Genomic DNA, 57,671 nt, shown 5'->3' with positions numbered 1-57,671 from the left:
CACCGCCGGTATCGCCGGCAGAAGTCAGCGGATTGGGTTCAAGTACCCGTATTCCGGGCAGGTTCGTTCCGGTAGGACAAGGGTTCTTTGTCACCGGTAGCGCGACAGGCGGCAACGTCACGCTGAGCAACGCACAACGTGCATTCGTCAAGGAAGACAACGCCAACTCGAATTTTATGTTCCGTCAGGACAACCAAGCTGGGCCAATCGCACGCAGTACCGACGAAGCGTTCGACAACAGCGAAGATGCTTACACCGAATCGGAGCACGGAAAGATCCGCATCGGATTTACTTCGCCGGAGCAATTCCACAGACAGGTATTGCTTGGTTTTATGGATGACTTGGCCACCAGTGCCATCGAGCCGGGCTACGATGCCCCACACATCGACAACCAACCGAGCGACATGTACTTCCTGAACGGCACAACCCCGTTGAACATCCAAGGTGAAGGCTATTTCGACGAAAACAGCGTATACCCGGTAGGTGTGAAACTGGCCGCGGCGGGAACCATCAAATTTACGCTCGATGGCACCGAAGCGTTCGACGAAGCGCAGGAAATCTACATCTACGACAACAGTACTGATACCTACCACTCGATTAGAAACGAACAGGTATTCAGCGTCGATGCCCCGGCAGGTATAACCAACGATCGTTTCTCGGTTCGCTTTAAGACAGACGAGGCGCTCGCCACCGACAATTTCAGCGCCACGGCTGCGATCACAACCATGTATACAAGCGAAGACCGCATGATCACGATCAAAAACGGTTCGTTGCAGGCCACGGTCGAAACAGTGGTGTTGTTCAACATGCTCGGCCAGCCGGTCGCGCAATGGGACACCGAAAACGAAGACCAGAAGAACATCCAGTTGCCGGTTAAATCGCTCAGTACGGGAACCTATATCGTGAAGGTATTCACCGACAAAGGCAATCTTTCGAAGAAAGTTTTGATCAAATAACCCCTTTTCCCCAAATCTTGAAAAACCTCTGAGCAATTCAGAGGTTTTTTTGTATTAAAAAACTTATATTTTTTACAAAAAAATGTATTTTGTCGATGATTTATGTATTTTATCGATAAAAAATTTTGTCGTTCAGATACGATATCCTACTTTTGGATTGTCAAACAAAACGATTGAGCAAACTCATTCAGCAGAATATGAATCAGTTATGAAAACAAGTAACCTAAATCTGTTTTTGGCTTTTGTTGTTGCGCTGGTTACAGTTCAAGGTTTCGCCAAAAGCGGAGTCCTACAAACACAACCCACCAGCGAACCAAAGTACGGACTTTGGCTGGACGGAACCGGATATGCCGATGCCGCACCCATGCTCGGCCAAAGAAATCAGGTCACCATGATGGGCTGGTTCAAAACCGATGGCGCACTCACCACGACCGCCTTTCTGATGGGACAAGACCATTTTCATTTGAAGCTGGCAGTGAGTGGCGCGAACAAAACCTTTGTCGCTACGGCAAAAAACCAAAGCATCGCGATGGCCCGCCTTGTAGTGCCCGGCAAATGGTACCACATCGCGGTTGTCTTTGATGCGCAGGCCGATGAAAAACTTACGCTCTATGTCAACGGAAAAAAAGAGGCTTTTTCTGATGCCCCTTCCCTCGCCGACCCATTGCCTGCAAGTGCAACCCCTTTTACGATAGGTAAAAACCCAACCGCAAATACGGAGTTCTTTAAAGGTGGTGTCGACGAGATACGTGTCTTTTCGACCGCCTTGTCTGCAGATGCCATCCAGAAAATGGTGTTCCAGGAAGTAGAAGTGACCGACCTTGGCATTCGCGGGGCTACGGTGCCGCGCGCTATCGCATCGGTAGATTCGAACATGCTGCTCGCGTATTTCAGAATGGATCCTACCGACAGCATCCTGCTCGACCGCGCCCCATTGGCCGACAGCAACATTCCGGCAAGGGTATACAATGGTTCATTTGTAACGCAGGAAGCGCCGATGCCATTGACCACCACATCCGACTCTTTACTATCGCCACTGCTTGACACACAAACCAGTTATCCTTGGGCCATATGGCATGTCACGCAAGACCTCCAGTTGGCGGCCAACCTGACGGTTCTAGGGATGATCATCGACGCCAACGCCTCGGTAGCGCTTACCAACGACAACAAGCTCGAAAATACCTGGTACTTGAAATTGGACGGAAAAATAGACCTGCAAGGCAAATCGCAACTGGTACAAACCCAAGACAGCGAACTCGATCCTTCGAGCGCCGGCTACCTCCAAAAAGGACAAAAGGGGCAAGCCAACCGGTACAACTACAATTACTGGTCGTCGCCGGTAGGCCCCGTCAACACTATGACCAACAACAATGCCTACTCGGTAGACGGTGTGTTGCGTGACGCCACCGATTTTCAAAATCTACAGCCCATCACCTGGACAACATCACTCGACGGGCAGCCTACCGCGCCCATCACCCTGAGCAGCTTTTGGATTTTTAAATTCCAAAACATGGCCCCCAACTACGCCAATTGGTCGGCGGTGGGCGCCTATGGCAATTTGCTCCCTGCACAGGGTTTTACACTCAAAGGCAACAGCGCCGAATCTGGTGTGCAGCACATGGCCTTTATCGGCAAACCCTACAACGGTACGATCACAACTACGATTGCACCCGGCAACTTGAACTTGACGGGCAATCCTTATCCGTCGGCCATCGATGCCGATCAGTTCATCAAAGACAACATCGGCAAAATCAATGGCACGCTCTACTTTTGGGAACACGACGAAGCCAACAACACCCATATCCTGGTGGATTACCAAGGAGGCTATGCCACGCGAAATCTGGTGGGTGGCACGCCTACGTTTGCCCTACGCAACGGGCAAAATCAAAACAACAACCATAAAACACCAGGTAGGTTTGTACCGGTTGGTCAAGGATTTTTTGTCAGGGCGACCACAGGCGGCACAATCGAATTTTCGAACAGCCAACGTGCCTTCATGAAAGAGAATGCGGTAGGTTCGAATCCATTGTTCAAACAAAGCGTGGGCCCAAAACCGTCAGAAATACACAACAACGCCAACGATACGGTAGAAAACGACAGCTTTGCACGAATCCGTCTTGGTTTTGATGCACCCAACGACTTTCACCGCCAGGTATTGCTGGGCTTTATGGATGAATTTGCAACCAGTGGAATCAACATCGGTTATGATGCGGTCAACATTGACACACAGCCCTATGACCTGTATTTGATGAACGGTACGCACCAACTGGTGATCTCGGGCGAAGGTTATTTCGACGAATCGGCGATTTACCCCATCGGGATCAAAGCCGCGGTGGAAAGCACCATCCGATTGATGCTGGACGACACCGAGCATTTCGACGACAACCAACCGATCTACATCTACGATGCCTTGACCGGCAACTACCACGATTTGCGCGCCGGAGCCCTCGAAGTCATAGTGTCGGCAGGCACCGACACCACGCGGTTTACGCTGCGTTTCCACAACCCAACCTTGGCCAATACGCATTTTGACCCTAAGGGCGATATTTCACTGGCGTTTACGAGCGCCAACAACACCATCGTGCTCGAAAACAACCAGCCCAACACCGTGGCCGAAACCGTCGAGTTATACAACATGCTCGGTCAAAACATCGCGCATTGGGACATCGCACACCTGAACCAAACAAAGCTCCAGATACCCATTCTCCATGCACACGCCGGAACTTATGTAGTGAAAGTACACACCACGAGCGGCGATCTTTCGAAAAAGATCATCGTCCGCTAGCCCCTTTTTCCCCAAAACAAGGAAGGCTTCCACAACGGAAGCCTTCTTTTTCTACCAGCACTTAACCAGCCCTACTATCTTAATTTCGCTATTAATCCTTTTAAATCTGTTGAAACCTGGTCGCCAGAAGTCAAGTCCTTCAGCCCAAATTGTCCCGCTGCCCTTTCGGTTTCGCCGGCCATGATGGCGTAGCGGATACCCCTACGTTCGGCATGCGTGAATTGTTTGCCGATTTTGGCCGCATCCGGATACAACTCGGCGCGTATGCCTTGGTTGCGCAATTCGGTCAAGGCCTGCATCGCATACATCGCCTCGGCCTGTCCGTAGTTGATGAACAGCGCTTTAGAAGTAGACGTGACCGCCTCTGGGAACAAACCGAGTTCTTCCATGACCAGATAAATCCTATCGAGGCCAAACGAAATTCCGACGCCGCTCATGTTCTTGAGCCCGAAGATTCCGGTCAAATCGTCGTACCGTCCGCCACCGCCGATCGAGCCCATCGAAACGCCTGCCGGTGGTGCCACTTCGAGAATCGCCCCGGTATAGTAATTGAGCCCGCGCGCCAGGGTCACATCCAAATCCAAAAACGATTCTTTGAGCCCGAGCGTTTGGATGCTTTCGCAAATGAAGCGCAATTCTTCGATACCCTTCTGCCCTTCTTCGGACGATGAAAGCAACGCCGAGAGCTGTTCTATCTTTTCGGAAATGGTACCCGTAAATTGAAACAACGGCTGGACTTTTTGGATGGCTTCGGCCGATATGCCTTTCTCGATCATCTCGTTCTTGACGCCGTCCTCACCTATTTTGTCGAGCTTGTCGAGCGCCACCGTAAAATCGATCAATTTGTCTTTGGCCCCGATGACTTCGGCGATACCCGACAGTATTTTGCGGTTGTTGATCTTGATCGTCACGCCTTTCAAACCGAGTTCGCTGAACACCGAATCGTACAATTGCACCAATTCGACCTCCTGCCATAAACTCGTCGACCCCACCACATCGGCATCGCATTGGTAAAACTCGCGGAAACGCCCTTTTTGCGGACGGTCGGCACGCCAAACCGGCTGTATCTGGTAACGTTTGAACGGAAACTCGATGTCGTTTTGGTGTTGCACGACGTAACGCGCAAACGGCACGGTCAAATCGTAACGCAACGCTTTTTCCGAAATCGACGCGGTGAGCCGCAGACTGTCTTTGTTGGCCAGGTGCGTTTCGTTGGCCTTCGACAAATAATCGCCCGAATTGAGGATCTTGAAAATCAACCGGTCGCCTTCTTCGCCATACTTGCCCATGAGTGTTTCTGAATTTTCAAACGTGGGCGTTTCGATGGGCTGGTATCCGAATTTCTCAAAATTGGTACGCATCACCCCCATCAAATACTGGCGTTTGGCCACTTCTTGCGGCGAAAAATCTCTGGTTCCTTTGGGTATGCTGGGTTTTTGGGCCATCGTGATGGTGAATTTTAAATTTTAAATGTTGAATTTTGAATGAAGGGTGCGCCCATCGTCTGCAAATATCTTACATTTTGTGCGAAGTTAAAAGCGAATCAATCCAATCGGATCACGCGCACCTGATCGAGCATCGCCTGGTTGACCACACCGTTCATGTTCTCGTTCATGGTATCGAGCACCAGGGTAAAACGATGCGTGCCTTTTTCGAGCGGTATTTTTGCGCTGTTCGAATACCCCCAGTTGCTCCACTCCTGTACGCCGCGTTGCGGAAAAACGTAGGTGGCGACAAACTTTCCGTTTGCTTTGAGGCTTCGTATCGCGCACTTGTTTTCGGTGTTGGTCGGGCCGTTGCCGTTGGCGTAGCGAAAGTCGATGGCGTACGTTCCCGCATCGGCTATCGTTATCGAAAAATCAATCGATGCGTTGACGGTTTTTGACGTTTCGACAAATCCATCCCCATTAAATCCTTGGTACGGATGGTTGGCCTTGCCAACAAATTGTTCGATTTCTTGAATTTGGACAGACGCAGACTCGACCACCACCATCGGTTCGCTCGCAAAAGAGCCCGTACCGTTTGCATCTACGGCAACCACCTGGTATTCGGCGTAGGGCCCCGGATTGATTTGATAATGCGTCGACGTGGTCTGGTCGGCCACTTTGCCGTTCTTGACAATCTGGTACACGACGGCCTCGGGTACGGGCGCCCATGTAAGTTGCCTGTCGCTTAACGTCGGCAAAGGTGTCGCCGGCGAAAACACATTCGCGCGTTTGTTGATTTGCGTTGTCACTTGGCTTGATGTAGACAGCACCATCTTGATCGTATGTTTTCCTTTGACCGAAGCGAGGATTTCAGGGGTTGTCTTTTTCCCGTCGAGTGTAAACGATGCGATGCGGTCGCCCGACCCTTCGACTTCAATATCGAGGATCGCGTCGCGGTATTTAAAATTCGTCAGGCTGCGCTTGCCCGCCAACGCCGACGGCACAAACGGACGAAACACCAGCCGGTCGGACTCGAACCCAATCCCGAACAAAATCTTGTGCACGAGCGCAATGTTGCCCGACAAACTCCACAACATGTTGCTCGAATTGATCACCGTGCCCGCAAAATCGCCATTGCCCGCGACAAAATTTTCCTTGTTGGTCAAAAACAACGCCGCCGGTCGGTAGATGGCCGCAATCGATTCCATCACCGATGCCTCGTTCGACGCCTTGGCCGAAGCCAGCGCCCAGTAGGATTGTACGAACGGCCACACCGCATCGTTGTGGTACGGCGGCAGCCCCGGGATTTGCGGATAAATGCACGAAATGCCGTAGGCGGTTTGCGGGGTTTTCGAAACAATGGATCGCGCTTTGTCGGCATCGGCTATGCCCAACCAAATGCACAATGCCTCGCCCAATGCCTCGGCGCGCGGCGAAACCATGGGGTAATTGCGGCCGTACAGGTATTGTGCGTAGTAGCCTTTGTCGGGTTGCCACAAATAGGTGTTGATGCCTTTTTTGATTTGCTGGGCGAGCGCCAGGTGTTTTTGCGCGACTTCGGATTTCCCAAGGATTTTCGCCATTTCGGCCAAGACGATGTTGCCCTGGTAATGCGCGGCGTTCGTCCCGAGCGTTTGCGACGCGTAAATATCGGCCGGTTGCATCCACTTCGGATGGGTTTGCTCGCGCCAATCGAGGAACGACGACTCGCCGCGAACCAATCCCGTGTTATGATCGTACGCGACAAAATAATCGTCTTCTATCGAATTCTTGATGATTTCATAAACCGATTCGAGCCATTTCCTGTCGCCCGTAGCCTTGTACACTTCCCAGGCCGCGGTGGCCCAAATGATGCGGTCGGTCGATGCCGGATAGGCACCGCCCGTTCCCGTGTCCTGGATGATGCGTTGGGTGGGACTCACTTTTTTCATCAGGCTGTTCATCGCGATTTCGGGTTGCAGGTAGGCCATCGACAAAATAATGCTGTAGCTGATGTCGCGCGTCCATACGCCTGCCCATTCCTTTCCGGTCCTGAAGGTGCGGTCGGGTTCGACGGCATTGACCATTTCCTCTATCGACAGGTTGTAAATGGCGTCGGCCAATACCTGTTCGGACTGGTACTGCGGGAAGGCTGTAATATTTTTGGTTAGCTTCCAACTTCCATCGGTTTGCTTTTGGTCTTTTTTGGCGTTGAACACCACCGTGGTTTCGTAAATGCCGTCGCCGTCGGTGTCTTTCATTTCGAGCTCGGGGCGTTGGTGCAGGTTGTCGAAATCCCAGGTGAGCGGTGCCGTGGCGCCCGCTACATAGACGTGTTTGAAATCGGCTTTGAAGATTTTATCGCCATTGAATGTCGTGTAATAGCCTTTGGATTTGATCTCGGCCAGCACCGCGCGCATATCGAGCCTGATTTTGAGCGGGCTGTCGGGCGCTATGGTGGTTTCGGGCGCATCGCCCAATGGCAAGGCCGCGCCAAATTTGATCACGGGTGTTTCGCGCGCACCCGAAAATTGATACAGGTGGTTCACGCCGGGCTTCATTTCGTTGTCCTTGCCGTTGATGCTGAATTTGAAATCGATCCTGGACGATACCGATTCGTTCTTGGGGCTTTGGTAATCCGAAACCAGTTCGCTAGGCGACAAAGCCTTGGCCGTGAATTTCCCTTGTTTGACACCGTCCGAAAAAATAGTGTATTCGTGGGTTTGGTGCAATACCTTTCCCGATTGCGCAACCGACCCCGCAACCCAAAACAACGCCGCGAGCACCGTTGCCCTACTCAAAAAAATCTTCATGAAACTTGGATTAAAACCACAATATTACGCATTTTTTTCGCGGCCGGGCTGTGGTTTTTTGCTTACTTTAGTGGCATCAAAAACGCACCATGTTCAAACTGCTCAAAGAAAACATCCGCATCGCGTTGGGCTCGATCAGGACGCAATTGCTGCGTACGATACTGACGGTACTCATCATAGCCATCGGCATCACGGCCCTGGTGTGCATCCTGACCGTTGTGGCGGCGCTCGAAAATACGATTTCGGGCGACTTTGCGTCGATGGGAGCCAACACCTTCAACATTGCGCAGTACGACATTTCGGACCAAATGAACGGCAACCGCAACAAAAAAGCCAACCCCATCATCTCCTATCCCGAAGCCGTCGCGTTCAAGCAAAAATACAACTACCCGTTTACCTACACTTCTTTGTCTTTTACGGCCACCTCGACGGCCGAAGTCAAATTCGAATCAAAGAAAACCGACCCCAAGATCACCGTGATTGGCGTAGACGAACACTATGCGCCCAACTCGGGGCTGGAGATCGACCAAGGCCGCAATTTTACCGCGTTCGACATCCAAAACAACACCTACCTGTGCGTGGTGGGCTCCGATTTTTTGAAGGACATTTTCAAGGACACCAACCCCATCGACAAAGTCATTTCGATTCGCGGCGCGCGGTTCAAGGTCATCGGGGTGCTCAAAGAAAAAGGATCGACGTTTGGCAACAGCCGCGATTTGCGGGTACTGGTGCCCATCCAGGTGGCGCGTTCGCTGTTTACCGCGCCCAACATCAACTATTCGATCAGCACGATGATCGAGAAAAAGGAACTGCTCGACCAAGCCATCGACAACGCGAACAGCACCATGCGACGCGTACGCAAACTGAGCCCGGTACAGGACAACAATTTTGGCGTTTCGCGCAGCGACGATCTGATCAACAAAATCCTGAGCATCACCGAATATTTGGGCGTAGCGGCATGGGTCATCGGCATCATTACGATACTGGGGTCTTCGATCGCGCTTATGAACATCATGCTGGTTTCGGTCACCGAACGCACGCGCGAAATTGGCGTGCGCATGGCTTTGGGCGCCAAACGCCAGACCATCGCGACGCAGTTTTTTATCGAGACGCTCGTCATCGGGCAACTGGGCGGATTGCTCGGCATCTTGCTCGGCATCAGCGGCGGATTTGCGATCGCGGGTTTGCTCGAGTTTAGCTTTGCTACTCCGTGGATGGCCATCATCTCGGCGTTTTTGACCACTTTTGTCGTGGCCATCGTCTCGGGTTCCTATCCGGCGGTCAAGGCGTCAAGACTCGATCCGATCGAGGCATTGCGATACGAATAATTTTTTTAATCCAACGGCAGAAAATCTGTAATTGAACTTCATTTTTAGTCGCGAAATTAGCCTATCGCAATAGACCAACTATGAAAGTTCAAGATTTGCCCGCTTACAAATCGGCCGCTAAATTGGCCCAATCCATTTTTGAGATTTCGAAACAGTTTCCCGAAGAGGAATTTGAAATCGTGACCAAACCCATCCGGCTTTCGTCGAGAAACGTGTGCGTGCATTTGTCGCAAGCCATGTGCCGTCGTAAATATGTCAAGTATTACCAAACGACGCTCGTAGATGCCGATTCCGCCAACGGGCAAACGCGCACCTGGCTCGAACTGGCCTCGACCTGCCAATACATCGATGAAAAAACCTTGGCACCCATGCTCGAGCGATGCACGGCCGTGGGAACCATGATCCAGCACATGATGGACCACCCCGAACGGTTCAAATAGCTAGACGCGCGCCAATACCATGCGGTGGTTCCCGTACAGGTCCTTGCGCAGTTCGAGTTGGGAGAAACCCGCTTGTTCGAGCATGTCCATGGTTTCCTTGGCCAAATATTGGTTGATTTCGAAATACAGCTGGCCGTTTTTGGACAAATGCTGCAAAGCCAGATTGGCAATTTTTCGGTAGAACACCAGTGCATCGTGGTCGTCGACAAACAACGCGAGGTGCGGTTCGTGGTCGAGTACGTTGGGTTTGATTTCCTGCTTCTCGAGGTGCCTGACGTAGGGCGGATTGGAAACGATGACATCATAAGACGCGGCCAGATCGTGGGTTTGCAAGATGTCTTTTTGGATAAAATCGACGGTAACGCCATTGTGTGTGGCGTTGCGCGCGGCTATTTGCAGGGCTTCAGACGACACATCGATGGCGCTTACTTGCGCGTTCGGGAGATTCTTGGCCAACGCCACGGCGATGCAACCCGATCCGGTGCCGATATCGAGTAGATGTAGATTTGTGGATTTGTGGATTTGGTTATTCGATAAAATCCATTGGACGAGCTCCTCGGTTTCGGGACGCGGGATCAACACATGCGGGTTCACTTCGAACGTGAGCCCAAAAAAATGCGTCTTTCCGATCAGGTATTGGATGGGCTCGAAGGCTTTGAGTTTTTCCAAGACCAGGTTCCAATCGGCTACTTCGGACGCCGAAAATGTGAGGTTGCGGTCGAGCGCCAGGTCGATACGTTGGAGCCCGCGCTTGGCTTCGAGCAGCAAATAAAAAAAACTATCGGCCTCCTGCGCGTCGTACAATGGCGTCAGCGTGTCCAGGAATTGGGAACGGTAATCTACAATTTTCATCAAGACCTAAAGATTTGTGCGATGCCCTAGCCCGCCCCGAAGCTTCGGGGGTAGCGGCATCCTTTTTTAAACGCCGTCAGGAAGTTTAAAAAAGATACAGCGGATAGCCGGACCCGAGCTCCAAATTAAAAAAATTTGGGCGAACTGGCGAAGCAAAAGCTCCCGACAAAAATAAATCTAAAACCCGAATGTGCGAACGAATCCCGAATTTTGATTTACTTTTGTTGGGATGGACCACCAATACTACATGCGGCGCTGTATCGAACTCGCGCAAAACGGGCTGGGCACGACCTATCCGAACCCTATGGTGGGCGCGGTGATCGTACACGAAGGCCAAATCATCGGCGAGGGATGGCACCGCAAAGCCGGCGGGCCGCATGCCGAAGTGGTCGCGGTCGATTCGGTCAAAGATAAAACACTGCTACCGCAGTCGACCATTTATGTAAGCCTCGAACCGTGCTCGCATTTTGGCAAGACGCCGCCCTGCTGCGACTTGATCATCGCACAAAACATCCCGAATGTGGTGGTGGGCACGGTCGATCCGAACGAAAAGGTGGCGGGCAGCGGTATCGAAAAATTGCGTGCGGCGGGCAAACGGGTGACCGTTGGGGTGTTGGAGCGCGAATGCCGCGAACTGAACAAACGGTTTTTTACGTTCCACCACCAAAAAAGACCGTATGTGGTTTTGAAATGGGCGCAATCGGTCGACGGTTTTATCGCGCCGGCACACAAAAATTCGCGCCAGCCCGTATGGATTTCCAATAGTTATTCACAACAGCTCGTACACAAATGGCGCACCGAAGAACAGGCGATTCTCGCGGGAACCCAGACCGTTGTTGACGACAACCCCAAACTCACCGCGCGCGATTGGAGCGGAAATCAGCCCGTTCGGATAGTTATCGACAAAAGCAATCGGATTCCAAAAGAAAGTCATATATTTGATAATCAAGCCCCAACCATTGTCTTGACCGGCACCGTTGGCCAAACGCAAAACGATGCTGTCAAGTTTGTCAAAATCGATTTTTCAAGCGATGTACCGCGACAAATTGTAAACGTATTGTATGACCAAGGTTTGCAATCGGTGATTGTCGAAGGCGGCGCCAAAACGCTGCAATCGTTCATCGACGCGAATTGCTGGGACGAGGCTCGGGTTTTTACCGGACAAACTGTTTTAGGCCAAGGCATTGTAGCGCCCACGCTCGAACGGCCGGTTGAAAAGCGGCACATCGGGCGCGATGAACTTTTAATTTTCCGGAACCATGATCAACACGATTATCTTTGACTTTGGCGATGTTTTCGTAAATCTTGAAAAGGAGCGGTCGCTCGATCAGTTCCGTCAACTCGGGCTGGCCGGGCCGAACGATGAATTGCTCGCGCTCAACGACGAATTCGAACGCGGCCGCATCTCCGAAAACCAATTCATGGACGGGTTCCGCAAGCATTTGCCCGAGGCCGATATGGAGGCGATTCGCACGGCATGGAATTCGATCATTGGCGACTTTCCGCTCGAAAGGCTTGAATTTTTACAACTCCTCTCGCACAAATACCGTTTGTTTTTGTTGACCAATACCGATGCGATCCACATCAGGCAGTTTGAGGAATTGGTAGGCGAATCGTTTGCAAGCGCATTTTACCAATGTTTCGAAAAGGTGTACTATTCCTACGAAATGGGCATGCGCAAACCCGAAACCGAGATTTTCAACTACATCATCCGCAAGCACGACCTCTCGCCCAGACGCACGTTGTTTGTCGACGACAAAAAGGAAAACTGCGATGCCGCCGAGCAATGCGGATTACAGGTTTGGAATTTGCAGCCGGGCGTGGAAGATGTCGTACATTTGTTCGACAAGAAAATCCTTTAGCATACCCTTTTGAAATCCGACGACACTTACCTTACGATTGCCCAACCTTCGGACGAAATCCTGTACAAGGAAAAAAACAGCAAATTTTTTGGCTATGCGTTTCCCGTAACCACCGAGGAAGACGTCAAGCAGCATCTCGAAAACCTGCGCAAACGCCATGTGGGTGCGGTGCATTTTTGCTATGCGTGGCAAATGGGCACCACGCAAATCGTTTACCGTGCCAACGACGACGGCGAACCTTCACATTCGGCGGGGGCGCCCATTTATGGACAAATCCAATCGTTTGGGCTTACCAATGTACTGGTTGTGGTGGTGCGTTTTTTTGGCGGGGTCAAATTGGGCGTGGGCGGATTGATTTCGGCCTACCGGACCGCCGCGCAAATGGCGCTCGAACAGGCCGAGATTGTCGAGCGTACGATCAAGGTGCATTTTATCGTGTCGTTCGATTACAAAAACATGAACAAGGTCATGCGCGTAATCAAGGAAAAAAACCTCGACGTCATTGGCCAGAAAATGGAACTGTCGTGCGAGATCGAAATCGCGACACGGCAAAAAAACGCCGAAATGGTCCAGGAGACTTTTGAATCGCTGTTCGAAGTTTTGATCCAAAAACTTTAACCCCACGCGCTCGTTCGACATTCGACACTCGACGTTCGACATTCAACTTTTCACACGTTTATATTCTACGAAAGCGCTCCACCAAGAACAGCAGTTTCACGATCGTGGCTTCGCAAATCCACCATTGCCCAATACGCGATTCGATCACCCAATAATACTGTTGTGATTTTTTCACAACAAAAAGGTTGTGGTAAATTTTTTGTGGTAAAAAAAACACCACAGTAATTTCACCACAAAGCAGCGCTAGCTACTTTCGGATAAACCGGCAATAGCTCGTTCGACTTTCGACTTTCGACTTTCGACCTTAGACGTTCTACCTTATCACGCCTCGCTTTCGAGCTTTTCCAAAATTTCATGGATGTAATCGGGCGGCGCCATCGGACGTCCGGTCTTGAAATTGACGAACACCAAAAGGATGTACATGGTTGTCAACAATTCGCCCTGTTCGTTGTAGATCTCGCAGTCGAAATCGATCTTGACCGACGACTGGCTCTTGAAGGTGGTACGCACGGTGAGCAGCTCGTCGTAACGCGCAGGCTTTTTGTAGTTCAGCGTGAGCGAGGCGATGGGCAGCCCGATGCCGTTTTCTTCCATCCATTTATAGGACACGCCGTGGCTGCGCAGCCACTCAACTCGGCCGATTTCGAAATACGGCAAATAATTCCCGTGGTATACGACCCCCATTTGGTCTGTTTCTGAGTACCTTACGCGCAACTGAATTTCGTGTGATTTCATGTGGTTTTTTTAACTGTTTTTTAAATGGATTTTTAGTACATTAGCAATGGGTGAAACAAAGGTCCGTACGACAATAATTTTAAAAAATCAACTCGATTTTTATTTTTTTTTAACGATTTTTGTTCACATATTTGTTACCCCAAAAAACAAGCGGGAATCTCCTTTTTTGCTTGTAAGAGAACCTTTAATAAAACACTAATTTATTACAATTTATGAGCAAAACTGCGCAATCAGTATGGGAAAATTGTCTGCTTTTCATAAAAGACAATATCCAGGAGCAGGCCTACAAAACCTGGTTCGAACCGATTAAGTCTGTTGAGCTCACCGACAATGCCCTTTACATTCAAGTTCCATCCAAATTTTTCTATGAATGGCTCGAGGAGCATTACGTCAAATTGCTGAAGGTTGCGCTTACCAAAGAACTCGGGAAAAACGCAAAGTTACTCTATAAAATCAAGATGGAAAACACCTACGGCAACAAGCAACCGTTTACGGAGCAGTTGCCGAGTGCGCACCGTTCGCCTGTCAAGTCGCAGGAAGTCGATGCCCCATTCAAGAATTTGAGTCCTGAGCTCAAGAATCCGTTTGTGATCCCGGGTATCCGAAACCTCAAGATCGAATCGCAGCTCAACGCCAATTACAGCTTCGACAATTTCCTCGAAGGCGACTCGAACCGACTAGCGCGTTCGGCGGGTATGGCCGTGGCCAACAAACCGGGCGGCACATCGTTCAACCCGTTGCTTATTTTTGGCGGCGTCGGATTGGGCAAGACGCACCTCGCACACGCCATCGGTGTCGAAATCAAAGACAAATATCCTGAAAAGACCGTGCTGTACATTTCGGCCGAGATTTTCACGCAACAATACATCGATTCGGTCAAGAAAAACAACCGCAACGATTTCATCCATTTTTACCAGCTCATCGATGTGCTCATCATCGACGACGTGCAATTCCTTTCGGGCAAATCGGGCACGCAGGATGTGTTTTTCCACATCTTCAACTATTTGCACCAAAACGGCAAGCAGGTCATCCTGACTTCAGACAAGGCACCCGTAGACATGCAGGACATCGAACAACGACTGCTCTCGCGTTTCAAGTGGGGATTGTCGGCCGAGTTGCACCAGCCCGATTACGAGACCCGCATCTCGATCCTCAAGAACATCCTGTACCGCGACGGTGTAGACATGCCCGAGGAAATCATCGAGTATGTGGCGCGCAACATCAAATCGAACGTACGCGAGCTCGAAGGCGCGATCATTTCGCTCATCGCCCAATCGTCGTTCAACAAAAAAGACGTCACGATCGAACTGGCCAAACACGTGGTCGAGAAATTCGTCAAGAATGTCAAGCGCGAGATTTCGATCGATTACATCCAAAAAATCGTTTCGGATTACTTCCAGCTCGACCTCGAGACGTTGCAATCCAAAACCCGCAAACGCCATGTGGTGCAGGCGCGTCAACTCGCGATGTTTTTCGCCAAGAAGTTTACGAAAGCTTCGCTGGCCAACATCGGCGCACAGATCGGCGACCGCGACCACGCGACGGTACTGCATGCCTGCAAAACCGTAGACAACCTCGTGGCCACCGACAAACAGTTCAAGAAGTTTGTCGAAGACATCAACAAGAAACTCTCGCTTTAACATGCCAAAGATTCTAATGGTCTGCCTGGGTAACATTTGCCGTTCGCCTTTGGCCGAAGGACTGTTGGCGTCTAAACTCCCTTCGGAAAAATTCACGGTCGATTCGGCCGGAACCGGACATTGGCACGTGGGCAAACAACCCGACCAACGCTCGATAGATGTGGCGCGCAAAAACGGCCTCGACATCACAAAGCAACGTGGGCGATTGTTTTCGAAGGACGATTTTGACGACTTCGACTATATTTATGTGATGGACGCGACCAATTTCGACGACGTGGTGCGCATGGCCAAAACGCCCGAGCACAAGGCCAAGGTCAAGATGATCCTCAACGAATTGTTCCCCGGCGAAAACGTAGACGTACCCGATCCTTACTTTGGCTTGGCCAACGGATTCGACACCGTGTACGGCATGCTCAACGAAGCCTGCGACCACATCGCGGCCAAACTGATCGCCAAGCACGCATGAAGGCCCTCGGTAAATTGTACCTGATCCCGGTGCCGCTGGGCGACAACGAGCCTACCGAGGTATTGCCGCAAACCATTGCACGTACCATAGGCTTTATCGACGACTACATTGTCGAGAACGAAAAGACGGCGCGCCGTTTCATCAAGGCCATCGACCCGACCAAAGTACAATCGACTTTGAGGCTTTCGGCGCTCAACAAACACACCGACGTTTCGGAACACCTGCAAATGATTGCGCCTTGCCTTGAGGGCAAAAACCTCGGGCTCATGAGCGAAGCGGGTTGTCCGGGCGTGGCCGATCCGGGTGCCGCCATCGTCAAACTGGCGCATGAAAAAGGCATCCAAGTGGTACCGCTCGTGGGGCCTTCGTCCATTTTACTCGCGGTCATGGCTTCGGGGATGAACGGCCAGAGCTTTGCATTCAACGGCTACCTGCCGATCGACAAGGGCGAAAAGAAGTCGGCGCTCAAGAATTACGAATCGCTGTCGGCCCAAAAGAACCAATCGCAACTTTTTATCGAGACGCCATACCGCAACAACAAGCTGCTCGAGGATTTATTGCAAATCCTGCAACCGAACACGCATTTGTGCATCGCCGCCGATTTGACCTTGCCTACCGAATTCGTAAAAACGTTACGCGTACAGGATTGGAAAAAAACCAAGGTCGATTTGCACAACCGTCCTGCCATTTTTATCATCCATAAATTGTAACGATGGACCAACCGACCCGCCAAGTCTTTTCGGCCAATTTTGACGCAGGATTGCAAATGTTATCGCATGCGGTACGTATTTGTCCCGACGGTCTTTGGCAGCAACACGGTCGTTTTTACCATCTGGCCTACCACACGGTCATTTTTGCCGATTATTATTTGACGCACCCGGTGCGTGACTTTGCGCCCATGCCGCCTTACCAACTCGCCGATCCCGACGATTTGCCCGAGACGGCCGTAGACGATGTACTGCCCGAATCGGCCATTTCGCGAAACCAATTGTTGGCGTTTATCGAACACATCCAAAAAAAGAACCGTGAATTTTGGGCCAAGGACGTGGATTTTGAAAAACGATGGATCGAAACCGACGAAATCGCGCTGCATGGATTGTGCCCCCGCGCTTGTCCAGCAGTATTCGGTAACCGAAATAATGTTCTACAACCTGCGCCACCTCCAGCATCACGCCGGGCAACTCAACCTATTGTTACGGCAACACGGCCAGACGCCTTGCGATTGGGTTGCCGCGCGCCCATAAAAAAACCCATCGGGTTGCGACGGGTTTTCATTGCTATATCTGGAAAGATTTATTTTGCCTTGGCGTTGGCATCGGCGATGATGGCCGAGGTCTCGTAGCCGCCGAACATTTTCATGTAGCTACGAACGGACGTACCGTAGTCGTCCTTGCATTTGCGCGCACCGTTGCTGCACAGGAATTTCTTGACCGATCCCACGCCGCCCAAATGTGCCGCCGCGAGCAGTCCGGACTCGGTGATCTTGATGCCGCCGATAATTTTGCCCGAATATTGTTTGATCTCGTCGCGCAACTCCCATTTGTTTTTGGCCAGCAAGGCCACGAAAGCCTTTTCTTGTAACTTGGGACTGTTCAAAAAAGTGAGGCTGTCGTGGATGCCGATCGTTTTGAGCGTCTCGGTACCGAACTGGTATTTGCCGAGATAACCCAGCGTATTGACTTTGTGGTATTTGCCCTGCGATTCCTTAAAGGCGAGCGCCTCTTTGAATGCGATGAAATATTTGCCCGTAAAAGGGATGTTTTGCAAGACGTAGTCGTCTTTTTCTTGCGAAGGAAATGAATAGGCCCCGGCCTCGATTTGGGTCTGGGACCATTGGTGGTCTTGGATCCGGAACGGTTTAAAACCCGAACTCAAATAGGTTACTGAAAATAAAATTGCAATGTAAAATGTCCATTTCTTGATCATACTTTGGTTTTCTTCCGGGTCTGTCACCCCACGAAAATTTCTGCGGGCCAAAGATACGACAAATAAACGTTTGCTGGAAATCAGCAAGTTAAAGTTTTCTAAAAATGCAAGTAACGGAATTTGACCACGCCGTCATCCCTGAATTCAAACGTTGGCGCTGGGATTTTGATGGTGTTGAAAACCGAAAAAAGTGTCTTTAAAACGTGCGATTTGGTTTCGATTTTGGTCAAATCGGCGTCGAGACTGAAGTAAAATTGACGTACGCGCTGGCTTTCGGGCAGAAAAATGGTGTTCACGAGCACGTCTTGCCCGGTGACCATACCCTCGGCACCGTAACCCACCGCTACGTTGAGCCATTTCGGAACCTTGGATCCTTTGAAGAACGAATGGACGTTGACCGACAGCCAATAGGTTTGCCCGTTGTAGTCCTTTAGGATTTGCTCGGGTAAATTTTCGCCCAACACATTCGGGCGCGCCGACGCATACTCGGTGGTATGGAACGAAAACTTAGGGACGATGCGCTGCTCCTTCCACAACAACTCTTGTCCCATGTAAAGCGCTGTCCCGCCAAAATTGGCCGCCATATCGCCGCCCGAAAATCCCCAGCCCGAGGAAAAACCGTCCATCAATTCGACCGCAGACAAAAACAAGAAGCCGGCGCCCGGGCCGTAAATGAGTTGTTGCGTACGGCTCGCCCCGCTCCATTGCAGCACTTCCTTACCGAATCGCCCGAGATGGTAAGACGAAAAAACGTGTCCTGCCTTGTCCATCTGCAGCCAATCGGCATTGTCGTTGACGGTATGGAAATCGGTTTGGTCGTAATCTGAATACCAGGATTGGTGAAGCGCCAACAATGCACCGCCCGCCAACGCTCCTTCGGCGATGAACACGCCCAAACGCCTTGGTTTGTTGAGCGAATCCGACGGGGTCAGGAAACGGTTGATGCCACTTTGCGACCATCCTGAAAAGGCGGCCAACAGCAACGCTATGGTGAGTGCTCTTCTCAAATTATCGCTTGATGCCCTGGCTGTTGATCCAGGCCACATATTTTTGACGGTTGGCTTCGTGCTGCGCCGGTGTCACCGCAAATTCGTGGTAGCCGAAATTGGTCACGCTCGCGCAAAAATAAATGTAATTGTGTTTTTCCGGGTTGAGTACCGCATCGATGGCCGTAATGTCGGGCATTGCGATCGGACCCGGCGGCAGCGTTGCATACATATAGGTGTTGTACGGCGAATCGGTCGCCAAATCTTTGTTGAGTACGCGTTTGATGACCTGGTTCCAGTCGCCTGAATTTTTCTTGACCGCAAAAATCACCGTCGGATCGGCCTCGAGCTTCATCCCTTTGGCGTAGCGGTTGAGATAAACGCCGGCCACACGCGGACGTTCGTCTTTTTTGACCGTTTCTTTGTGTACGATAGACGCGAGCACCGTGGCCTGGATGGGTGTCAGGTTTTGCGCCTTGGCTTTTGCAGTCCGGTCTTCGTCCCAAAATTTACGGAATTCCTTGGCCATACGGTCGCGAAATTTGGTAGCCGAGGTGTTCCAGAAAAACTCATACGAATTCGGGATGAACATCGAAAGCACGTCGTCTTCGGTAAAGCCGTTCTCCTTCAAAAACTCGGGATCCTTAAATGCGGTGAGCAAACTCAGGCTGTCGGCTTCGATCTGGTGCGAAACGCGCCCCGCCAAATCTTCGAGCCTTTCCTGGTTGTTGAACGTCAAATCGACCGGGACGTTGACGCGCAGCGCGTTGACGATGTCGTTGCTGTTCATGCCGCGCGTGATCAGAAAGCGCCCCGATTTATCGTCGCGTTGCGGATAGGATTTCTTTTCGGCCACGCCATCAAAACGTTCCATGTCGTCTACATACTGCGCCATGATTTTTTTGACGGCCTCGTAGTCGGAGCCCGTCGGGATGGTGACATATACTTCTCTTTGGGTAAATTTGGTATTGCCCGAAAAAATGTTGCGGTACATGATGTAACCGTATACGATCAGACCGGTCACGATGGCTACAGACGCCAGGCCTATGATTTTTCTAGTTGTCAAGTAATTACTGTTATTTCTTATTGTGGTTATTGATCAATTGGAACAGTGCCTCGTCGCGGTACTTGCCGCCTATCAGGTTCCACTGTTTTTTGACGCCGATTTCGACGAACCCAAATTTAGTAAAAAGCTTTAGACTCGCGCTATTTTGGGTGTCAATATTCGCATAAAGTTGGTGCAGTCCGAGTTGGGTAAAGCTGTAGCGGATGAGCAGCTCGAGCGTTTCGCCGCCAATGCCCTGGTTCCGCTCGCCTTCGTCCTTGATCAGGATCCCGATGCCCGCGCGGTTGTTCTTGGGGTCAAAGTCAAACAGATCGACCAGCCCTACGGGTTGGAACGAACGCTGTTTGCAAATCGCGAGTCGCAGCTGCTTGGCTTCGTATATGTCCTGTCGCGCATTTTTCAAATATTCGCGGATCAAATAGCGGCTGTACGGGGTTTGTGTATTGCTGATCGGCCAAATGGTTTCGTCGTTTTCGATCGCGTGGACAAACTCGAGGTCTTCGGGTTCGAGCGCGCGCAGGTAGATCGAAGTACCCGATAACGTCAGCATGATACCGTACCTTTAAAGACGAATTCGGCCGGGCCGACCAAAAAAACTTCGGTAAATCGTTTGCCGTCTTGTTTAAACGTCACGCGCAACCTGCCGCCCTGCACGTTCAAGTCGATCGCTTGCGAAGAAGTTCGGCCGATGGCATGCATGGCGATGGCGACAGCCGTCGCGCCCGTCCCGCAGGACAAGGTCTCGTCCTCGACACCACGTTCGTAGGTGCGCAACGAAAAAGTATTTTGGTCTTCCTGGTGCACAAAATTGACGTTGCTTCCCGCTTTACCATACAAATCGCTGTACCGGATTTGTGCGCCCAGCGTCTTGACGTCGAGGTTTTGCAGATCGTCCTCCATTTGCACGTGGTGCGGCGAACCCGTATCGAGGAACACGAACTCGGCGTTGATGTCTATGGTATCGACGTCCTTCATTTGGAGCGATACCATGCCTTGCTCGGCAATATGGGCGTGGTGCAATCCGTCGACGGCGATAAATGTGGCGTTGTCGTTGACGATGCCGAGGCTTTTTGCAAAGGCCACGATACAACGTCCTCCGTTGCCGCACATCGAACTGGTGTTGCCATCGGAATTGTAATAGACCATCCGAAAATCGGTTTGATCGTCGTCCTCAAGCAAAATGAGCCCGTCTGCGCCGATACCGAACCGTCGGTCGCACAACCGCGCCACGAGCGTCGTATCGTCTTTTGGAAAAAACCCCGAACGGTTGTCGATCATGACAAAATCGTTGCCCGTTCCCTGGTATTTGTAGAAAGTGAGTTGCATTTTTTGAATTCGAGACACAAATGTACGAATAAAACGTGTACCGCGTTGTTATCGAAATCACAACACCAAACCGGGCAAACGGCTGGCAACCAACTACTGCAAACAAAAAGTTAATCATCGTTAAACGGGCGTTAAACTGCTTTTGCGCGATTTTTTGTTTGTTAATTTTACAAGACCAAAAACTGTAACAGACATCGTTCAACCACATTTTTAGAAACATGAAAAATTTCGCGAGCTTATTCCTAGTATCATTGCTGAGCGGCGCAACCACGCTCGGCGCCTATAAATTATTCATCGAAGACGACCAGCCCGGTAACGGAGTCGTCACGGTTGCCGGCCCTGAAAATCATTTACGCAACGTGGGCCTCGGTGCCGAATCGGTCGATTTTACGGCCGCGGCCGACAAGACCGTACATTCGGTGGTGCACGTCAAAAACACTTCTTACCGTACGGTAACCAACCCGATGCTTGAGTTTTTCTACGGCTACCGCGGTGGGCAACAACAGGAGCAGGTGGGCACCGGATCGGGTGTCATCATTTCGGAAGACGGCTATATCGTGACCAACAACCACGTGGTCAAGGATGCGTCTGAAATCGAAATCACGCTCAACAACAACAAGACCTACAAAGCCAAATTGGTGGGTACCGATTCGAAAATGGACATCGCTTTGCTCAAAATCGACGCCGATACCAAACTTGAATATACCGTATTCGCCGATTCGGATAACGTGAAAGTGGGCGAATGGGTGCTGGCAGTAGGCAACCCGTACAACCTCAACTCGACGGTAACCGCGGGTATCGTATCGGCCAAGGCGCGGAACCTCGATTCGAGCGGCATCCAATCGTTCATCCAAACCGATGCGGCGGTCAACCCGGGCAACTCGGGCGGTGCGCTTGTCAATACCAAGGGCGAATTGATTGGCATCAACACCATGATTTCGTCGATGACCGGATCGTATGTGGGGTATTCGTTTGCCGTTCCGTCGAACATCGCGCGCAAGATCATCGAAGACATCATGGAATACGGCAACGTGCAACGCGGCATCTTGGGCGTCGAGGGCGGCGAACTCAACGCCAAGGCATCGAAAGAACTCGGAACAACCGAAACCGCAGGCTTTTACATCAACCGTGTGACCAAGAATTCGGGCGCCGAACGCGCAGGACTCAGCAAAGGCGACGTGATTGTCAAACTCGACGAGCGCAACATCGCGACCTATTCGGAACTCGCGGCCTACATCAACACCAAACGCCCGAATGACAAAGTGAACGTGACCTATGTGCGCGACGGCAAACGCTACGTAGTGCCCGTGTCGCTGACCAAGAACGAATTTGTGGCCGCCGAATTCAAAGGATTGCAGCTCGAGAACATCGACGCATCGGACAAGAAAAAATTCCGCATCAACTCGGGCGTGCGCATTCGTGAGATCACGAACGAGAACCTCAAACCGTACTACGATGAACTCATCGGCAACATCATCCTGAGCGTCGACAACGTACGCGCCACCGATGTAGAAACGGTTTCCCGTATCTTGGGCAATAAAGACGAGAACCAGAGCGTTAGTATCGAAATGGTCAACAAGCAAGGCCAACGCATCCGCATCATTATCTAATCTTAATTATATCTGTTTGAGAAGCCACCTTACCCGGGTGGCTTTTTTGTTTGGCTCAAGTTTCGAGAAATTACAAAGATTTTGTTCGCGTGAAAACTTTAACAAAATGTACAGATTTTCTGTATCCAAGTGTGCATTTCTTTTTGTAGGGGATACCTACTAAGCCCCCTACCCTACAGTAAAACTAACGTTTTCAACGCAATCCCAATTACAGAAAATCTGTAAATTTTAAACTTCTTGTTTGTGGAATTCCATCGCCGGCAGACGAAGATTTACCATACCAACGCATCGCCGATTTGCTTTTAAACAGATATTTGATAAAAAACAACGAAATCGTTTTCGTTAATCCATTCTAATGGTTACTTTTGCGCAAAATTTACAAATAACACACTAATATTTTCAACCCAATGAGTAACACGATTTTATACGAAAAGGAAATCACATCGCAGGCCGCACGCAGAAGGGCCGGTGTCGAACTGATCAAAATCATCAGCGATTTATGGTACGACAAATCGATCGAAATGGTGCTGTTCCGCAACCAGCTTATCGACCGAAACGTAAGCGACATCATCAATTTGCACGAGTACGCGGGCGAATTCGTAAGCAAACCGATTTCGATTTTTGATTCGGTCGAGATTGCACGTGCGATTTATTCATTGGACTTGCCGCCGGCCAAACTCGATTTGGGCAAATTGACCTACGAGTTCCGTTTGGACGACAACAAATTCGACAACGCCAAAGGTTTTGTGATCGACAGGCTCAGCAACGCCAAGGAATACAAAGGCAACAAACCCAAGGATGTGGTGTTGTACGGATTCGGGCGCATCGGCCGTTTGCTCGCGCGCGAACTGATGTCGAAAACCGGCAAGGGTACCCAAATGCGTTTGCGCGCCATCGTGACCCGCGATAAAAACGATGCGGTATCGCTCGAAAAACGTGCATCTTTGTTGCGTTACGATTCGATCCACGGCGATTTTCAAGGATCGGTTGTGGCCGATGTCGCCAACCAGGCACTGATCATCAACGGCACAACGGTTCATGTGATCACGGCCAACGGGCCCGAAGACATCGACTATACCCAATACGGAATCGACGAAGCGCTCGTGATCGACAATACTGGGGCATTCACGACCAAGGAAGCGCTCGAAAGACATTTGACTTCGAAAGGCACGCACAAAGTGTTGCTTACCGCGCCGGGCAAAGGCGTTCCGAACATCGTTCACGGCGTCAACCAAAACGAACACAACCCGGACGAAGTCACGATTTTCTCGGCCGCGTCTTGTACGACCAATGCCATCACACCGATCCTGAAAGCGGTCGAAGATACTTTGGGTGTCGTCAAAGGCCATTTGGAAACCATCCACGCCTATACCAACGACCAAAACCTGGTGGACAACATGCACAAAAAATACCGTCGCGGGCGTGCTGCGGCGCTCAACATGGTCATCACCGAAACCGGCGCGGGCAGTGCCGTAGCCAAGGCGTTGCCATCGTTGGCGGGTAAATTGACCTCGAATGCGATCCGCGTTCCGGTACCGAACGGCTCGCTGGTGGTGCTGAATCTGGAAGTCGGGCGCGAAACATCGGTCGAGGAAATCAACGCCATCATGAAGCAATACGCACTCGAAGGCGAACTCGTCGAGCAAATCAAATATTCGCTCAACAACGAACTCGTTTCGTCGGACATCGTGGGCACGTCGGCGCCATCGATCTACGACAGCAACGCCACCATTGTATCGGGCGACGGCAAAAACGTGGTGTTGTATGTGTGGTACGACAACGAGTACGGCTACAGCCACCAGGTTATCCGTCTGGCAAAATACATCGCCAAGGTGAGAAGATATACCTATTACTAGGATTATACTTAACTGCGAAAAAGCGTTCCTGAAAAGGGACGCTTTTTTTATATTGTTTTTTAGGAGCTTAATCCCGCTTTCCGTTGCAATCTTTTACGGTCTCCGTCCCGAAGCGTCGGGACTGCGGCCGCAAAAGGATTTCCACTACAATCGGGGCTAGGGCATCCCGGTCGCTACGAAATCTGTCGTGACTTGGTCAAATAATACACCGGAATCCCTGCCAACATAATGGCCACACCCCATCCGCACGTATCGGGCTTGAACACCAACAATCCGACCGACAAGGCCGTAGCGAGCAAAATATAGACGGCCGGCAGCACCGGATAACCAAATGCTTTGTAAGGCCGTTCGGCATCGGGCATGGTTTGACGCAATTTAAAGATACCGTAAATGGTCAGGATGTAAAAAATCAAAACGATGATGACCACAAAATCGAGCAAATCGCCGTACTTACCGGTCAAGCACAAGGCCGAAGCCCAGATGCACTGCGCCCAAAGCGCCCACGCGGGAACGCCGGCCTGGTTCAAATGCCCCGCTTTTTTGAAGAACAATCCATCGCCCGCCATGGTGTAGTAGACACGGGCACCGGCCATGATGAGCCCGTTGTTACACGCAAAGGTCGATACCATGATCATGACGGCGATGATGTAGGTGCCCATGCCGCCAAAAATGTATTGTGAGGCCACCACCGCCACGCGATCCGCTTTGGCCGTGGCTATTTCGTTGAGCGGCACAACGGCCAGGTACATCAGATTGGCCAAGACGTAAAGCACGCTTACGATGAGCGTTCCCAAGAACAGACTGAGTCCCACGTTGCGTTTCGGGTTTTTGATTTCGCCTGCAATAAAGGTCACGCCGTTCCACGCATCGCTCGAAAATACCGACCCGACCATGGCAGCAGAAATCCCCGCGAGCAATGTGGTGCCGCCAATCGAAATCCAATCGCCCGTATCTTTGACAAAATTGCGCGCCGCCCAGCCGTCCTGCCAATTGGCGTCCCAGATTTCAGATTTTGCCGCAAACAACAACCCAAAAACGATCAGCCCGAGCAACGACGCAATCTTGATGATCGTGAGCACCGTCTGCAAAATTTTGCTGTTCTTGACACCGCGACTGTTCAAATAGCTGAGCAACACAATGGTCACGATCGACACGATTTGCGCGGCATTGAGCTTGAAACTTCCCAATTCGTACAAAATATTCTCGTCGCTGAACGGTTCGTACAGGTAGGCTGCGAATTTTGAAAAAGCCACGCCCACGGCCGCGATCGTCCCGGTTTGGATCACCGCAAAAAAACTCCATCCATACAAAAAAGCGATCAGTTTGCCATAGGCCTCCTTGAGGTAAACGTACTGTCCGCCCGCCTTGGGGAACATCGCGCTGAGTTCGCCGTAGCTGACCGCGGCAATGACAGTCATCACGCCGGTCAAGACCCACATTAAAATGAGCATGCCCGCCGAGCCTACGTTGCGCACCATGTCTGAGCTGACGATAAAAATACCCGAACCGATCATCGATCCGACAACCAGCATCGTGCCGTCGAGCAATCCGAGTTCGCGTTTGAAGTTTTCGTTTTCGTGGTTTTCCATAAAAGGTTTGGTTGGTTCGGCTAAAGATAGCAAAAAAGTCAAATCGACAACATGCGAATGGGTTACAGGATAATTTTGCGTAACTTAGGCATCCAAAAAACGAACAACATGTCTCCCAACAAGCAAACCGTGCAGGATTATATGGACGGATTCCGCGCAACCGACCACGACAAAATCCTGGGCTGCCTTACCGACGATGTCGTATGGGTCATGCCCGGCGCCTACCACCACGAAGGCAAGGACGCGTTCGACAACGAAATCGAAAACCCAAATTTCAAAGGCAAACCGCTCATCAAAGTATTCCGCATGACCGAGGAAAACGATGTGGTCATCGCCGAAGGTGCCGTCACCTGTTCATTCATCAACGGTGACGTTCTCGATGCGGTATTTTGCGACGTGTTCGAAATGCGCGACACCAAAATCCAGAAACTGACCAGTTACCTCATGCAAATAGCGATCAACAAACCATGAACGAATACATCATCATCTTCAGGCACGAGGACGGCGCCAAAGTCGCGTCGCCCGAGCAAATGCAACAATGGATGCAGCAAACCATGCAATGGATCAACGGCATCGCCGCGCAAAACAAATTCGCCGACGGCAAAGGACTGCTGTTTGACGAGGCGCGTGTGGTGCGGAGCGACCGCAGCGTAAGCGAAGGCGCATTCGGGAACACAAACGAAACCATTGGCGGATTCATTGTCGTACGCGCCGAATCGATCGAAGAAGCGACCGGTTTTGCAAAGGAATGTCCTGTTTTGCAAGGCGAAGGCAACAGTGTCGAAGTACGTCGCATTGCACGATAATATCCCAATGAAGTCGATTGGCCTCTTTTTGCTGCTTTTGACGTGGTCGGGTTGGGCGCAGGTGGAACAGCTCGACGGGACGTTGATCAAACCCAAACAAATCGACCGCATTGTCGAAAAACTCCTCGTTTACGGCAAAGTCGAAGGCATCGCCCTAGCGATCATACACGGCAACAAAGCATCGGTCAAGGCCTATGGAGAGCGCAACAAATCGCCACGGCAGTTGCTCGATCCGATCACGGTGATGCCCGCGGGCGACCTGTCGGAGCCCATCATCGCCTACCTTGTCCTGAAATTGGCCGAGAGCGGACAAATCGACCTCGACAAACCTTTGCACGAATACCTCGACGCGCAAACCACGGGCGTTGCACAAAAAGCCCTTGGTTCCGAAATCGGGAAAAAAATCACCGTGCGCCACTGTCTTTCCCATACTTCGGGATTGACAGAACGCGATACAATATTGGCGTTTGAACCAGGGACACGCTATGCCCAGTCGGCGATTGACTATGTTTTGTTGCAAGCGGTACTCGAGCGGATATCGGGAAAACCGCTTGAAAAACTCGCGTCCGAAAAAGTCTTCCGCCCGTTCGACATGGTCCAATCGGGTTTTGGGCCAATTCCCGACGCCGAGGACAATCGGTCGGTGGGTTACGACAAGACGGGCCATCCCGTCGATGCCAATCCCAGCGGCATGTATACCACCCTACTGGACTACTCGCGTTTTGTCCAAAAAATACTGCTGCACCAGGGTCTCGCCCCAACATGGCGCAACGAAATGATCAAGCCACAAATCGAAATCGAAACGGCGCCTGGATCGACCCAATTGTACCAGGCCCTGGGTTGGGGATTTTTCAAAAGCCAATACGGACGCGCGTTTTTTAGCCAAAGCCAGGACGCGATATTCGGGCATTATGTAATTTGTTTCCCCGACAAGAACAAGGCGTTCATCGTCATGACCAACAGCGCCAACGGCCCGTCGGTGTTTAAGGAATTGCTCGAGAAAGTCATCGCCGACGACCAAACACCGTGGGAACCACTCGGTTTCATCCCCTACAAATACCCATAAAAAAACTCCCGGTGAGGGGAGTTTTACTATGCCTGTCTTGGTACTTAGAAGCTTCCGGTAGATTTGTACACTTTCTTGGTGTAGGTTTGGCCGTTGCAGGTGATCTTGACAATCCAGTACCCTTTCTTGAGGTGCGAGATATCCATGGTGGTCGCCTTCAAGCGTCCGCTGGTGTTGTACACGGCCACCGTAAAGTTGCCCGACGTACATGGGAGATTTTGCACCTGGATGATGCCATTCGATCCCAAAATAATCTCGACCGGTAGGATTGGTGTGCTCGGGGTCGGATCGGTCGGGGTCGGGTTGGTCACAACCGGCGGCGTGGTTCCGCCTCCCGAACCCACAGTATAGGTCAGGTTCAAGTTGTTATAGCCCTTGGTCGCGTCCCAGGTATTGTTGTTGGCGAAACGCACCGCATAAATTGGATTGGTCGGCAACTTCGAATCAGGAAGATGCAAAAACAATTGGTAGGTTCCAGCCGCCAATGCCGTGTTCAATACATGCGTGATACGCGTGGTTTGGCCTGCGTTCCAAAGCCTTACATTGGTGGTCAAGGCTTGCGAAGTTTCGGCTCCCGTAGCGGTGTTGCGGTAAACGAGGTAGGCTTTTCTTTCGTTGAAAATGTTGGCGTAGCCCACGTTTTGTAAGTTGATGGTCAACTGTCCACTGGCGATGCTCGAATTGAGCAACTCGAAACGGTAACCCAGTTTGCGTTTGACTTCGTCCAAACAACCGTTGGCCTGCCAGCTGTTGGTCACTTCTTGGTTGTAATCGGCATTCAAATAGTTGAAATGGAAACGCTTCATTGTGGCCATGGCGTTCGTACAAGCCGAAAATGTCGTGAGCGCGCAAGTCTCGCCGCCGTCAAACGTATAACGGCTTTGGTTTTCGAGATACGACGGATCGGTGGTGGTGTTCAGGTAAGTGCCCCAATCGTCTGCGCTCGACAAAAAGCAGTCGTTGTGCGCCGCCGCGCGGGATACGATGCTGCCGTTGTACGCATTGGCGGCCGATACCGGTGTCGCACCGGCAATCTGACGTTGGATCGTCGGCGTACGGAATGCAACCATCCTATTGGGCGCCAGTTCCATGATCTTGTTGCCTACGGCGATACGGTCGGCGGTGTTGGTGGCCGTGTGGTCGTCGGTGCCGTAGTTGTTCGAAAACCACCATTCGCCGTAATTGCCGATGAATCCCGCTTCGACCGACGAAATCACATCTTCGTTGGCCTGGATGACGGGCTTGAGTTGGTCGATGTGGCCGATCACACGCGAACGCGGCGCATCGGTTCCATCGGTATTGGTATAATTAAAACGGATGATCGCCTTGACACCGGCTGCGCGAAGGGCGTTGAAATCGGCTTGCATCTTGGCCAAAAAGTCGGCCGAAATAGGTGCATTTTTAAAGGCGTCGATACGAAATTCGCGCCAAATCAGGGTTACTTTTTCATTCGTGCGGAATCCCGCAAGTTCTGTTTGGTTGAGTGCTTTGTAGGTCCCGGATCCCGATGACCTGTAGTGGTAAAATCCGCGTTCCGGATTGGCAAAAATTTCGGTACTCGCAGTGTACGTTTGGGTCTGAGAATGCGCCCCCACTGCAAATAGCAGCGCCATCATGAAGTAATTTTTCATAATACTAGTAGGTTAAGATTTAATGTTTTAAAAAAAGATTTATGGCATAGTCAAGTCGAATGGTAGGGGGTTGTCATTCGAACTTGGTTGCAAATTATACGATTAAGTGCGCATTTCATCGACGAAGCGTTTATTTTAACAAAATAATCGGCGAACTACATCAAAACCAGTAAAATAGTAGGAATAATTGTAGAATACACACGTCCTTCCCAATGAAAATTGTGTCCGTTTTCAAAAATTTAACAAGTCAATTTTGGCGATAATCGATGTCGAAAAACCAAAAAATCGACGACTGGCGTTAATTGGCAAAAAAAGTTGTTACAGTTGACTGTCAACGGCTTGCAGCGAAAACGTTTTCGTTAAGGCTCAAAAAAAAACTCCCGTTATCGGGAGTTTCTTACAATAGAACGTAACTAAAAATTATTTCGCTTCGGCAGCGATCAAATTGAGCGCAGATCCTGCCACAAACCAACCGATTTGCCCTTCGTTATAGGTGTGGTTGGCCATGATGATGTCGACCGATCCATCTTTGTGTACGAATTCCAGCGTGAGCGGTTTGCCCGGTGCAAATTCGGTCAAATCGGTAAAGTTGATCGTATCGTCTTCCTGGATTTTGTCGTAATCGGCTTCGTTGGCAAACGTCAAGGCCAACATGCCTTGTTTTTTCAAATTCGTTTCGTGGATACGTGCAAACGATTTTACGAGAACGGCTTTTACACCCAAGAAACGCGGCTCCATCGCAGCGTGCTCGCGCGACGAACCTTCGCCGTAGTTGTGGTCGCCCACCACGATCGACGGGATACCCGCCGCTTTGTAGGCGCGTTGCACCGCCGGAACCGCATCGTGTTCACCTGTCAATTGGTTCTTGACCGAATTGGCCTTTTGGTTGTAGGCGTTGATCGCGCCAATGAGCATGTTGTTCGAAATGTTGTCGAGGTGGCCGCGGAAACGCAACCATGGTCCCGCCATCGAAATGTGGTCGGTGGTACATTTGCCGAACGCCTTGATGAGCAACTTGGCGCCCATAATGTTCTTCTTGTCCCAAGGATCGAACGGCGCGAGCAATTGCAAACGTTCCGATGTTGGGCTTACTTGCACTTGAACGCCCGATCCGTCGGCGGCAGGCGCTTGGTAGCCCGCATCTTCTACGGCAAAACCACGCGGCGGCAATTCGTTCCCGGTAGGCTCGTCGAGTTTGACTTCGAGACCGTCTTCGTTGATGAGCGTATCGGTAAGCGGATTGAACGACAGATCTCCTGCAATGGCCAGTGCGGTCACCAATTCAGGCGATCCTACGAAAGCCAAGGTGTTCGGGTTGCCGTCGGCACGTTTCGAAAAATTACGGTTGAACGAGTGTACAATGGTGTTGCGCTCCTCTTTCTCGGCACCTTCCCTGTCCCACATCCCGATACACGGTCCGCAGGCGTTGGCAAAAACGGTCGCCCCGATTTTGTCGAACGTATCGATGAACCCATCGCGCTCGATCGTATAGCGTACTTGCTCGGAACCTGGCGTAATGGTGAACTGCGCCTTGGTCTTGAGGTTCTTTTCGGCCACCTGCTTGGCCAAGGAAGCCGAACGCGCGATGTCTTCGTACGACGAATTGGTACACGATCCGATGAGTCCGACCTCGATTTGCAATGGCCAGTTGTTTTTGATCGCCTCTTCTTTCATCTTAGAGATCGGCGTGGCCAAATCGGGTGTGAACGGGCCGTTCAAATGCGGCTCGAGTTCCGAAAGGTTGATTTCGATCACTTGGTCGAAATACTGTTCAGGGTTGGCGTATACTTCTGGATCGCCTGTCAAATATTCGCGGATGGCGTTGGCCGCATCGGCTACATCGGCACGATCGGTCGAACGCAAATAGCGGTCCATCGAATCGTCGTAACCGAATGTAGATGTTGTTGCGCCAATCTCGGCACCCATGTTGCAAATGGTTCCTTTACCCGTACACGACATGGCCGTCGCGCCTTCGCCGAAATACTCAACGATGGCTCCGGTTCCACCTTTTACGGTCAGGATTCCGGCTACTTTAAGAATGACATCTTTGGGTGCGGTCCAGCCCGATAATTTTCCAGTCAATTTAACGCCGATAAGTTTCGGGAATTTAAGCTCCCAAGCCATACCCGACATCACGTCTACCGCATCCGCACCACCGACACCGATGGCCACCATCCCGAGTCCGCCCGCGTTCACGGTGTGCGAATCGGTCCCGATCATCATCCCGCCTGGGAACGCATAATTTTCGAGTACCACCTGGTGGATGATGCCCGCGCCCGGCTTCCAGAAACCGATCCCGTATTTGTTCGAGATCGACGAAAGAAAATCAAATACTTCGTTGGATTGTTGCTTGGCACGCGCCAAATCGGTCTTGGCGTCGACCTTGGCTTGGATCAAGTGGTCGCAGTGTACCGTAGTGGGTACGGCAACCTTAGGCTTTCCGGCGTGCATGAACTGCAAAAGCGCCATTTGCGCGGTTGCATCCTGACAGGCCACGCGGTCGGGCGCAAAATCGACATAGTCCTTGCCGCGGGTAAAAGCTTGGGTAGGCATGCCTTCCCAAAGGTGGTTGTATAAAATCTTTTCGGTCAGCGTAAGCGGTTTCCCGACCACCTGACGCGCCGCATCGACGCGCGTGGTCATGTTGGCATACACCTTTTTAATCATTTCAATATCAAAAGCCATAATCGTCTGGTTTGTTTTTTTGTTTTTGTCGGTGCAAATTTACGGAATTACCCCAACAGTTGAAAGATTTTGAACAAAACAAACGATTCAGCCGATTATTATTCCCAAATCGGCATTTTTAGTGATTATTATTGCACTAATTTTGGATTTGACTTAAAATTTTACGCAATTGTTAATTTAAGGTTGATTTTTTGCCGATTCCGAAATTTACATCGTTTTCGACAAAGCTAGAATGCTTCTAAATTAGCCTCTGACGCGGGCGGAAAGCCTTTTTTCGATGGTGTACAAAAGCCAACCCAGCACGACCGACACCAAGACGTATACCGCATTGAGCAGTCCCAATTGGCCGGTGTTCGAAAAGTCGACCACAAGCCAATGCTCGACCAACAACAATACGATGCTGAAATGCACCAAATAAATACCATACGACGCGCGGGCCAGCCACGAGACGATTCGGCCAAAAACAGAAGGCGCTGTCTGCCAGGCCACAAAAAGCGGTAAGAAGCAGCCGAGTACGATGGTCGTTAGCGGCAAGTACAAAATATGCCAAAACGCCGCATGCGATTCGATGTCGAGCTGAAAAACCCCGATGCCCAGCGCGAGAAAAACCAGACCATTAAATCCGAGGAACGCAAAAATCCATTGACCCATGTCCCAAATCTTGCGGCCTTGCAAATACAGCAAGCCAAAGAGCACGCCGATGAACACCGAATCGAATCGGTACACGGCAACGGTCTTGAGCGTCGCGTCCCAAGTGGCGATGTCGCTGGTTTGGTGTTGGGTATGGTAAAGCCACTTGGTCCAAAGAAATACGGCGATGAGCCCCAAAGTCGTTAGCAGGAACACCGCGGGTTTGTGCTGTTGCCGGATCACGCGGGCCAGCGAAGTCAACAATCCGACAAACATCAGCATCGCAAAAACAACGACGGGCAATCCCCACGATTCGGGGAAAAATGACGGAATCGGTTGGAAAAAATTTTGCCACAAAAACGCAAACCGCCACCAACTTTCGACCGGATATCCGACCGCATAAGCGATCCCTACATTGACCAGCAAAACGAGCCAGTACAACGGCAAGATCCGCAACAGTCGGTGTTTGACGAACCGTAGCGCATCGCGTGCCGAAAAAGTCTCGGCCATGAAAACACCATGGAACGACCTGGCGAGCAAGAAGCCGCTGAGCACAAAAAAGGCTTCGAGCGATAGAAAACCCAAAATGGGCGCGAACTGCGCGATCGCAGGATTGGCGATCTGAAACGAATTGAGCACGTTGGCCAACAGCAAGGTCACAATTGCCGACACCCGGTACAGGTCTAGACCGAAATTTTTTTGTTCTGTCATATGCGCTCGTCGCGGATTTTCATGAGTGGCCGTTCGAAAAACTCATACAGGCACCAACTCACCACAAACGTCACGGTAAGGTAAAGCACGGTAAAGGTATGCAGTTGCCACAAATCCATATAATAAGTGTCGATAAAATATTTCATCAAATACAACACAAAGCTGTAGTGCAGCAAATAAACCGAATAGGATACCGCGCCCAAAAACTGGACGGGCTTGCGCAACGCATCGGGCGCCGATTTCCATTGTGCAAAAAATGGAAGCATCAGCGCCGCGGCCACCGAAATGAGCGGCAAAAACAACAGGTTCCAAAACACCGGATATTGTTCGATGGGCAATTTGACGAACCCCACCAGATAGGCCAGCGCGCCGAGGATCATCTGGCTCAGCACCAGCCCAAACCAAACGCTTTTGGTCCAGATGTGCAGGAAGTTGTATTGTATCCAACTCGCCAGGATCCCGAGCATCACGGCATCGATACGGTACAAAGCCACCGACCGGAGCGACACGTTCCAAGCGGCCAACGTATGGTTATCGGTACGCAAGTGGTATTCGACCTTGGCCAGCATCACCAGGGCAATCGAACCTATTATCGTGAGCAAAAACAGCCGGTTGCGGTTTGCCCCCTTGATGCGCGCCAGCAACAGGAACGCAAACGGCAATAAAAAGTAAGGGATTTCCTTGATGGACATGCTCCACGATTCGGGAAAGAACGGCAGCATCGGATGGATGAAATTCTGCAGGAAAAAGAAATACTTCCAAGCGCCCTCGATCTGGTATCCCAAATAACTGAACACGGCAATGTTCAAAATGAGCACCAGCAAATAGTTGGGCATGATCCTGAACCACCGACGACGCAGGAAAATAGACGCGTATTTGTAGTTGTAATCGGGGTTGACGAACAATTTGAGCAACGACTTGCCGATCAAAAATCCGCTCAAGACAAAAAACAATTCGACACCTATGAAACCAGAGAAATTGATCGCCTTGGTCAGCAGGTTGCTATAGTCTTGGTAAATCCACAAAATATGCGCGGCCAACACCAGCAAAATGGCCAGTACGCGCATCAGGTCGAGGCCGAAGATTTTATTTTTTTCCTTCAACTGGTTGTCTGGCATTTGTGTATTTTTGTGTCTATGGGAAAACCAAAGATATACAAAATTGCAACAGTTGTAGCGCTGCTTTTGATTATTAGCGCGGGTGCCTGGTATGCCGTGTTGCCCACGCGACACAAGGCCATCGTCAAGACCACACTGCTTCAAAAAACGGGTATTGTAGACGGCGACTGGCGCGTGAGCGATGCAACAAAACAGTACGTCATGATTTCCCCTACGTTTTTGATAGACGGCATCTACAAGTCGATGGAAGGCCCCAAGGCGTCCAATTATGTGCAACTTTCGAAAGATTCGTCGTTGTTGTGGATCACCGGATTCCACGTGCGCGCACTCGACGCCAAAACCAAAGAACGGCTTTCGAACGATTTCATCTGCCACATGAATGTCGATTTCAACGACGTCAACTATTTTACGAATTTCGGGCTCACCGACCGCATCGGCAAACAATACCCGCGCATGACATCGCTTTCGCACGGGCTCGAAGATTTTGCGTTCCCGAAAGGCTACGGCATCCCGATGAAGGGCAACGACTGGCTGCTGGTGACCACGCAATCGCTCAACCACAACCTGCCCGACATCAACCAGCTTGTCAAGCACGAGGTCACAATCGGATACGAAAAAAGCGGCGGGATCAAGCCGCTCATGACCCGTACGGTGTTCATCCAATTGCCGTACGACAAAAAAGACCCGTACAAGCAGCCGCTCGATCCGGCTTCGAACCAATGCATTCCGGTAGAAACCAAGAACCACAGTTACGACGACGGCCATGGCAACAAACTGTCGGGACATTGGGTGGTGCCGCCGGGAAGAAATGTTTACCGCAGTTCGATTGATGCGCAATTGCAAATGACCGACAGTTTGCGTTTGCACGCCGCGGCCATCCACGTGCATCCGTTTGCGACGCGCATTGCATTGTTCGACCGTACGGCGCAACGTCCGGTTTTTGTGAGCCGGATCGTGAACCACAAGGACCGCATTGGTTTGACCAAGATCGAACCGTTCAGTTCAGAAGAAGGCATCTGGCTGTACAAATCGCACCAATACGAACTGGTACTCGAGGTCGAGAACACCACCGCCATAGACCAGGACATGATGGGGAGTATGTTTTTGTTTTTTTACGATGCGGCGCTCGACGGCATCTTGAACCGATAACTATCATTTTACACTGCCCAAACCCGCTTTTCCCGCAAGCGTCTCGAGCACCTGGGTTTTGTAGTTTCGTCCTATCGGCAAATCTTTTCCGGCAATTTCAATATCGTGCGCGTCATAAAAGTCAATCTTGGTTTTGTTGACGATAAACGATCGGTGGATGCGTAAAAACGACGCGGGCAGTTCTTTCTCAAGTTCGCTGATCGGATAGCGCGTCAACACCGTCCTGGACGTGGTGACAATCTTGACGTTTTCGCGCTGGCTTTCGATGTAAAGGATGTCGTCGATGGCAATCCGGGCCTTGCGCTTGTGCACGTTGACCTGCAATTCCTGCCCTGCCGATGGATTATCCAGAGGCTGTACCGAACTGTTTTTTTTGTCGAGCGCTTTGTTGACCGCCACGACAAATCGGCCAAAGGCAATCGGTTTGAGCAAGTAGTCCACCACATTGTACTCGTAACTCTGCAAGGCGAATTCGTGGTACGCCGACGCGACAATCACCATAGGAGGATGTTGCAAAGCCGCCAAAAAGTCGAGCCCTTTGAGCTTGGGCAAATGGATGTCGAGCAGCATCAAATCGACGGGCTGATCTTTGAGCAGTTGCATCGCGGCAAACGCATCGGCGCATGACCCTACATGTTCCAAAAAAGGAACCTCGGCCACAAAACCTTCCATGACGCCACGCGCGAGCGGCTCGTCTTCTACAATCAGGCATTTGAGTTTCATAGAACGGAGGTTAGGTTTAGTTGTAGCGTTGCGCCAAAAGTACCGCCATCGGCCGATGTTTCCAATCGAAAATCGGCATACGACAACTCCAGTTGACGGCGTAAATTGGCGAGTCCGATACCGCTTTTTTCGGGACTTGCACCGGGTTCAAAAGAATTCTCGACGCTAAAGTCGAGCCGTCCATTGCCTACCACAAGATCGATGCGGATAAACCCACGCGCCACCGTCTCGCTACCGCCGTGTTTGAACGCGTTCTCGACCAACGGCACCAACAGCAACGGGACGATGGGCGTTTGGTTGTCGTCTACTTTGGCGTTGAAATCAATATCGATCCGTTCGTCGTACCGCATTTTTTCGAGCGCAATATACCCCGATAAAAATTCCACCTCGCGGCCAATAGGAATCGAACGCGACTGTGTTTCGTAAAGCACAAACCGCAACAGCTCAGACAGCTTCACGACCACACTGGGTGTGTCGTCGGATTTTTTCAACGCCAAGGCATAGATGCTGTTGAGCGTATTGAACATAAAATGAGGGTTGATTTGCGCCTTGAGAAAATTGAGTTCGGTTTCGAGTTTTTCCTTTTGCAACGCCTTCTCGCGCCGAATCAACTTGTTGCTCACGCTGTGTTGCTTGAGCGCAATGGCGATACCGGCGATAAAAATGATGTCCATGAACGCATTGATGAGCCCTTGGTATTCGGCGAAATACCTGGGCGGTTCGAGCTGGTATATTTCGGGATAGATGAAATGCACGGTCAGCATGCGCGACAAAAACGCGGCAACCACCAGCGCGACCGATGTCCAAACGATGAGCCGTAGTCGGTTTTGCCTGGAGAATCCATATCTTTCGAATACGCCAAAAACCACGTACACCATCGGAATCTTGACGGCGAGCACCAACAAGGTCTCGGCCAGTACGGCAACCCTTATCGACCGCGCCACCGAAAAATGGTATTGCCCGAGAAACCATTCGAATTCGGTATAGATCTCGAAGGCGGTATACAACAGCCAGAATAAAAAATGATTGACCCACCTTTTTCGCATCTTTCAAAGGTAGCGATTTCGGTCGGCCCGCCATGGGTTTGCAACCAACGACCTGGTTTTTACTACCAACGGACGCAATTGCTGCGTTTTCGCGTTGGTCGCCTTGCGCGTTCTTCCGGTAGCCCTTGGTGGGTTTTCTGCAACGGGTCGTTCCGCCGCGTTGTTAATCATCTTAATTTCAAGGTAAAAAATCATGAAAGCACTTTTACTTTTTGCGGTTTGCTGGCCTGCGGTCTTATTTTCACAAACCTGGACTTCGGGCGCACCCATGCCCGAGCACGTACGGGCGGGCAATACCGGCGGCTACGCGCAAGGCGACGGCTATCTGTTTGTGGTATCGGGCCGAAACTACAACGGCCAAATCACCAAGAAAAACCAACGTTACAACTTTGGCAGCGATACCTGGTCGCTCATGGCCGAACATCCGACCGGAAAAATGGGCGCCGCGAGCACCGTACTCCAGGACAGCCTGTACACTTTTGGTGGGCTAACGACTACGCCGGGAACGGCAACGCGCCGCGTCTACAAATACAGCATCAACCAGGACAGCTGGTCGCAGGTCGCACAAATGCCGTATCCGATTGTCGATGCAGACGCCGTTACTTATCAGGACAGCCTCGTGTACATCGTTGGGAGCTATTCGGGCAATACGCTGCTGTACAACGCCCACACCGACCATTGGCGTTCGGCCACGCCCATCTTAACCAGCGGCAGTTTGGCATGGGGTGGTTTTGCCGTAAAAGACGACAAGCTCGTTTGGGCCTGCGGCACCAATGCGTTCCTGTCGAACACCTACTTCAACACGGTGCGCGTGGGCACGATAGACCAAAACGACCGCGCTAACATCACTTGGACCGAAGCCGCGCCTTTCCCTGGCAACACACGCACTTTTTTTGACATGTACCCGTGGCGCGACGGGGTCATCCTCACGGGAGGAAGTACCGACAACACCTTCGAAACCGCATCGAACGAATGTTACCATTACAACGTCACGACCGATACCTGGACGGCGCTCCCACCCAAACCCACGGCGTGGAACACGGGAAACAGCACCAGTATTTACATCGATGGCCAATGGCACTTGATCTGTACCGCCGGATACGCCAACGGTTACTTGACGCAAACCGAAATTTTCTCGGAACAAGCGTTGGGTTGGGACAACCTGGGCGGTTGCCAGCTTAAGGATTTTAGGATTTTACAAGCAGCACAAACCACCATCGGCTATTGTTCGACCAGCGGCGAGGTGGTTACGGTAACGCTTCGCGACAGCCATGGTCGGGTAATTGACGTGCAAAATGAACCGGGAAAAATGGGCTGGACCGAAATCACAATGTCGCACACCAACCTGCCTACAGGCATCTATTTCTATACCTTACAGCAGGGAGCAACGACGGCCAGCAAGAAAATGATCCGCAATTAAAACAACGAAGCAATGATCTTCTCGATCGTAATGCCCTCGGCGTCGGCCTTGTAATTCTTGACGACGCGGTGGCGCAGGATGCCCGTTGCCACGGCCTTGACGTCTTCGATATCGGGCGAAAACTTGCCGTTGAATGCCGCATGGGCCTTGGCCGCAAGGATCAGGTTTTGGGAAGCGCGCGGCCCGGCGCCCCAATCGATGTAATTCTTGATGTAGTCGTTGGACAAAGCATTGTCCGGGCGTGTCTTGCTTACGAGCGTCACGGCATATTCGATGACGTTGTCGGCCACGGGTACGCGACGCACCAAATGTTGGAAATCGATGATTTCCTGCGCCGAAAACAACGCGTTCACGGTAGGTTTGGCGTCCGATGTGGTGCTCTTGACCACTTGTACTTCCTCGGCAAACGTCGGGTAATCGAGTTTGATCGAGAACATGAAACGGTCGAGCTGCGCCTCGGGAAGCGGATAGGTTCCCTCCTGCTCGATCGGGTTTTGCGTGGCCAATACAAAGTAAGGCAAATCGAGTTTGTAGTTTTGTCCGGCGATGGTCACGGCGCGTTCCTGCATCGCCTCGAGCAAGGCAGCCTGCGTTTTGGGCGGCGTACGGTTGATCTCGTCGGCCAGGATGATGTTCGAGAAAATCGGGCCTTTAATGAATTTGAAGTTACGGCTTTCGTCGAGGATTTCACTCCCCAAAATATCCGACGGCATCAAATCGGGGGTAAACTGGATGCGTTTGAAATCGAGTCCGAGTGTTTGCGCAATCGTATTGACCATAAGCGTTTTGGCCAATCCTGGAACTCCCACCAAAAGCGCGTGCCCGCCCGAGAAAATGCTCAGCAAAATCTGATCGACGACCTCTTCCTGGCCTACGATGATTTTGGCGATTTCCTTTTTGAGTTCGGCTCTTTTCTGGACCAGGTTCTGGATTGCTGCTACGTCGGACATCAATTATTTTTTATTGATTATTGTTATTTTTTAAGCCAGTTGTTCGTGAATTCGCAGTTGCGGTATTCGCCGTTGACTTTCACGTAGGTTTCCTTGATTTTCTCGTCGAACCACTTGGCGATCGCGTCGATTTGTTTTTCCTTGAGCGCGAGTTCCTTGATTTTGATGTAATCTTTGGCGTAATCGGCCGTGTGCTGGTCGATGCGGTTGGTGACGGTAAGCAATTTGTAGCGCTTTTTACCCGACTGCTCGATGTCGATTTGCGGGATCGACACTTCGCCCTCCTTGAGGTTCGACACCTGCGAATACAGCGTCGGATCCATCTTGGTCAGTTCGAACTTGGTGTCCTGCGTCTTGGGATTGACGAGCGTACCGCCATTGGCCTTGGTTTCCTTTTCGTCCGACTCGGTACGCGCCGCATCGGCAAAAGTCACCTCTTTGTTGACAATTTTTGTACGGATCGTTTCGGCTTTTTCCTTGGCCTCCTTGAGCGCGGCATCGGATATTTCGGGCGTCAACAAAATGTGTCGCAAATCGACTTCCTGTCCGCGGATTTTCTCGACATAGATGATGTGGTAACCAAACTGCGTCTCAAACGGCTCCGAAATCTCACCTTCGCCCAAGCTGAACGCCACGTCCTTGAATTCCTTGACGAACGGCGTTTTGCGGTTCATTTTGTAAAAACCGCCGTTGGGCACCGAAGCTTTGTCCTGCGAATAGAGCACCGCCTTGGTTGCAAAACTCGAACCTTCCTGTACGTCTTTTTTGAATTCCTTGAGCTTGTCGATGACCTTTTGTTTTTCGGCATCGGTTACCTTGGGCGTGATCACGATTTGCGCGACCTCCATTTCGGCGCCAAAGACCGGCAGTTCGTTTTCAGGTATTTTTTTGAAGAAACTGCGCACTTCCTCTGGCGTAATCTCTACGGCATCGACAATCTTGCGTTGCATTTCGGCCGTGAGTCGGTTCATTTTGATGATCTCGAACAAATCGGTCCTGAAATCTTCTTCGTTGGCTTTCTTGAAATACTTGACCACCTTGTCCATCGCGCCGAGCTGTTCGACCATGTAGCCGATTTGTTCTTCCATCTTACTCTTGACCTCATCGTCGGTCACGATGATACTGTCCTGGATGGCCTGGTGCGCATACAATTTGTCCTCGAGCAACTTGCCGAGCATCTGGCAACGCGTGATGCCTGCCACCGATCCGCCCTGGCTGGTAATCTCGAGAAACGTCTTGTCGATGTCCGAATCGAGGATGTTGTAGTCGCCTACGGTAGCAATGACACCATCGATTTTTCTCCTGAGGTTTTCGGTGACGGGTTTATCGGGCTGGGCCGCCGTCGCGGTGGTATCGCGGATAATTTCCTGCGCCTGCAATCCGAACGATGCACACAAAAAGGCAAACGCCAAATAGCTATTGATACACTTCATAATCTTTGTCTTTGATGGCGTCATCGGTAATCTCCTTTTCAAATTTCTTTATCAATTCTAACTTTCTTTTGTTGAGCAACACTTCTTTGAGCGTCGGCTTCAGGTATTCATAGGGCGCCACCTGGTTTTTGTCGATCACGGCCCTGACTTTGACCAGATAGGTCTCGAGCGAATCCGAATGTTGGGTGCTCTTGCCCGACACGATGTATTGGTCGCGGTTGTCCGGGTTGATGAACGGCAACTTGGCGTACACCTGGTTCATCTCTACCCAAACCGAATCGTTGAACGCAAAACCTTTGGACTGCAATGCATAGGTGTCCCAAAATTTCTTATCCGACTTGCGGTAATCGAAGAACTTGCTTTTGATGGTTTCGTACCGCGGATTGTCTTTGTCCAACCTGAGGTAACGCAACCTGACCAACGATCCGGAGGTCCTGAAATTCTCCTTGTTCGCTTTGTAATATTCCTGCAGCGCCGCTTCCGAAACGACCGTATCGACCGTTTGCTTGACGATTTGCTCGAGATAGGCCTTGGTGTACAAATCTACCTTGTACTGCCGGATCAGCGCATCGAATTCGGCTTTTTGCTCGTCGCCCAGATTGACTTCGGCGCGATCGATCAAGAGCTTTTGCGCCGCCCATCGGTCGATAAAATTGCGCACAATCAAAACACTGTCGGCGGCCGTCGTACCCTTGGGCACCAAATTCTTGAGATCGTCTTTATACAGGTAGCTGTCGTTGACCCTTGCTACGGCTTCGGGTTTGGCTTCGGGCGTAAAATAACTACACGAAAAACACGACAACAGCCCTATATAAGCCCATCGTTTCATTACTTTTTGAGCGCCGTCTTGACCCTTTCGAAAGCATCTTGCTTGACGCGCACCGTGAACTCGCCCTTGAGTTTGTCTACCCAACCTTGTTCGAGGTATTGCTGGTAATCGTTGATGCATTTTCCTTTACACTCCTCGAGCGTCTTGACGCCTGCCGGAAGCACCTTGTTGACCTTGGTCACAAAATAATACTGTCCGTCCTTGGTGATGTCCGACACGCCGGCCTCGAACTTGAGTCCTTTGGGCAGGGCATCGTTTCCTTCCTCGAACGTCCCTACGTTGGTCATGATGTCGACCTTGTCTTTGGTGTTCAATTTTTCTTTGATTTGCTCTGGGGTGCTGCCTTTCTTGAGCATCTTTTGCGCTTCCTTGACCGCTTTTTCGTTGGTCGATGATGCGATCACGACGTCTACCCTGTTCTTCCACTGGTAGTTCATTTTGCGCGTATCGTAAAAGTTTTTGAGTCCGAGGGTATCGGTTTTCGATTTCTCCCAGATTTCCTTTTCCATCAAATCGAACAACAGCAATCCGTCGCGGTATTCTTCCATGACGGCCGCAAATTCTGGGAATTCGGTTTCCAAATGGTCGTTGTAATAGGCGTTGAGTTGCTCGTCGAGATAGCTTTCGTAGAACGCGTCGACCATTTTGCTGGCCGGTCTGATGCCGCTACCCGCTTTTTGACGGGTTTGGATGTATTTGAGGAAATCGGTTCCTGTGAATTCTTTCTCCTGGATCGCAAACAACTTGGCGTCGGTAGGCTTGGTATCGGTAGGCAACGACCATTTGTTTTCGTAAAAATCAGGCGTCACGGCCTTGACGACTTTGCCATAGACCTTGTTGTCGCGTTTGACGTTGTACTTTTTGCGCAATTTGTCGTTGAGCGAATTGGCAATCAGACGCGAACGCTCGTCCTTGCTGATTTTTGTCTCGAGATCGGCCTTGGCCTCGTCAAAGGTTTTCATCGGGAAACGCTCGATGAGCTTGACGATGTGCCACCCGAACTTAGACTGGAACGGCTGCGAAACCGGATTTTCTTTGGTCAATGAAAACGCCGTGTTCTCGAATTCTTCGGAGCTCAACTGACCCGACCCAAATCGGCTCAACTGACCACCTTTGGACGACGACGACTTGTCTTCGGAGAATTGTTTGGCCAAATCTTCGAACTTCTCGCCTTGCTGCAGTTTTTTGTAGATGTCGTTGATGGTATTCTTGGCCTTGTCCTGGTCGGCTTCCTCTGGTTTCGGATTGAGGATCATGATGTGCGCCACCTGCACCTCGCCGCGGTTGTCGCGAACGTCATCGACCTTGATGATGTGGTAACCGAAACGTGTACGTACCGGATTTGAAATTTGCCCCTTGGGTGTCTTGAACGCCGCTGTCTCGAACGGATAAACCATACGGAAGGCCGAGAAGTAACCCAAATTGCCTTTGTTGTCCTTGGCCGATGGGTCTTGCGAATTTTCCTGCGCCAATTTGCCGAAATCCTCACCCGCCAATGCGCGTTTACGCAAATCAGAGATGCGGTTGTAGGCCTTGAGCGTATCTTCGGGCGCGGCATTTTCGTCTACGGTGATCAGAATGTGCGAGGCCTTGACCTCTTTTTGCGAACGCTGGTAGCCCTCCTCCACAAGCTCCTTGGTGACTTTGGAATCGGTCACGTAATTTTTGGACAATTGCGCGCGGTAGGTTTTGAGTTCGCTCTGGTAATTGGCACCGTTTTGAAGACCCAACTTATTGGCCTTGTTTATTTTAAGCTTGTAACCGATAAACAATTCGAGGTATTGGTCGAGGTCTTTTTGCGATTCGTCTTTGACCAAGTCGAGATTCTTGTTGTAAACCCTAGCAAATTCGTCGGTGTAATACGGTTTGTCGTTGACGGTGAAAAGTACTTCTTTTTGAACGTTTTGCGCGAAAGTCGTTGCGCCGATAGAAAGGAACAATCCGAACAGCAATTGCTTCATTTTCATTATAGTATCTTTGGTTTATTTGTTGAAAATCAGATGAAAAACAGGGTTAAGATGTGTAGGTTCGGCAAAAAAATCGAGCCAACAAAAATAACAATTCGGCTCCATAATCCAAGAATAGCCCATACTATTAACAAAAAATTATTAAGCGCCCAATATTACGACATTTTCACTTCTGCAAGCCCAAAAAAATGTGTTTTATTGTACGTCCGACCGATTTGTTGAATATTGTAGTATTTTTGCAGTCGATTTTACCACGACTATGAGCTTTTTAAACGAAATACAGCGCCGCCGCACCTTCGGCATCATCTCCCATCCCGATGCGGGAAAAACCACCCTCACCGAAAAATTGCTGCTTTTTGGCGGCGCGATCCAGGAAGCGGGCGCGGTCAAGAACAACAAGATCAAGAAAGGCGCGACATCTGACTTTATGGAAATCGAGCGTCAACGCGGTATCTCGGTTTCTACATCGGTCTTGGCGTTCAATTATAAGGACAAGAAAATCAACATCCTCGATACGCCGGGTCACAAGGATTTTGCCGAAGATACGTTTAGAACTTTGACTGCGGTCGATTCGGTAATCGTGGTGATCGATGTCGCGAAAGGCGTCGAGGAACAAACCGAGAAACTCGTGGCCGTGTGCCGCATGCGCAACATCCCGATGATCGTGTTCATCAATAAACTCGACCGCGAAGGAAAAGATGCGTTCGATTTGATGGACGAGGTCGAGCAAAAACTCGGACTTAAAGTCACGCCGTTGTCGTTCCCGATTGGGATGGGTTATGATTTTCAGGGTATCTACAATTTGTGGGAGAAAAACATCAACCTGTTCAGTGGCGACAGCCGGAAAAATATCGAAGAAACCATCGCGTTCGACGATGTGCAAAATCCCGAACTCGAGAAAATCATCGGGCAAAAACCCGCCGACAAACTGCGCGAAGAACTCGAACTGATAGACGAAGTTTATCCGAAATTCAACCGTGACGAATATTTGGCCGGACACCTGCAGCCTGTATTTTTTGGCTCGGCGCTCAACAATTTTGGGGTGCGTGAATTGCTCGATTGTTTCATCGACATTGCACCGGCGCCGCGTTCGAAGGATTCGGACACGCGCGAAGTCAAGCCAGACGAGACCAAAATGTCGGGCTTTGTGTTCAAGATCCACGCCAATATGGATCCCAAGCACCGCGACCGTTTGGCGTTCGTCAAAATCGTGTCGGGTACTTTCGAAAGGAACAAACCGTATCTTCACGTAAGGCAAGGCAAAAATTTAAAATTCTCGAGCCCGAACGCGTTTTTTGCTGAGAAGAAGGAAATTGTAGACATATCCTATCCCGGCGACATCGTTGGGTTGCACGATACCGGAAATTTCAAGATCGGCGATACGCTCACCGAAGGCGAAAACATGAACTTTAAAGGAATTCCGAGCTTTTCGCCCGAGCATTTCCGCTACATCAACAATGCCGATCCGATGAAAGCCAAGCAATTGGAAAAAGGCATCGACCAACTCATGGACGAAGGCGTCGCGCAGTTGTTTACCTTGGAATTGAACAATAGAAAAGTCATCGGAACCGTCGGCGCGCTGCAGTACGAAGTCATCCAATACCGTTTGGAACACGAATACGGCGCCAAATGCACCTACGAGAATTTCCCGGTGCACAAGGCCTGTTGGGTCAAACCCGACGATGCCAAGAACGAAGAATTCAAGGAATTCAGACGCATCAAGCAGAAGTTTTTGGCCAAGGACAAGTACGACCAGCTGGTGTTTTTAGCCGATTCGGACTTTACGATCCAGATGACGCAAAGCAAGTACCCCAGCGTCAAATTGTATTTCACGTCAGAGTTCGACTAAGCTGCACTTCGTCGATGTTTTTTTTGTGAACAACCTATTTTCAAATGGTTACGAAATGGTTATTTTGCCATTTTTGAGCAAAAATAGACGTCGTTTTTTTTCTTTTACAAAATCATTGCTATCTTTACAGCCAATTTCGACCCAAGATGAAAAACAACTTATTCAAACTATACTTCCTGAGTTTCTTTGTATTGTCGGATTTTATCCTCTTTGCGCAAGCCCCAGGGGAAGAAGATGACAATGGCGGACTCGAAGACGACGACACGCCGCAGGCACCTATCAACGGCAAAATAGTTTGGTTGCTGATACTGGCTATCGTTTACGCGGCATACAGCTACAAGAAACACAGAAAAGCAGCGAAATCATAAGCACCTGTTTAAAAAAAACAATAGTCAACCTTTCTTCGAAAGGTTTTTTTTTGCCCGAAACGAAACGAAAATAAAAAAGCCCCTCCGCAAGGAGGGACTTTCTATCTATAAGAAAAATAATTAACGTTTGATGACGCGCAACGTCCTTACATTGCCATCCTGGTTGACGATTACATTGTAAACGCCCGCCGGGAACTGGCTGCCCACGCGCTCGATTTGACGGTCTGCCGCATCGACTTCTCTTGATTCTACCAATTTACCGAGCATATCATAGACCTTAACCGATACTTTTTGCGTACTCGGTGTAGCCACGTCGATCGTGAAATCGGCTGTGAATGGGTTCGGATAGGCCGTAGCTTTGAGCATCGTGCTTTCTTCGGCCAGTGGCGCCGTCTCGGCGATTCCTTTTCCAAGCGCAGCCGGAGAAGTGATTTCGCAGGCATCGCCCAACGGAGACCAATTGCCAGAGGTCATCACTGCCACACGTACGTTGTATACCGCACCTGCGGTGTACAGCAAAGACGGGATCATGTTGAAGTTAAAGAAGTTCGTGTTGCGGTCGACCGTGGCGCTGGCCAAATCGGACGCACGTACGATCTGAAAGCGGTACTGTGTAGCACCCGATACGCTGTTGCAGGCGATAGGCGTGTGCTTGGCCGCTATCGTGCCGCCGCAGTTCACCAACGACGGGGCCGCAGGCGATGACAATTCGCAAGTAGCACCGTATCCACCAAAATCACCCGTGGTTTTTACGGCCACTTCGATGCGGTATTGGGTACCGTAGTTGTAACGGGTCAGCATTTGGAGGCTGAACCAGTTTTGGGTACGTGTAATGGTCTGGACCGCATTCGGACCCAATGGGTCTGTCAAGTTGGTCACACGGAAACGGTAACCGGTAACGCCCTGGATACTTGTGGTTGCAATGAGCGTGTTGATGTGTGGCAACGTCGTACCACATTGCGATGGAGAAACTGTCGCGGCGCCACCCTCGGCCAAGATAGCCGGTGTAGAAACCTGACAAGGCGCTCCGTAATAACCCAACCAGACACCAGCACGTTGCAACTCGATTTCGATGGTATAAGTCGTGGCATAGTCATGAGACGGGAACGACGGCATGATAAAATGCGGTACGTTGCGTTCGATGACCTGCACCTGCGCACCGTTCGTAGCGCGCACGCGGTATCCTGTGATTTGATGTCCTCCCACGGTTTGAATACCTACAAGCGATGAAATTGACGCAAGCGTCGCACCACATGAAGACGGCAACAAAGTAGTGGTCAATTGGTTGCCTTCATCGAGTGTACCGTCGCAATCGTCGTCAACGCCGTTGTACAATACTTCGGCATGCCCTGGATTGATGGCAAACACATTGTCGTTACAATCGATAGCAGTCAACGAAAGGATGTAACCTGACGGCGCAGCAGCCCCGTAACAAATCTCTTCGGTCGCACCGCTGGTATATCCGTCGTTGTCGCTGTCTACATACAATGTACCCATTTGGAATACACCGCCGTTTGAATCGTTACAATCGGTGTTGTTCAATGAATAACCCGCTGGTGGCGTGTTGGCGTCTACTGCACATACCGCGACCAAATCGCCGGTTCCGTATCCGTCAACATCGCTGTCAGTATAGAAAGAGAACGTCGCGTTCATCGTGTTGTCGGCATCATTACAATCGGTACCAGACAATGAGTAGCCTGTTGGTGGTGTGTTGGCATCTACCGCACATACCGGAACCAAGCTTCCCGCGCCGAATCCGTCGCCGTCTGCATCTACATAGAAGTCAAAGGTAGCGTTCTTGGTGTTGTCGGCATCGTCGCAATCGGTGTTGTTGGCCACGAATCCTGAAGAAGGTCCGTCGCAAGACAACTCGGTTACGGCAATGTTACCAAAACCGTCGCCATCGGCATCGGCATAGTAAGTAGTCGGCGCAATGACCGTTACGTTTTGGGTAGCCGTATTGGTACAAATGTTACCATCGGTATAGCTGTAAACGATGTCGTGCGCGCCAGGTCCTGCCACAGCAGGGTCAAACGTTGCAGTACCATCGGCATTGTCGGTAACACCAGGACCAGAGAACGTTCCTGCAGGCGCGTGGTTTCCGGTCAAAACAACCGATGCATCATTACCGCAGTAAGAAGCGTCCATGGCTGTAAAAGACACCGTTGGCAACGCATTGATCGTAAAGGTAGCCAAAGAACGGCATCCAGGGATGGTCGAACACTCGGCATAGAAATCAGTCGTACCTGGAGTGTTGGTATCGGCCAATGGCGATCCTGCCACACCTACCGGATTGAATGAAGAACCCGAACCAAGCAAGGTGCCGCCTGAAGCCGCAGTATACCATCTGATTTCGCCAGGAACCTGATACGTTACCGCCAATTGAATGTAATCGACGTTACCTGTCCTATTCCCAAGAGCACCAGCAATATCAACTACGAGTGCAAGACCAAAATTGCTGGCATTAATATCTGCTGCAGTCCAAGATTCGCCCCACAGGTCGCTGTTTGCGCCATAAGACTGCGTCGCTTCGCTCGAAGGCCAGTTGGTCGAAGTAAATCCTTTGTTGGCGCCTACCGCGCTGCCGCCTTTGATCAAACGAACCGAATTGTCCCGTGTATCGCCACCCAAGGCCGTTCCACTTCTGTGACGGGCGATGGTAGCCTCTACACCTAAAACAACTGCATTGGCTGGAATGTTAAATCCAAAGTTAGTGGCACTTAAGGTTTGCGAAGTGATTCCCTGTCCCGTAAAACTGGCGTATTGATTATTGTTCGAACCCAAGTTACCTGTACCGCCCCATGCCGTGCCCGTACCCGAGGTAGCACCCGCACCCGCAAATTGCGCACCAGTGGTCACAGAAGGTTCAGACGGACATGATGTAGAAGAATTCAAAGTACCGCTTTCGCCTTGGCAAATGACGGTATTTGATGTGTCCGGCACCGGATTGATGGTCAATACTTTGTTGACTACCACATCGCCACAAGGCGTGTTGCCTGTAGCGGTCAGCGTCAAGGTTACATTTCCTGTTTCGCCTACGCCCGGCGCATACGTTGCACCATTCAAGTCGTTGGCATTGGCAATCGAACCCGTTCCGTTTGAAGTCCAGGTGACGCCCGCATGGTTGGCTGCCGTAGCGCCTGTTCCGATAGGCATCGCGCCATCGTTGGTACAAATCGCCAGTGGTGCGCCAGCCGAAGCCGTCGCAGCCGCCACTACGTTGACCGTAAAGGTAGCCTGTACCGATCCGCAAGAAGCGTTGGTTACGGTCATCGTCAAAGTCACTTCGCCGTTTTCGCCCGCACCTGGTGTATAGGTAGGTGCCACGGTATTGCCTCCCGCAGTAATGGAACCGGTACCGTTATCGGCCCAGCTGATGTTGCCGTTTGAAGCCGAAGCACCGCTTACCACTACGGGTTGATTTGAGCATGTAGTCGCACTGCCGCCTGCCGAAGCGGTCGGCGGAGCCACCAAAGTCATGGTTTTATTGGCAGATGTATCGCCGCAAGGTGCGTTACCGGTGGCTGTCAAAGTAAAGATTACCGTACCCGTCTCGCCAATCCCTGGCGTATAAGTAGCGCCGGTCACCGATGTTTCATTGGAAATCGTTCCCGTTCCGTTCGAGGTCCAAAGGACGCCCGAATTGTTGTTTGAGCTGGCTCCCGTTCCGATAGCGATGTTGACCGCTGTTTCGCACGCGTTGAAATTAGATCCTGCGACAGCCGTCGGGGCTGCTAAAATGTTGATGTTTGAACCGTTATTGGACCCAACTGCGGCTGTCGAACTCGAAATGACCCTAATACGATAACCCGTACCGCTCACGGCTGGAAGCGTAGCGCTGATATTGCCCGAAGTAGATGCGGTCACCGAACCGATATTGGTTGGCGATGCGAAACTTCCCGAAGCATTCGAAAGCTGGGCCGTGAATACATTGCTCCCGCCAAAGGTTTCGCCGGTAACTGTATAAGGAACCGTAATGTCAGATCCCGAACAAAAAGGTCCTGCGATGGCACCTGTGGTAATGACACCAGTAAAACGGCGCAGCGCTATAAGCAATGCACCGTTCCAGTCATTCTCGTTGTTGCTGAGTTCGGCAAAACCATTCCCCGTAGCGCCAGCAGTAGCCTTGATGGCCCACGCCGCTCCCGACTGCATATCTACATCGTTGGCAACAGCCGTGTCGTATATTTCAGACAGTGAAGCCGGATTGGTTGCACCCCACCCACTTATCGATCTATTGTCGGCTACCATACCCAACATGACGATGGCCGAGTTGGCCGCCGATGTTGTGATGGACGGTGCCGAAAGATCGTCGGCATTGATATTGTTGATCGTGCCGGGCGCACCATCAAACGGATTGGCCGTATCGACACCTGCAAAAGCGATGATACCGCCCACGCCGTCGTCGCCGTCGGAGCTCAACGTGAACGCATAACTATTCGCGGCTACGTCTGCGGCATCGGCTACTTTGTAGAGAATGGTGCCATAATACCGGTTGCTCCCTGTCGAACCATACAGTTCGCCGGCAATCAACGTCCAGCCCGTGCGTGTGGCGTTGCCCATCGCATCGTTGTCATTGTCTCCTTGGGTGATGTTGGCAATCATGAAATCGCCTACCGTCAAGCCGTTGGGTTTGTTGATCGTTAATGTGGTACCTGTGGTGCTTTGAGAAGCGGTACCCCTCAAAGTGATTTGCGCAGTAGCTCGGTCGGCAAAAAATAGTCCGATGAGCATCGTGGCAAACAGCGCAATCGACGATTTGCCTTTCCAGCACTTCGTCGTCTGTTTTTTGGCCGACAACCCGACATCATCGAGGCATCTACCAGTTGGAATTGTTGTAGTTTTCATGTCCATACTAGTTGTTTTTGTTGATTATGATCGTATTTGAGACTTACGCATTAATTGCATGTAAAGTAACTTCGTATTAAAATCTTGCAAAAAAATAGTCGACAAAAACCCCTTAAATTCGTTTAAACACTGGCAATTAGCCGTTTACCGAAAAAATATGCACTTTAACTATTACAACTCCCTAAAGCGGTAAGCTGTTATTTTTTTTTGTACCTTATGGAAGGTGCGATAAGGCGCAAAAAAAAGCCCTTCCGATCGGGAAAGGCTTGAAAAGATTGTGATTTTGGATATTATCGCTTGATGATACGCATCGTCTTAACGACGCCCGCTTGATCAATAATCAAATTATAGACCCCGGCCGGGTATTGCGCTCCAAGCTTCAATTGTGGCAAATCTGAAACCGTTACACGTGTCGTTTCGACAAGTTTGCCGAGCATGTCATAGACTTTTACCTCAACGTTTTCATCGCTGGCCACATCAAGATCAATTCCAAAGTTAGACGTAAACGGGTTAGGCGAAATCGTAGCCCTAAGCGCAGCAACCGGTTCTTGCGGAACGTCTGCAACTCCTTTGGCGGCATTGCCCGGTGCCGTAACCTCGCAAGCATCACCAAACGGCGACCACGTGTTGGCCGTCATGACTGCAACCCTGATATAGTACAACGCGCCCGGAGTAAAGATTACCGAAGGGATTTGGTCGAATGTAAAATAGTGTATCGGCCTGTCGATAATTGTGGTTGCATTGTCGGCTACGCGCAAAATCTGGAATCTATATTGTTGCGCGCCCGGAGAACTGATGGTAGCCACGTTGGTTGCACCCGACGGTACTACCGCACCACAATAAGCATCGATGGTAGGAACAGCAGGAGAAGAAACCTCGCAAGCCGCGCCATACTGTCCGAAGTCGCCTGTGGTTTTCACGGCAACCTCTACGCGATACGTAGTTCCATAATTGAAACGCGCCAACATGTTCAAACCAAACCAATGCACCACGCGGTCGATGGATTGTACCGCGTTTGGACCAAATGGGTCGGTGAGGTTGGTGATGCGGAAACGGTAACCCGTAACGCCCGGCAAGCTGGTGGTTGCAATCAAGGTATTGATGCGGGCCAAAGTAGCACCACATTGTGCCGGTACAACCGAACCGGCTCCGCCTTCCTGTAATATATTAGGAGTGGTAACATCGCACGCAGGACCCCACGTGGTTTGCCATACGCCCAAACGCTGTACTTGCACCTCTATAGAATAGGTGGTCGCATAAGTATAGAAAGAAGAGAACGCCGCCATAGAGAAATGCGGCACGGCAGTCTCTATGGTTTGTGTCTGCGCGCCCAAAGTCGCCCGAATCCTGTATCGGGTAACCACGGCACCAGGAATGGTCGTAATACCCACGAGCGAGTTGTAGCTGCTGAGTGTTGCGCCGCAATGCGCGGGCAAAATCGATGTGGTCAGGCTTCCGTTTTCGTCGGTAGTGCCATTGCAGTCGTCGTCGATGCCATTAAAAGGCAACTCTGAAGCGCCCGGATAAGCGGTAGCGGCCTGGTCGTTGCAATCGCCTGCCTGCGACGCATAGCCGTCGGGTTGCGAACAAGAAAACACCGAAGGTAAGGCCGAGTTACCGAACCCGTCGCCGTCGGCATCGACAAACCATTCTACCGTTGCATTGGCGTTAATGGTGAGTGATACTGCATCGGATTGCGTCGATGAACACGGTGCGACACCGTTGATGACCACGCTGTACAAATGGGTTCCGGCTACTACGCCGTTGGTGTTAACGATAAGCGTTTCTGTTGACGCGCCGGAATAAGTAGCCCCACTTGGCGTGTTGTCCGACACCGGATTCCAGTTGGTGCCGTCTGACGAATAATGCCATACATACGACTCCGCGCCGGTAGCGTCTACCGAAAATTCGGCCGACCCACCGCTTGCGCAAGCCGTTTGCGACAAAGGTTGTTGTTGGACACTCGCGGCCTGGGCCACAAACAAAGTCGCCGGATCGGATGTAGCCGATGTCAAGCCGGTGGCCTGAAGCCTATAGCGCCAACCGTTGTTGGCAACCGAAAGACCAGACAGCAACAACGTGGTCGTATCGACCCCGGCATAGTTACCGCCATTGGTAAGATTCTGCCAATTGCCTCCGCCTTGGTCCTCTTGCCATTGGAACGCAGTGGCATCGGCCGAGGCTGTCGCGGTAAAATCCGTAGTGGTTGTGTCCGGCGAACAAATCGCGTCGTCGTCCGGGTGCACTTCTATGGTCGTTTCGCCTACGGTCAAAGTAGCGACTTCGGAATTTTCAGCATTGCAAATACCAGTCACCACACAACGGAAACGACGGCCGTCGAATGTCAACGGAACGTCGGTGAGCGTCAAGGTAGCGGTTTGGGTTCCCGAAAATTCGGCGGTATCCGACAGCGCTTCAAACGGTGCCTCGTCGACAGACATCTCCCACGCATAGGTTAATGCTCCGGTTGCTTCGACCGAAAAAGTGGTACCGGCGTTCACGGCAATGGTATGCGATTGCGGATGTTCGGTGACAGTCACCGGCTCGCTTATAGTTACATCGTAGGTCTTGAACGCTGCACATCCCGTAATGGCATCGGTGACAGTGTAGGTAAACGTTACCGCACCCAATTCCAATGCGGTCACCACACCAGAGGCGTCGATTGTCGCAGTGTTTTCGTCCGAAGAACTCCATTGTCCGTTTGGCGTAAGGCTAGAAAGGGTCAGCGATGCACCAAGGCAAACAACATCGACCATCCCTGGCGCCGTAATGTCGGCCACCGTAGGTGCGTTGTTAACCGTCAGTTCGGTCGCGCTTGTTCCTGTTCCATCGGCATTGGCGATTTCAATAAAGCCGCTCGTAGCAGCAGCGGGCACAATCAAAGTAATTTGCGTATCGGAGTCGATTGTATAGGCAGCAATGCTCATTCCGTTGACCGACACGTTGGTCGCATCGGTGAAGTGGCTGCCCGTAACAATGACGGTACGTCCCGCCGCATCGGCATTGGAGCAAACCGCCGACGGCGTAAATCCGTCGATAGTTGGCGGCAAAAGCGCTTCGGTTGTAAACTCATATCCCGAAGTCCAATCGCTGAACATTGCCCCCGCGCATGCGCTCCTTACATATAAGGTATAAACGGTCCCAGCGGCGAGCCCGACAAGATCGTCATCGGTATCGCCTGCGGCCGTAGTGCTGGCCGTAATCAATCCAGACGAACCACTTCCGGCTGCACCACCCGTGCGGACTTCATATTCGTATCCGTTGGCCGGTGCCGGTGAGGCTGCCGTCCATGAAACCGTAGCCGTAGTTTGTGTAATGTCCGACGCATTCAAATTGGTTGGCGCTGTACAGTTGTTGAGTGTCGTAAAACTTGTTTCGTTGGCTGCACCACAATCGGCGCTGGCGCCGCTGTTTTTCGGGACCACATACCAAAAGTACTGGGTCGATCCATCAAGCGGGACCGTGACTTCGAATTGGGTCTCGGTGGTGTTGCCAATCAAGTTGGTCGTGCCCGAGGTTGTGCCCAAATACACATCGTAGTTCGTCGCAAAATCGGCTTCGGCCCATGACAAGGTAGGCGTTAAACTGACGTCGGTGGCCAAATGCGCTGGCGCAGTATTGGTCGTACAAACGGGAACCGGCGTGGTCACACAAACCGAGAATTGGCTGTTGCTTTGCGCTGCACCGCTTGATCCCGAAGGATGACGGTACACCCTGACATAATACTCTTGCCCGATAGAAGTGGTTAGCGAAGTTTGTTCGGCAGTGCCCTCGGTCCCGGCGTTGATACAGCCGATGAGACCCAGCGACAAATCGCTGCCGCCGCAAGTTCCAGAATTGACTGCGTAAAATTGAACGCCCGCATCAAACCCCGAAACAGGCGTTACCGTTACACCATGTGTTGCCGCTGTAGCGGTGAACTTAAACCACACATCCTGTACCGAAACACCAGCTCCCGAACAGTCTGGGGCCACTACCCCATTGCTCGTAGTGTTGGTCGCATTGGTCACATTGGTGGTGCTGTTTGACGTAGTATCGGAATAAGGGGTACATGTACTGGCGACGGTCAATGAAACCGCACCGCAAGGATTGTCGTTGGCGGGCGGGGTACACGAGCCCAACGTGACGACACCTACCGTCGCAAAAGACTGGTTGATGCCACACGAAACGCGTACACGATAATACTTGGTTGTGGTCAACACGGGCGGTTGAAAGGTCATGGTATTGAATCCAGTCCCAGTTGTTGCCGTGGCCCAAGGATCCGAAACGCCATTGTCATCGGACTCTTGCCAAAGGTAAGCCAAGCCAGACACCCCGGTTGTTTGACCTGTAACAGTCAACGGACCCGGCGCAATCCCTGGACAGGCAATGCTCGAAGCTGGGGTAACCGCACCAGGCGTAGGTGCGCCCGAACAAGGCGTAGGCGCAATCCAACTAAAGGTCAAACCTGAAGCGGGCATGACGGTACTGCTGGTAGACAACGTCGCCGTGTTGCTCCCTCCAGCTGTAGTAGCAGACCAATCACTTGACGTGGTCCTGTTTTTAAAATCGGCAATGCTGGCGCCGCGAATCCCCGATTGTACCGGAAGCGCTGTAGCGTCGCTGGTGGTACAAGATCCGAAACGAACCTCGGCGCGGAACGTGGTCTCGTAGAGCCGTATCTGGAAATTTATTACATCGCTTGTAATCTCGCCGAATTCGTACCGACGTGCGTTGCTCCATTGGATAACGAATACACGGTTGGGCGCCGATCCTTCAAACCCGGTGACAATCGTCGAGCCATTGCTGATCAAATCGCGTGCAAAGGCCGCCAGCGAACCGGCATAACCCTCGGTGGTTGACAACGGTGCGAAATTGGTCGTCGACGGGGCAGTCGTGCCAAACGTGACATAACCATTTGAGTTCACGCGAAGCGAAGTGTAAGGAATGTTGTTGAAACGGAATGTAAAAGGAATTGCAGCCGTGACTACGTCATCGTCCCAACCCGCAGCCAATATGATGGTTGGGCTGGCCAATGGTGTATACGTCGCCGATGATTGCGAAAACGAATAATTGCTCACTTGGGCCGAAATGCGATTTGTTGCCATGAGGGTCAAAATCGTCATCATACTTGTAAGAAATATCGGCGCTTTGGAAATAACATGCGCTATGGAACGACCAAGATGCGCATGACCTATTTTGCACGTGAAACTCCCTATAGTCCTCTGGAAATGGTAGTATTTACTCATAAGTTCAGGCTTTGTTGGGTTTTTTGTTTTGGATTTTCTGTAGTAAAAAATTAGCGTTTTTTTAACAAATATAATTTATTCGACGAAATACACAAAATAATCGACAAAAAACATAAAATTTAACTATTTGTACTATTTTTTACCCAAAATGTTAAATTCCTGATCCACTCATCGTTAGTTAGAAATGTTTTTTGTGACAGATACGTCGATTGGCGCAAGCCAAAATCTTCCCCAACGAAATTACGCCATCGTACAAACCCGAACCATCTAATTATCTGACACTTATCAACAATTTGTTCAACATTAAACAGCTTGTTTATTCTCAAAAAAAAAAGCCCCTCCGTTTCCGAAGGGGCTCCTATTGATAAAATTAAGACTATCGCTTGATCACACGAAGTGTCTTGACAATGCCGTCCTGGCTTACAATCACGTTGTAAACACCGGCCGGGTATTGCGCACCCACTTTCTCCATGACCAGGTCGTTCACGTCAACCTCGCGCTCCTCGATGAGCTTGCCCAGCATGTCGTAGACCTTGAACTGGACGCGCTCCTGGCTCGAGCTGGTGAGCTCGATGTTGAACGCAGCGGTGAACGGGTTCGGGTAGGCAGCGGCCTTGAACGAAGCCGAAGCCGAAGCATCGGTAGCCGTAGGCAAGCCCTTGGCACCGGCCCCTGGAGCCGTGATCTCGCAGGCGTCGCCGAACGGAGACCAAGTACCCGAGGTCATCACAGCAACCCTCACATAATACAATCCACCCGCCGTGTAAGACGCCGCAGGGATCATGTTGAAGTTGAAGAAGTTCGTGCTCCTGTCTATCGTCGCGCTGGCGTTGTCCGAAGCGCGTACCACCTGGAAGCGGTACTGCGTAGCGCCAGAGACGCTGCTCGAGGCGATTGGCGTATGCTTGGCCGCGATGGTCGCGTTGCAGTTCACCAAAGTAGGCACCGCAGGAG

The 57,671-nt window shown here is 51.0% G+C and carries 43 protein-coding genes (1 of these 43 running past the window's edge); 20 read left to right on the top strand and 23 right to left on the bottom strand.

Annotated features, from left to right (window positions below; translation table 11 throughout):
• Nucleotides 1–956 carry the final stretch of a choice-of-anchor D domain-containing protein gene (locus BLP55_RS09090; RefSeq protein ID WP_139149638.1) on the top strand. It extends 7,369 nt beyond the left edge of the window, so only the last 956 of its 8,325 coding nucleotides appear in the window; its start codon lies off the left edge, out of view; it ends in the stop codon at nucleotides 954–956.
• Nucleotides 957–1,164: 208 nt separating this feature from the next.
• Nucleotides 1,165–3,741, top strand: coding sequence for a LamG-like jellyroll fold domain-containing protein (locus BLP55_RS09085; RefSeq protein ID WP_170826832.1), 2,577 nt, complete (start codon nucleotides 1,165–1,167; stop codon nucleotides 3,739–3,741).
• 74 nt (nucleotides 3,742–3,815) lie between these two features.
• Here the strand turns inward: BLP55_RS09085 and hisS are convergent, their stop codons facing one another.
• Both hisS and BLP55_RS09075 read right to left on the bottom strand, forming a co-directional pair.
• Nucleotides 3,816–5,186 (bottom strand): histidine--tRNA ligase, encoded by a 1,371-nt coding sequence (gene hisS / locus BLP55_RS09080; RefSeq protein ID WP_091142380.1) that lies wholly within the window; start codon nucleotides 5,184–5,186, stop codon nucleotides 3,816–3,818.
• Nucleotides 5,187–5,284: 98 nt separating this feature from the next.
• The gene (locus tag BLP55_RS09075) at nucleotides 5,285–7,960 is read right to left on the bottom strand and encodes an alpha-L-rhamnosidase-related protein (RefSeq protein WP_091142377.1); all 2,676 of its coding nucleotides are present in this window, start codon (nucleotides 7,958–7,960) and stop codon (nucleotides 5,285–5,287) included.
• Nucleotides 7,961–8,049: 89 nt separating this feature from the next.
• Here BLP55_RS09075 and BLP55_RS09070 point away from each other — a divergent pair, with 89 nt between their 5' ends.
• Nucleotides 8,050–9,288 carry an ABC transporter permease gene (locus BLP55_RS09070; protein ID WP_091142373.1) on the top strand — a complete coding sequence of 413 codons (1,239 nt, stop codon included), beginning with the start codon at nucleotides 8,050–8,052 and terminating at the stop codon, nucleotides 9,286–9,288.
• Between the two features lie 80 nt (nucleotides 9,289–9,368).
• A complete protein-coding gene (locus BLP55_RS09065) occupies nucleotides 9,369–9,728 on the top strand; it encodes a four helix bundle protein (protein ID WP_091142370.1) in 360 nt (119 codons plus the stop codon).
• Here BLP55_RS09065 and prmC read toward each other — a convergent pair whose 3' ends face one another.
• Complete coding sequence (gene prmC / locus BLP55_RS09060) at nucleotides 9,729–10,580, bottom strand: peptide chain release factor N(5)-glutamine methyltransferase (RefSeq protein WP_091142366.1); 852 nt, start codon at nucleotides 10,578–10,580, stop codon at nucleotides 9,729–9,731.
• Between the two features lie 229 nt (nucleotides 10,581–10,809).
• On the opposite strand from prmC, the gene ribD reads away from it, so the two are divergent.
• Genes ribD through BLP55_RS09045 form a run of 3 tightly spaced genes read left to right on the top strand, consistent with a single transcriptional unit; the run spans nucleotide 10,810 to nucleotide 13,060 of the window.
• Nucleotides 10,810–11,862, top strand: a complete 1,053-nt coding sequence (gene ribD, locus BLP55_RS09055) for a bifunctional diaminohydroxyphosphoribosylaminopyrimidine deaminase/5-amino-6-(5-phosphoribosylamino)uracil reductase RibD (RefSeq protein WP_091142362.1) — start codon at nucleotides 10,810–10,812, stop codon at nucleotides 11,860–11,862.
• The gene (locus BLP55_RS09050; RefSeq protein ID WP_091142358.1) at nucleotides 11,840–12,442 is read left to right on the top strand and encodes an HAD family hydrolase; all 603 of its coding nucleotides are present in this window, start codon (nucleotides 11,840–11,842) and stop codon (nucleotides 12,440–12,442) included. Before ribD ends, BLP55_RS09050 begins: the two co-directional genes overlap by 23 nt.
• A 9-nt stretch (nucleotides 12,443–12,451) precedes the next feature.
• Nucleotides 12,452–13,060: an IMPACT family protein gene (locus BLP55_RS09045; protein WP_091142353.1), complete on the top strand. Its 609-nt coding sequence runs from the start codon at nucleotides 12,452–12,454 to the stop codon at nucleotides 13,058–13,060.
• Nucleotides 13,061–13,381: 321 nt separating this feature from the next.
• Here BLP55_RS09045 and BLP55_RS09040 read toward each other — a convergent pair whose 3' ends face one another.
• Complete coding sequence (locus tag BLP55_RS09040) at nucleotides 13,382–13,795, bottom strand: acyl-CoA thioesterase (RefSeq protein WP_091142349.1); 414 nt, start codon at nucleotides 13,793–13,795, stop codon at nucleotides 13,382–13,384.
• 212 nt (nucleotides 13,796–14,007) lie between these two features.
• Between BLP55_RS09040 and dnaA the strand changes: the two genes are divergently transcribed.
• Genes dnaA through BLP55_RS17490 form a run of 4 tightly spaced genes read left to right on the top strand, consistent with a single transcriptional unit; the run spans nucleotide 14,008 to nucleotide 17,243 of the window.
• Nucleotides 14,008–15,435, top strand: coding sequence for a chromosomal replication initiator protein DnaA (dnaA, locus tag BLP55_RS09035; protein ID WP_091142345.1), 1,428 nt, complete (start codon nucleotides 14,008–14,010; stop codon nucleotides 15,433–15,435).
• Between the two features lies 1 nt (nucleotide 15,436).
• Nucleotides 15,437–15,901, top strand: coding sequence for a low molecular weight protein-tyrosine-phosphatase (locus tag BLP55_RS09030; protein WP_091142342.1), 465 nt, complete (start codon nucleotides 15,437–15,439; stop codon nucleotides 15,899–15,901).
• Nucleotides 15,898–16,611 carry an SAM-dependent methyltransferase gene (locus BLP55_RS09025; RefSeq protein WP_091142338.1) on the top strand — a complete coding sequence of 238 codons (714 nt, stop codon included), beginning with the start codon at nucleotides 15,898–15,900 and terminating at the stop codon, nucleotides 16,609–16,611. The genes BLP55_RS09030 and BLP55_RS09025 overlap by 4 nt, the downstream gene beginning before the upstream one ends.
• A 2-nt stretch (nucleotides 16,612–16,613) precedes the next feature.
• On the top strand, nucleotides 16,614–17,243 hold the full coding sequence (locus BLP55_RS17490) for a hypothetical protein (RefSeq protein WP_091142335.1): 630 nt from the start codon (nucleotides 16,614–16,616) through the stop codon (nucleotides 17,241–17,243).
• Here the strand turns inward: BLP55_RS17490 and BLP55_RS09015 are convergent.
• From BLP55_RS09015 to dapF, 5 genes are all read right to left on the bottom strand, one after another.
• A complete protein-coding gene (locus tag BLP55_RS09015; protein WP_317040300.1) occupies nucleotides 17,195–17,854 on the bottom strand; it encodes a peptidoglycan-binding protein LysM in 660 nt (219 codons plus the stop codon). The two genes, BLP55_RS17490 and BLP55_RS09015, sit on opposite strands and share 49 nt — an antisense overlap.
• Nucleotides 17,855–17,925: 71 nt before the next feature.
• Nucleotides 17,926–18,834 carry a DUF2279 domain-containing protein gene (locus BLP55_RS09010; RefSeq protein WP_244503445.1) on the bottom strand — a complete coding sequence of 303 codons (909 nt, stop codon included), beginning with the start codon at nucleotides 18,832–18,834 and terminating at the stop codon, nucleotides 17,926–17,928.
• 1 nt (nucleotide 18,835) lies between these two features.
• Nucleotides 18,836–19,879: an endolytic transglycosylase MltG gene (mltG, locus tag BLP55_RS09005; RefSeq protein ID WP_091142323.1), complete on the bottom strand. Its 1,044-nt coding sequence runs from the start codon at nucleotides 19,877–19,879 to the stop codon at nucleotides 18,836–18,838.
• Nucleotides 19,880–19,889: 10 nt separating this feature from the next.
• Nucleotides 19,890–20,429 carry a GNAT family N-acetyltransferase gene (locus BLP55_RS09000; RefSeq protein WP_091142320.1) on the bottom strand — a complete coding sequence of 180 codons (540 nt, stop codon included), beginning with the start codon at nucleotides 20,427–20,429 and terminating at the stop codon, nucleotides 19,890–19,892.
• Nucleotides 20,423–21,205 (bottom strand): diaminopimelate epimerase, encoded by a 783-nt coding sequence (dapF, locus tag BLP55_RS08995; protein ID WP_091142316.1) that lies wholly within the window; start codon nucleotides 21,203–21,205, stop codon nucleotides 20,423–20,425. The genes BLP55_RS09000 and dapF overlap by 7 nt, the downstream gene beginning before the upstream one ends.
• Before the next feature lie 218 nt (nucleotides 21,206–21,423).
• Between dapF and BLP55_RS08990 the strand changes: the two genes are divergently transcribed.
• Nucleotides 21,424–22,815: a trypsin-like peptidase domain-containing protein gene (locus BLP55_RS08990; RefSeq protein WP_091142313.1), complete on the top strand. Its 1,392-nt coding sequence runs from the start codon at nucleotides 21,424–21,426 to the stop codon at nucleotides 22,813–22,815.
• A gap of 407 nt (nucleotides 22,816–23,222) precedes the next feature.
• On the top strand, nucleotides 23,223–24,671 hold the full coding sequence (locus BLP55_RS08985; RefSeq protein WP_091142309.1) for a glyceraldehyde-3-phosphate dehydrogenase: 1,449 nt from the start codon (nucleotides 23,223–23,225) through the stop codon (nucleotides 24,669–24,671).
• Between the two features lie 173 nt (nucleotides 24,672–24,844).
• Here BLP55_RS08985 and BLP55_RS08980 read toward each other — a convergent pair whose 3' ends face one another.
• Entirely contained in the window at nucleotides 24,845–26,260 is a 1,416-nt protein-coding gene (locus BLP55_RS08980; protein ID WP_091142304.1) for an APC family permease, read from the bottom strand.
• A 108-nt stretch (nucleotides 26,261–26,368) separates the two neighbouring features.
• Here BLP55_RS08980 and BLP55_RS08975 point away from each other — a divergent pair, with 108 nt between their 5' ends.
• Genes BLP55_RS08975 through BLP55_RS08965 form a run of 3 tightly spaced genes read left to right on the top strand, consistent with a single transcriptional unit; the run spans nucleotide 26,369 to nucleotide 28,132 of the window.
• Nucleotides 26,369–26,731 (top strand): nuclear transport factor 2 family protein, encoded by a 363-nt coding sequence (locus tag BLP55_RS08975; RefSeq protein WP_091142300.1) that lies wholly within the window; start codon nucleotides 26,369–26,371, stop codon nucleotides 26,729–26,731.
• Nucleotides 26,728–27,066: a YciI family protein gene (locus tag BLP55_RS08970; protein ID WP_091142297.1), complete on the top strand. Its 339-nt coding sequence runs from the start codon at nucleotides 26,728–26,730 to the stop codon at nucleotides 27,064–27,066. Before BLP55_RS08975 ends, BLP55_RS08970 begins: the two co-directional genes overlap by 4 nt.
• A gap of 7 nt (nucleotides 27,067–27,073) precedes the next feature.
• Nucleotides 27,074–28,132, top strand: a complete 1,059-nt coding sequence (locus tag BLP55_RS08965) for a serine hydrolase domain-containing protein (protein ID WP_091142294.1) — start codon at nucleotides 27,074–27,076, stop codon at nucleotides 28,130–28,132.
• A gap of 44 nt (nucleotides 28,133–28,176) precedes the next feature.
• Here BLP55_RS08965 and BLP55_RS08960 read toward each other — a convergent pair whose 3' ends face one another.
• The 4 genes from BLP55_RS08960 to BLP55_RS17000 all read right to left on the bottom strand — a co-directional run bounded on the left by BLP55_RS08960 (nucleotide 28,177) and on the right by BLP55_RS17000 (nucleotide 34,907).
• The gene (locus tag BLP55_RS08960) at nucleotides 28,177–29,763 is read right to left on the bottom strand and encodes a DUF4832 domain-containing protein (protein WP_091142290.1); all 1,587 of its coding nucleotides are present in this window, start codon (nucleotides 29,761–29,763) and stop codon (nucleotides 28,177–28,179) included.
• 420 nt (nucleotides 29,764–30,183) lie between these two features.
• The gene (locus tag BLP55_RS08955) at nucleotides 30,184–32,448 is read right to left on the bottom strand and encodes an aconitate hydratase (protein WP_091142286.1); all 2,265 of its coding nucleotides are present in this window, start codon (nucleotides 32,446–32,448) and stop codon (nucleotides 30,184–30,186) included.
• A 243-nt stretch (nucleotides 32,449–32,691) separates the two neighbouring features.
• Complete coding sequence (locus tag BLP55_RS08950; RefSeq protein ID WP_091142282.1) at nucleotides 32,692–33,789, bottom strand: acyltransferase family protein; 1,098 nt, start codon at nucleotides 33,787–33,789, stop codon at nucleotides 32,692–32,694.
• The gene (locus tag BLP55_RS17000) at nucleotides 33,786–34,907 is read right to left on the bottom strand and encodes an acyltransferase family protein (RefSeq protein WP_170826830.1); all 1,122 of its coding nucleotides are present in this window, start codon (nucleotides 34,905–34,907) and stop codon (nucleotides 33,786–33,788) included. Before BLP55_RS17000 ends, BLP55_RS08950 begins: the two co-directional genes overlap by 4 nt.
• Before the next feature lie 18 nt (nucleotides 34,908–34,925).
• Between BLP55_RS17000 and BLP55_RS16995 the strand changes: the two genes are divergently transcribed.
• The gene (locus tag BLP55_RS16995; protein ID WP_170826829.1) at nucleotides 34,926–36,056 is read left to right on the top strand and encodes a hypothetical protein; all 1,131 of its coding nucleotides are present in this window, start codon (nucleotides 34,926–34,928) and stop codon (nucleotides 36,054–36,056) included.
• A 3-nt stretch (nucleotides 36,057–36,059) separates the two neighbouring features.
• On the opposite strand, the gene BLP55_RS08935 is transcribed toward BLP55_RS16995, so the two are convergent.
• Together BLP55_RS08935 and BLP55_RS08930 are read right to left on the bottom strand one after the other, a co-directional pair.
• Nucleotides 36,060–36,779, bottom strand: coding sequence for a LytR/AlgR family response regulator transcription factor (locus tag BLP55_RS08935; RefSeq protein ID WP_091142271.1), 720 nt, complete (start codon nucleotides 36,777–36,779; stop codon nucleotides 36,060–36,062).
• On the bottom strand, nucleotides 36,776–37,825 hold the full coding sequence (locus tag BLP55_RS08930) for a sensor histidine kinase (protein ID WP_091142266.1): 1,050 nt from the start codon (nucleotides 37,823–37,825) through the stop codon (nucleotides 36,776–36,778). Before BLP55_RS08930 ends, BLP55_RS08935 begins: the two co-directional genes overlap by 4 nt.
• A 193-nt stretch (nucleotides 37,826–38,018) precedes the next feature.
• Here BLP55_RS08930 and BLP55_RS08925 point away from each other — a divergent pair, with 193 nt between their 5' ends.
• The gene (locus BLP55_RS08925) at nucleotides 38,019–39,245 is read left to right on the top strand and encodes a T9SS type A sorting domain-containing protein (RefSeq protein ID WP_091142263.1); all 1,227 of its coding nucleotides are present in this window, start codon (nucleotides 38,019–38,021) and stop codon (nucleotides 39,243–39,245) included.
• Here the strand turns inward: BLP55_RS08925 and BLP55_RS08920 are convergent.
• The 4 genes from BLP55_RS08920 to BLP55_RS08905 are packed head-to-tail and all read right to left on the bottom strand — an operon-like array spanning nucleotide 39,242 to nucleotide 44,424.
• Nucleotides 39,242–40,195, bottom strand: a complete 954-nt coding sequence (locus BLP55_RS08920) for an AAA family ATPase (protein WP_091142260.1) — start codon at nucleotides 40,193–40,195, stop codon at nucleotides 39,242–39,244. The two genes, BLP55_RS08925 and BLP55_RS08920, sit on opposite strands and share 4 nt — an antisense overlap.
• Before the next feature lie 23 nt (nucleotides 40,196–40,218).
• Nucleotides 40,219–41,628, bottom strand: a complete 1,410-nt coding sequence (locus BLP55_RS08915) for a peptidylprolyl isomerase (RefSeq protein ID WP_091142258.1) — start codon at nucleotides 41,626–41,628, stop codon at nucleotides 40,219–40,221.
• Nucleotides 41,612–42,457 carry a hypothetical protein gene (locus BLP55_RS08910; RefSeq protein WP_091142255.1) on the bottom strand — a complete coding sequence of 282 codons (846 nt, stop codon included), beginning with the start codon at nucleotides 42,455–42,457 and terminating at the stop codon, nucleotides 41,612–41,614. Before BLP55_RS08910 ends, BLP55_RS08915 begins: the two co-directional genes overlap by 17 nt.
• On the bottom strand, nucleotides 42,457–44,424 hold the full coding sequence (locus BLP55_RS08905; RefSeq protein ID WP_091142251.1) for a peptidylprolyl isomerase: 1,968 nt from the start codon (nucleotides 44,422–44,424) through the stop codon (nucleotides 42,457–42,459). Before BLP55_RS08905 ends, BLP55_RS08910 begins: the two co-directional genes overlap by 1 nt.
• Nucleotides 44,425–44,683: 259 nt before the next feature.
• Here BLP55_RS08905 and BLP55_RS08900 point away from each other — a divergent pair, with 259 nt between their 5' ends.
• A complete protein-coding gene (locus tag BLP55_RS08900; RefSeq protein ID WP_091142247.1) occupies nucleotides 44,684–46,273 on the top strand; it encodes a peptide chain release factor 3 in 1,590 nt (529 codons plus the stop codon).
• A gap of 146 nt (nucleotides 46,274–46,419) precedes the next feature.
• On the top strand, nucleotides 46,420–46,641 hold the full coding sequence (locus tag BLP55_RS08895) for a hypothetical protein (RefSeq protein WP_091142244.1): 222 nt from the start codon (nucleotides 46,420–46,422) through the stop codon (nucleotides 46,639–46,641).
• Between the two features lie 120 nt (nucleotides 46,642–46,761).
• Here BLP55_RS08895 and BLP55_RS08890 read toward each other — a convergent pair whose 3' ends face one another.
• The 3 genes from BLP55_RS08890 to BLP55_RS08880 all read right to left on the bottom strand — a co-directional run.
• Nucleotides 46,762–51,489, bottom strand: coding sequence for a T9SS type A sorting domain-containing protein (locus BLP55_RS08890; RefSeq protein WP_170826828.1), 4,728 nt, complete (start codon nucleotides 51,487–51,489; stop codon nucleotides 46,762–46,764).
• Between the two features lie 290 nt (nucleotides 51,490–51,779).
• Nucleotides 51,780–56,576, bottom strand: coding sequence for a MopE-related protein (locus tag BLP55_RS08885; protein WP_170826827.1), 4,797 nt, complete (start codon nucleotides 56,574–56,576; stop codon nucleotides 51,780–51,782).
• 517 nt (nucleotides 56,577–57,093) lie between these two features.
• Nucleotides 57,094–57,671 (bottom strand): T9SS type A sorting domain-containing protein (locus BLP55_RS08880; protein WP_139149635.1); only part of this gene is annotated, 578 nt, incomplete at its 5' end.

The organism is Flavobacterium caeni, assembly GCF_900101895.1.
GTDB lineage: Bacteria > Bacteroidota > Bacteroidia > Flavobacteriales > Flavobacteriaceae > Flavobacterium > Flavobacterium caeni.
Note: the sequence above shows the minus strand (reverse complement) of the source record. Positions and strands in the feature narration are given on the sequence as shown.

What these genes read in the sequence shown, in the direction of transcription:
- BLP55_RS09085 (WP_170826832.1), top strand. Translation starts at nt 1,165, where the DNA reads ATGAAAACAAGTAACCTAAATCTGTTTTTGGCTTTTGTTGTTGCGCTG.
- hisS (WP_091142380.1), bottom strand. Translation starts at nt 5,186, where the DNA reads ATGGCCCAAAAACCCAGCATACCCAAAGGAACCAGAGATTTTTCGCCG.
- BLP55_RS09075 (WP_091142377.1), bottom strand. Translation starts at nt 7,960, where the DNA reads ATGAAGATTTTTTTGAGTAGGGCAACGGTGCTCGCGGCGTTGTTTTGG.
- BLP55_RS09070 (WP_091142373.1), top strand. Translation starts at nt 8,050, where the DNA reads ATGTTCAAACTGCTCAAAGAAAACATCCGCATCGCGTTGGGCTCGATC.
- BLP55_RS09065 (WP_091142370.1), top strand. Translation starts at nt 9,369, where the DNA reads ATGAAAGTTCAAGATTTGCCCGCTTACAAATCGGCCGCTAAATTGGCC.
- prmC (WP_091142366.1), bottom strand. Translation starts at nt 10,580, where the DNA reads ATGAAAATTGTAGATTACCGTTCCCAATTCCTGGACACGCTGACGCCA.
- ribD (WP_091142362.1), top strand. Translation starts at nt 10,810, where the DNA reads ATGGACCACCAATACTACATGCGGCGCTGTATCGAACTCGCGCAAAAC.
- BLP55_RS09050 (WP_091142358.1), top strand. Translation starts at nt 11,840, where the DNA reads ATGATCAACACGATTATCTTTGACTTTGGCGATGTTTTCGTAAATCTT.
- BLP55_RS09040 (WP_091142349.1), bottom strand. Translation starts at nt 13,795, where the DNA reads ATGAAATCACACGAAATTCAGTTGCGCGTAAGGTACTCAGAAACAGAC.
- dnaA (WP_091142345.1), top strand. Translation starts at nt 14,008, where the DNA reads ATGAGCAAAACTGCGCAATCAGTATGGGAAAATTGTCTGCTTTTCATA.
- BLP55_RS09030 (WP_091142342.1), top strand. Translation starts at nt 15,437, where the DNA reads ATGCCAAAGATTCTAATGGTCTGCCTGGGTAACATTTGCCGTTCGCCT.
- BLP55_RS09025 (WP_091142338.1), top strand. Translation starts at nt 15,898, where the DNA reads ATGAAGGCCCTCGGTAAATTGTACCTGATCCCGGTGCCGCTGGGCGAC.
- BLP55_RS17490 (WP_091142335.1), top strand. Translation starts at nt 16,614, where the DNA reads ATGGACCAACCGACCCGCCAAGTCTTTTCGGCCAATTTTGACGCAGGA.
- BLP55_RS09000 (WP_091142320.1), bottom strand. Translation starts at nt 20,429, where the DNA reads ATGCTGACGTTATCGGGTACTTCGATCTACCTGCGCGCGCTCGAACCC.
- dapF (WP_091142316.1), bottom strand. Translation starts at nt 21,205, where the DNA reads ATGCAACTCACTTTCTACAAATACCAGGGAACGGGCAACGATTTTGTC.
- BLP55_RS08990 (WP_091142313.1), top strand. Translation starts at nt 21,424, where the DNA reads ATGAAAAATTTCGCGAGCTTATTCCTAGTATCATTGCTGAGCGGCGCA.
- BLP55_RS08985 (WP_091142309.1), top strand. Translation starts at nt 23,223, where the DNA reads ATGAGTAACACGATTTTATACGAAAAGGAAATCACATCGCAGGCCGCA.
- BLP55_RS08980 (WP_091142304.1), bottom strand. Translation starts at nt 26,260, where the DNA reads ATGGAAAACCACGAAAACGAAAACTTCAAACGCGAACTCGGATTGCTC.
- BLP55_RS08975 (WP_091142300.1), top strand. Translation starts at nt 26,369, where the DNA reads ATGTCTCCCAACAAGCAAACCGTGCAGGATTATATGGACGGATTCCGC.
- BLP55_RS08970 (WP_091142297.1), top strand. Translation starts at nt 26,728, where the DNA reads ATGAACGAATACATCATCATCTTCAGGCACGAGGACGGCGCCAAAGTC.
- BLP55_RS08965 (WP_091142294.1), top strand. Translation starts at nt 27,074, where the DNA reads ATGAAGTCGATTGGCCTCTTTTTGCTGCTTTTGACGTGGTCGGGTTGG.
- BLP55_RS08960 (WP_091142290.1), bottom strand. Translation starts at nt 29,763, where the DNA reads ATGAAAAATTACTTCATGATGGCGCTGCTATTTGCAGTGGGGGCGCAT.
- BLP55_RS08955 (WP_091142286.1), bottom strand. Translation starts at nt 32,448, where the DNA reads ATGGCTTTTGATATTGAAATGATTAAAAAGGTGTATGCCAACATGACC.
- BLP55_RS08950 (WP_091142282.1), bottom strand. Translation starts at nt 33,789, where the DNA reads ATGACAGAACAAAAAAATTTCGGTCTAGACCTGTACCGGGTGTCGGCA.
- BLP55_RS17000 (WP_170826830.1), bottom strand. Translation starts at nt 34,907, where the DNA reads ATGCCAGACAACCAGTTGAAGGAAAAAAATAAAATCTTCGGCCTCGAC.
- BLP55_RS16995 (WP_170826829.1), top strand. Translation starts at nt 34,926, where the DNA reads ATGGGAAAACCAAAGATATACAAAATTGCAACAGTTGTAGCGCTGCTT.
- BLP55_RS08935 (WP_091142271.1), bottom strand. Translation starts at nt 36,779, where the DNA reads ATGAAACTCAAATGCCTGATTGTAGAAGACGAGCCGCTCGCGCGTGGC.
- BLP55_RS08930 (WP_091142266.1), bottom strand. Translation starts at nt 37,825, where the DNA reads ATGCGAAAAAGGTGGGTCAATCATTTTTTATTCTGGCTGTTGTATACC.
- BLP55_RS08925 (WP_091142263.1), top strand. Translation starts at nt 38,019, where the DNA reads ATGAAAGCACTTTTACTTTTTGCGGTTTGCTGGCCTGCGGTCTTATTT.
- BLP55_RS08920 (WP_091142260.1), bottom strand. Translation starts at nt 40,195, where the DNA reads ATGTCCGACGTAGCAGCAATCCAGAACCTGGTCCAGAAAAGAGCCGAA.
- BLP55_RS08915 (WP_091142258.1), bottom strand. Translation starts at nt 41,628, where the DNA reads ATGAAGTGTATCAATAGCTATTTGGCGTTTGCCTTTTTGTGTGCATCG.
- BLP55_RS08910 (WP_091142255.1), bottom strand. Translation starts at nt 42,457, where the DNA reads ATGAAACGATGGGCTTATATAGGGCTGTTGTCGTGTTTTTCGTGTAGT.
- BLP55_RS08905 (WP_091142251.1), bottom strand. Translation starts at nt 44,424, where the DNA reads ATGAAAATGAAGCAATTGCTGTTCGGATTGTTCCTTTCTATCGGCGCA.
- BLP55_RS08900 (WP_091142247.1), top strand. Translation starts at nt 44,684, where the DNA reads ATGAGCTTTTTAAACGAAATACAGCGCCGCCGCACCTTCGGCATCATC.
- BLP55_RS08895 (WP_091142244.1), top strand. Translation starts at nt 46,420, where the DNA reads ATGAAAAACAACTTATTCAAACTATACTTCCTGAGTTTCTTTGTATTG.
- BLP55_RS08890 (WP_170826828.1), bottom strand. Translation starts at nt 51,489, where the DNA reads ATGAAAACTACAACAATTCCAACTGGTAGATGCCTCGATGATGTCGGG.
- BLP55_RS08885 (WP_170826827.1), bottom strand. Translation starts at nt 56,576, where the DNA reads ATGGCAACAAATCGCATTTCGGCCCAAGTGAGCAATTATTCGTTTTCG.